The following is a 56,432-nucleotide window of genomic DNA, read 5'->3' on the forward strand; positions in this document are numbered from 1 at the left end:
CAGGGCCGAAGCGTTCTCATGTCGTAAGACCGAGTAGTTGAAGGCCGTCGGCGGGGTGGCTGCGGTAGTGGTCGGTGGCGGCGGCGATGTTGGTCCAGCCGATCAGGCGGGCCAGGCCGATGGCCAGGTTGCGGAGGCTGGCCATGATCCGGGGTGCAGTGCCGGTGCGGACGCGGGAGGCGTCTTCGCGGTAGGTGACGTCACGGGTGTGGTGCAGGACCTCGACGCTCCAGTGCCCGCGGATCAGCGCGGCGAGCTGGGGGTGGGTGACTCGTCCGGGTGGGAGGCTGGTGATGGCGTAGATCGTCACGATGGTGGTCTTGCCGGTTCGGTGGTCGGTGCGGCGGCGTTTGACCTGGATGGCCTGGGCGGCGTGGGGGAAGGGCAGGTTGGGGCGGACGGTGCAGATCTTCATGCGACGGATCTCGCGGCGGCCATGGCCTTGCTCGTCGGTACGGTCGTTCAACACGGCTTCCCGCCAGGGCAGGGCCTTGAGCCGGCGGTGCAGGGTGGGCTGGTTGCCCTTGACGATGAACAGGTAGTGGCCGCCGGCGGCGATGATGTGGCGGGCGTGTTCGTGCTGGGTGTGCAGGGCGTCGGCGGTGATCACCATGTGGGTGAGGTCCAGCCCGGACAGCAGGGGCGTGAAGGCGGGAATCTCGTTGCTCTTGGCGTCGATCTGGCGTTGGGCCACGACGGTCTGGGTGTCATGGCGAGTGGCCGCCAGCAGATGGACCGTGGTGCCGCCGGCAGTGCGGCTGCCGCGCAGGGTCTTGCCGTCCACGGCCAGGCCGGTGAGCGGAGTCCGGGCTGAGGGCGGGCTGGTGGTGGGTGATGCGTCGGCGGCGAGCATGGCCAGGTAGGCGCAGGTGGCGGTGTCGAAGTCGTCGCCGTCCAGGCGGGCGAGCAGGCGACCCAGGGTGCTGGCGGCCAGCCGTACGGTGCCGGGCAGACCGGCTCGTTGGCGTAGCGCGGGGTCATACCCGGCGATGAACCGGGTGATCTTGACGAGGGAGGTCGCTCCGCTGAGGACGGCCAGCAGGGATAACGCCAGCAGTGGGCCGAGCCGGTAGCGGCGTCCGCGACGGCTGCGCGGGTCGGGGATGGCGTCCAGGACCTGGGCCAGGGTCGGCAGATCGGGCAGGTCGCCCGGTGGGTCGGCGATGGTGACGTGCTCCAGGTGGCGGGCGAGCACGTCGATCGGGGATGATGGCACGCGAACGCGGCCCCTGTTCTTGATCGACTGGCGTAGACACCCAACGATCATCAGGGGTCGCGTTTGCCATCTATACCCCGGGGTGCCCCCTCAACCGCCCGGCCTCAACGCGCCGCGAGCGTCCCATCAGCCGAGAACGCATCGGCCCTGGCCACGTGACCGACCGCTACACCAAAGCGATCGAGCAACTCGGCTCGGACAAGCCGGATATTCAATTGGGTGGGATTTACGCGTTGGAGCGCGTCGCCCGGGACTCCGCTCGTGACCATCCAACTGTCATGGAAGTCCTCTGCACCTTTATTCGTGAACACAGCCGAGACCCCGATCTCGACCCCCCGGGGAGGAACGCCATGGAACGAGCCAAGCCGGACAAGCACGGGGTGCCGCCGAGGCCGAAAATGGCAATCCAGGCGGCAGCTACGGTGATAGGCCGCCGGAACCGCACATACGACACGCAGCCTCCCAACCTCGCTCGTGCGAACTTGGGTGGTGCAGACCTCGCCAACGCTGACCTCACCAGCGTGAACCTCGCCCGTGCGGTCCTCGCTGGCGCGGTCCTCGCTGATGCGGACCTCTCTGGCGCGGACCTCTCCGACGCGGACCTCTCCGAGGCCAACCTCGCCGTTGCGAACCTCGCTGAGGCGAAGCTCATCACCGCGAATCTCTCCCACGCGTTTCTCGCTGGTGCCAGCCTCCAACGCGCAAACCTTTTCGGCGCACACCTTCACGAGGCGCACTTCTCCCTCGCGGATCTCACTAACGCTGGCCTTGTCCAGGCGATCCTCACCTGCGCAGACCTCACTCAAGCGGACCTCGCTGGTGCGGACCTCACCAGCGCGGACCTCACCGGCGCGGACCTCTCTGGCGCGGACGTCACCAGTGCGGACCTCACCGACGTGATCGGATTGCCTGATCATCTGAGACCAACCAGGCAGGAGAGCTCGGCTGACGCCGCCGATGGGGCAAATCGGGAGGGCGCTTGATTTACGCCCCCTTGATCGGTTGGGAACTTCTGGGAGCGTCTTGAACGTTGGCGAAGCACGCTATCTCGATATAGATCGAGGACGATAAGGGGGGTTGCTATGGGGGCTCCTATCCGGATGACACGGACCACGCAGGAGGTCCTCTCCATGCTCCAGGACGCCGCCGGCCGCGGCGAGGCCACCTACGGGCTTGAGATCTGCAAGACGACCGGGCTAGGTCCCGGCACGGCTTATCCCATCCTCACCCGACTCGAACGCATCGGCTGGGTCCGCGCCTACTGGACCGAAGACGACACCCGAGGACCTCGGCGCCGCATGTATGAGCTCACAGGTGAAGGCGTCTCGGCTATCGACCACACTCAGACCGCTGCTACGATGCGGCGGCCCGGGTGGGCAAGATGACGGCCACCAGTGCTGGATCTTCCGATAGCAAGGAAGAGTGGTACGAGGTCCTTCAGTAAGCGCTTGCTCAGCGACTAGCCGACGCTGACGACTACCGGTTCGCTTTAAGCCTTGGGCCTCCTGAAGAGCAGCTCGCCATCAAGTATCTGGCCTACGGAGATTCTGCAGATCCTGAGTATCGGCTATTGGCGGATGCCTACGTGGAGAATGCTCGAATGCAGGCTCAGGTTATGTCGGAACTATATCGCTTGGCCTGAGCAACAAGCCGTGTTTGCCAAGCACGCTGTGGCTCGTTGGCTAACGGATATAGGCGCTGCTGCTGCTGCGGAGCCTGAACGGCGGGAGGCCTTGTGTGATCTTGCTGCCACGGGGACGCGCGCCGAGGTGCTGCGCTTCGCTGTTGGGCTCTTGTATGCCGGTTTGCACTCCACTTTAAGCTCAATGATCAGTCGCATCTGCCAAACCGCAACCACTTACCTGTGCCGGATTTTGCGGTCGCAGACTCGCACTTGGATACCGCTCAGTGGCCTCCTCTTCTGGGGAGGACGCGAGACAATGGCGGACACCGGACCGGCTGCGGGCATTGTCTACGTGATCCTCAGCGCGATCGGTTTCTTCGGCCTGGTCGAGTGGATTCGGAAACGCTGGAATATTCGGACCGGGCAGCCTGGCGAGAGAACTCGGGAGTGACCGGCCTCAAGTGGCGGAGGCTGTCGCAGAATCGGAGGGGATCCTCTGGCTCACTTGGATGGCAGACGTCGTTGGAGTCCAGTTTCATCATTTGCACGACTGACATTAGCGCGGTATATCTAGTTGATCACAGTAATCGTTCAGCGCCTCAGTGATGACTTCGCCGCCCGTTCGCGACTGCTGTAGGCACACGGCCACCAGGCGGGCCCTCGCATTTTCCGTCAACCGTACGGAAGTGGGTTTCGACTCGGCTGAAGTCTTCCCCCTTCGAGGTGTCGGCAGCGTCAACTCCGACCCTTCGGGCATCTGCTTGGGCACGCCGTGGTGGTCGGCGTAGGCGTTGATCGCATCCTCCCACACGCCTTGCACGCTCTTGCCGGTCTGTTCCGTAGCGACCGTGACCCGTGTGCGGGTCTCAGGGTCGAGTCGCGCCCCGGTGTAGTACAGCGTCGGCCGCTCGAACACCTTGTCGCGGTCGTACTCGCCGGGGACACCCAGCTCGTCGAACCACGCGTTAAGCGCGTCGACAACGCATTCGCTGCCGCCCAGGCCGAGACGGGACGCCGTGGCGGCGAGGCGCGCTCGCGTGTTCGTGGTGAGTCGCACCGTTGTGTGCACGAGGTCCTGGCCAGCCGTGCGGTACTCCGTGGGGGAGGGCAGCTTCACGTCCGCGTTGGCGGGCATCTCCTCGGGGATGCCGTTCTGGTCGGCGAAGAAGTTGATCGCTTCTTCCCAGATGTCTTGCACGCCTTGCCCTGTGCGTTCGACGGCGGCGCTGAGTCGCTCGTCGGTGTCCTGGTCGAGGCGGGCGCTCGTGACGTGCAGGTTGACCCACTGCGCTTCGCGGACGCGCATGGGTCGGCGGCGCACAGGTGTCTGCGGTTCTGCTGCCGCTATGTCGGCAAGGTCCGCGGGTTCGTTCTTGGCGCGGGGCAATGTAGGCGCTCCGGGTGGTGGCGGCGTGGCGGGTTTGTGCAGTGTCCAACGGTATTGGTTCGGCAGCGCTTTGTCGCGTCCTCCATGTCCGTTTTATCAGTATTTCGCGAAGTTCTGAGCTGTCCCCTAAGGGTTCACGGCATCGCAGGGGACGCGACGTAAAGCGACAGCGGAACCGCATCCGAAAAGGGCATGAACCACACCGCATCCGCAGAGACGAGGCCGCGCCAGATCTTGACAGAGCGCGATTGGACAGAACATGAAGATTATCCTTTCAGTATTCGCAATGAAAGCACTGATCCGATGCTGAGTACAGTTGCTATGCTGCCTGAAGCTATCGGCTATGGCGGCGTTCGTCACACCGCCAGAAGCCAGAACTCTAAACCATTCCTCATGCCATGCGGCCTGACTGACTAGCTGTCCGTGAATCGTGCCGCCAGGCGTAGCGAGTGCAATTCCAGGACTCGTCAAACCTATGGCTTTTGAAAAAGTATCTCACCGCCAGTGGCCTTGTCGTTGTGCCAGATCACGGCGGTGAGGGCGAGCACGCGGGTGATGACACGGATCACTACCTCGGCTGCGGTGCGTCCGCCGTGGCGTTCCAGGTCGAGTTGGCCCTTGAAGGTCTGGTTGATCGATTCGATGGTCTGGCGTAGGGGTTTGAACAGGTGAGCACCGGCCCGTGGGGGTTCGCCCTTGAGTGCCTTGCGCAGCAGGTTCAGGCCTTCTTCGGCCAGGGTGTGTTCGAAGTCGCGGCCGTAGTACTGCATGTCGGCGATGAGGTCTTGGCCGCGGTGGCGGCCAGGCAGGTCGGGGTCAGCGGCCAGCATGCCGAGCAGGGTGGTGCGCTCATCGGCTTTGGCACCGGTCAGGGCGAAGGCCACCGGCAGTCCACTCAGCGTGCACAGCAGGTGCAGGCGCAGTCCCCAGAAGAAGCGGGAGTGGGAGGGGCAGTAGCCATACTCTGCCCAGCCAGCCAGGTCGCTGCGCTGAGTGGTCTGGCGGGAGCGGCCGCATTCGATGGGGGTGGAGTCGGCCACCCAGACGTCATCACTCCACAGCGAGGTGTCCCGGCCGAGGATGCGGATCAGGTGCAGCACCAGGCCGGTGGCGGCGCGCAGCCGCTTGTTGTAGCCGGATTGGCCGGGCAGGTAGGGGAACATCCAGGCCAGGTGGGCGCGGGCGTAACGCAGCCGGCGCCGTTCGGAGGTGAAGCCGAGCAGCGCTGACAGAACTGCCAGGGTGACCAGCTCAGCGTCGCTGAGGGTGGGTTGGATGCCTACCCGGGGGCGTTCGGGTGCCAGGTCCGGGAAAGCGATCAGCTGATCGTCGATCTTCACGTAGAGTGCGGTGGCGAGGGTGTTCATTTCTGTCGTCACAAACGGATCTTGGACACCCTCGTTGCATGTCCGCAGCCAAACGGCCGATCTTCACCCCTTGGAATCAACCATCTAGACGACGGCGAATCATGCGATTGCATCTGTGCGTGGCTCCTCAGTGACGCTGCCACCCGGTTGGAGTAACCCGCCGGGTGCGCCGGTAGTACGACCAACCGGCGACCGGTAGCGCGATCATCCATGCGAGCAAGACGGGCAGGCCGATGAATGCACCGGTCAGGGTGAACGGATCGTCTGGACTCGCCTCGGCGATGGCGCGAGGGATCTGCACGGGCAGGGTGAGCGAGTAGCCCACCAGCAGGACAGAGCCCAGGAGGGTCGGGGTGAGCGGAAACCATGGTGGGACCCGGCGTCTGCCCAGCACGGGGATCCACCGGGGATAGACCAGGCCCCAGCCACTGATCAGACCGAGTGACAGGATTCCACCGAGGATGGCGAGCAGCGTCAGCACCCCGAGGTACATGGCACCCGCAGGTATGCCCAGGATTCCGTCCTCTGGGTAGCTTTCCGTGCCGTGAGCGCGGCCGTGATACCAGGCGTCGAAGCTTGCTTCGTTGGCGAGGAACGGGATTCCGAGCATCCAAGGGATGTGCAACGGCACGAACCCGAGGATGGGAGCCACCCAGCCCACCGTTCCGGCGGCACGCGCCCAGCGGGGTGGCGGAGGAACTGCTGTTTGCGTCATGGCCGTAGGATCCACGGCGCCGCCTGTGACCAGACTGAGAGATGCTGATGAGTTTCTCAGCCTCGGTCACAGGTGACCGGGCTCATCGCAACAGGCGGACCTCCCGCGGTGGCCGCCCCGTCCCTTAGACGTACGCCCAGCCGGTTGTGGCGGCCTGGCCTGGGCGTGCCTGCTCCGCGGTTTCCCCGTACGCGCGTCGAGCGCCCGGTGCGACCCCGGCCCCCGCTGTTGAGCGGCAGCGCGGGGCCGGGGCCGCACCGCTGGACCTGATCCACTCTGATCCGAGGGAGGGTCTCGTGGCCGACTTCACGTTCAACATCGCCTTGGGCCGTATCACCGAACTGCAGACGTGGTCCATCCTTCCGCGGGTGCTGTAGCCCTGGACGGTCTTTGCCTGCGCTACTGGCCCCCGTCAGCGCCGGTATCGGTCGCGGATTGCAGCCTCAATCCGAAGCAGGGCTCCGACCACAGCAATTCCCAGGAAGATTTGCACCCACAACCCGGTCCGGGGATCCAAGCCAACATACACCTGGATCAGAGCGAGTAAGACGCCGCCGACAACAGCGATCGTCCCCACATGCCGGAGTCCGGCGCGGATTTTGTACAGAACTCCAATATGGCCTTTGTACAGGCTAAGCAAGTCTAACCAGCTCAGCTTGTCCACCGGCTCCGGCTTGTTCGGCTGCGGCTCTCCGTTGGCTGCGGTCATGGCGTGCAGCATCCCACGCCATGACAAGATCCGAAAGTTCCTTTCACGCTGTTGATCACACACATCGAGACAATCCCTAGCTCCTTTCCGTTTCCTTTCGCGCTGTCCCGCTGTTGCGGGGCGGCGCTTTCGCATGCTCTGAAGGAGAAACCACATGCGGAGCCTTCTGGCGCGTGACTGGAAGCTGGACGTGGACACGTACATTCCCGGCGCGACCGAGCCGACCTGGACCCCGGTCAAGGGCCTGACCAGCTTCGAGCGCAGCTCGGATGACAACACGGAGGAGGACGGCGACTTCGACGACGAGGAGGGCTACGGCAGCTCCGTCGTCACCGGCCGGACGTGGCAGATCGAGGCCGAGGGGCGCAGGAAGCGCACCGACGACACGGTGTTCACCCCGGACCCCGGCCAGGAGAAGATCCTTAAGGTCGCGCAGATCGTGGGTTTCAACGCCAACATCTGGGTCTGCTGGTGTCGCAGGGACGGCGCTCCCGACGCGTACGAGGGCACCCGCACGGTGACCGACTACACCGAGGGCGGCGAGACCACGGATCTGGAGCCCTTCAGCTTCACTCTGTTGGGCCAGGGCTCGCCGACCGAGATCGCCAACCCGGTGACGGAGGCGCCCTGATGGCGGCGGCCTTCAAGGACCACGACGAGTTCTTCGATGCCACGCTGAAGCTGCCGGTAGGCGGGAAGACGTACGTCATCCCGCCATCGTCCGCCGAGGTGGGCCTGCTGTGCCAGCGGCTCATGCAGGCCGTGCGGGTGCCGAATATTCATCCGTGCAGGTCATGGAGGTGATGCACTCTCTTGTGCTCCCGTCGTGAGCCCTCACGGCATGATGGCCGATCGTGTTACTGCGCTTGGCCTACCTCACGATGACGACCGCGTTCGCGTTCCTGGGGTTGCTACTCCGAACCAATCGGGACAAGGAGATCGAAATCTTGGTGTTACGGCACCAGTTGATGGTGCTGCAGCGGTAGGCGGCCAAGCCCGTGTTCATGCCGACTGATCGCTTCCTCCTCGCTGGGCTACTTCACCGCCTGCCGACGGACAAGCTCCGGCACCTTGTGCTGCTGGTCCGACCGGACACCATCCTGTGATGGCACGGTGATCTGCTGCGGCGCCGTCACGCCGCAGCCGGCGTGCCTCGCGGGCGTGGACGCCCGCCTACCGTCCGGTCCGTACAACTGCTGGTGTTGCGACTGGCACGGGAGAACGCCTCATGGGGCTACCGGCGCATTCACGGTGAGCTGGTCGCGCTCGGTATCAAGGTCGCCGCCTCTACGGGTGGGAGATTCTCAAAGCGCACGGTATCAACCCGTCTCCCGAGCGGTCCGCCACGACCTGGGCCGCGTTCCTGCGCAGCCAGGCAGGTGCCTTGCTGGCGTGCGACTTCTTCGAGGTCCGTACCCTCACCGGCGCCCGCCTGTATGTTCTGGCGGTCATCGAGCGCGCCACCCGCCGTATCCGAGTCCTCGGCGTCACCGCGCACCCCACCGGGCAGTGGGTCACCCAACTCGGCCGCAACCTTGCCATGGATCTGCAGGATGTGGGTAGCACGGCCAGGTTCCTCATCCGCGACCGGGACGCCAAATTCACTGCGGCCTTCGACGCGGTGCCGGCCGATGTCGCAGTAGGTATCGTCAAGAGCGGTGTCCGGATGCCACGGATGAACTCCATCATGGAGCGCTGGATCCAGACCTGCCGGCGCGAACTGCTGGACCGGACCTTGATCTGGAACCAGAGCCATCTCCTCCACGCGCTGCGTGAGTTCGAGACCTTCTACAACTCACATCGGCCGCACCGCGCTCTCCGGAAGGCAACTCCGCTTCGGTCACCTCCCGACACCGCCTCCGCTGGAGTCGCACAGCTCGACATCCGCCGACATGACGGACTTGGTGGTGTGCTGAAGGGGTATCGGCATGCCGCCTGACCTGGCCGGATGATTAATCGGCACCCGCAATGGCCGGATACGACGACGTGTGGATCGAACGGATGGATCGCGCCCGAGAGGAAGGTTAGTGGAAAGCGGATCGCGAATGACTCGCGGAAATCGTCGCAACGTGGCGTACGGCGTCGCGAGTTGGCGTAACCAAGCGATCATGGTTAGAAGCGAAAAGCCAGGTCAGACGATGTCTGGCCTGGCTATCGAGTGGTGCCCCCTGCAGGATTCGAACCTGCGCACCCGGCTCCGGAGGCCGGTGCTCTATCCCCTGAGCTAAGGGGGCTCGACGAGTGACAAGGCTATCAGCATCTTGGGACTGCTCGGCACCGTACGAAGCTCCTTGGACGCATCCTGCGAAAACCGCCCGTGACTGCCCCGCTACAGGTTAGCTTTGCGCCCGTGGGCGAGGTTCTTGGCAAAGTTCTGGTCGTGGATGATGACGAGGTCATCCGGCAGCTCATCGCGGTCAACCTGAACCTTGAGGGGTTCGAGGTCGAGACCGCCACCGATGGGCAGGATTGTCTTGATCGGGTGCTCGACGTCATGCCGGACGTCATCACGCTGGATGTGATGATGCCGTGCCTGGATGGGTGGGCGACCGCGGAGAAGTTGCGTACCGAGGAGGCGACGAGCCATATCAGGGTGGTGTTGATCACTGCTCGGGCGCAGGACGATGACAGGAGGCGGGGGCTGGGGATCGGGGTTGACGCCTATTTGACCAAGCCGTTCGATCCGGCCGAACTCATTCAGGTGGTGCGGGATCTGGCCGCTGACGGCCGCAGGTAGGGGTGGCTTGGGGGCGGGTTCGCGGCTGGGTGCGTGGCGGGGCGCGGTTCTCCGTACGCTGGCAGCATCAGCTTCCTTTGAAGGGTTGGAAACGTGCGCAGCTCGATTTTCGGCAACCTGGATGCCCGGCAACTGCCCCCCGGCTTTGCTCTGGAGAACGGCAAGATGCTTCGGGCCCAGCTCCCAGGTGAGGTGCTGGCCAAGCAGGGGTCGATGGTCGCCTTCCAAGGGCAGATGGACTTCGACTACGAGGGGTCGGGGGGCCTCGGGAAGCTGTTCAAGAAGGCCATGACGGGCGAGGGGGCCTCGCTCATGCGCGTAAAGGGTGAGGGGCTGCTCTACCTTGCCGACAACGCCGATGACATCCACCTGTTCTACCTGGAGAACGAAGGGCTCACGATCAACGGGCGTAACCTGCTGGCGTTTCAGCCGCAGCTCACGTGGGACATCCAGCGGGTTCAGGGGGCGGGGGTCGCGGCGGGGGGATTGTTCAACACCACGGTCGCGGGGACGGGGTGGGTGGCGGTGACCACGCATGGCACGCCGGTGCTGCTCGACGCCGCCCGCATGCCTACCTATGCGGACGGGCAGTCCGCTGTTTGCTGGAGTACGCAGCTGCAGGTGGGGGTCAATCGGACGGTCAAGGCGGGAGCGTTGATCGGGCGGGGGAGTGGGGAGGCCATGCAGTTGGCGTTCAGGGGGGAGGGGTTTGTGTTGGTTCAGGCTAGTGAAGGGCCTCCTGTGGTGGCCAAGAGCTGAGATGGTGCGTTCGGGCTCCGAGTGGACAGGTAATTAGCTAATTGCCATAATGCCTTGGTGTTGGACGTGGATCTGGTCAAGGCGCTGGCCAATGACAAGCGGCTGTTGATCCTGGAGTGGCTGCGCGACCCCGAGCGGCATTTTCCGCCGCAGCGCGACGGCGATCTCGTACGGGACGGGGTCTGCTCGCTGTTCATCGCCGAGAAGCTGAGCGTCAGCCAGCCGACCTGCGGCGAGCATCTCAAAGTGCTCGCCAAGGCCGGGCTGATCCGCGGCAAGAAGGTCAAGCAGTGGGTTTTCTACCAGCGTGACGAGGATCGGATCGCCGAGGCCAAGGAGTTGTTGAGCGGTGACTGGTGAGCTGAACGGGCTGTATGAGCGGCTGATCGCCGACATGGACGCCGCGGGGGCGCGATATCGGGTGATCGATCATGCGCCCGAGGGGCGTACCGAGCTGGTCAGCGCGTTGCGCGGGCATGACGTCGCGGAGGCGGCCAAGTGCCTGGTGGTGATGGTCAAGATCGGCAAGAAGCAGACCCGGCACGTGCTGGCCGTCGTGCCCGGTGACGCGCGGCTCGACCTGCAGGCGGTCAAGGCGCTGCTGGACGGCACGTACGTGGCCTTCGCCGGCAAGGAGAAGGCCGAGGAACTGGCCGGGAGCATGAGCGGGACCGTGTTGCCGTTCAGCTACGATCCCCGGCTGGAGCTGGTCGCCGATCCGTCGCTGCTGGAGCGGCCCGAGCTGTACTTCAACGCGGCCAGGCTCGACCGGTCCGTCGCACTGAACACCGAGGACTACGTGCGGCTGGCCGAGCCCAGGTTGGCCGCGATCACCGGCTGAGGGCGACAACCGGTCAGGAGCAGGTGGGGGTGGGGGCGGTGTTGGTGCCGTTCCAGGAGGCCAGGAAGCCGAACGTGGTCGAGGCCCCGGGGGTGAGCTGGCCGTTCCAGCTCACGTTCTGCACCGTCACCGCCGAGCCGACGGCGTTCAGGGCGCCGCCCCAGATCTGGGTGATCTGCTGACCGTTGGCGAACGTCCACCGCACCGTCCACGAGCTCCGCGGGGTGGTGCCGGTGTTCCTGACGGTGACCTCGCCCTGGAAGCCGCCCTGCCACTGGCCGGTGTTCCGGTATGTGGCCGTACAGCCGCCGGGCGGCGTGACTGTCGGGGTGATGGTCGGGGTGACGGTTGGGGTGGAGGTGCCGGAGAGGGCGCTCACCAGGGCGGGATACCACTTGTCGGACATCTTCTGGTCGCCGGCGGCGTTCGGGTGGACGCCGTCATAGGTGTCCGTGTTCGTGCTGAACCCTGTCCACTGGTCCACCACCGTGATCGGCGACTGCTGGGTGGAGGTGGCGGCGGCCCAGGCGGGGATGGCGTTGTTGAAGTTCACGGTGCGCTGGGCGCAGTCGGGGCAGGTGGACGGGTTCATCGGGATGATCTTGGCGACGAGGATCTTCATGGCGGGGTTGCTTGCCCGCATCTGGTTCACCAGGGTCGTGAACGCGCTGAGGATCGTCGCCGGCGCGATGTTGCTCCACACGTCGTTCGTGCCGAAATGCATCAGGACGATGTCGGGCCTGGTCGCGGCGAGCCAGCCGGGTAACTGGTTCTGGTTGGCCACGTTGGTGGCCAGGAAGCCGCCGTGGCCCTCGTTGTCGCCGTCGTACGAGACCCCGCAGCCCTGCGGCGGGAGCGTGCCGACGAAGTCGATATTGGTGTGACCGGTGCTCTGCAACCTGTTCCAGAGCAGGGCCCGCCAGCAGCCGGGGGATCCGGTGATCGAGTCGCCCAGCGGCATGATCTTGATGGGCGCGGCGCCGGCCTGCGAGGTGGTCGCGATCAACACCGCCGCGGCCAGGGCCAGCATCGCCGCCAGCACGGCGGTGGTCCTGCGCATCGTCTGCTCTCCCGTCGTCGCCTCGCGCGGAGCGATCGTCCGCTGCGCGGATCGTTCCTGGGCTCGCTCGTCGTGGCCTTCGCGCAGATCGTAGGAGCGCCCGGGCGCGGCGGAAAGGCGGGCGCCCTCCGCGCGGCGGTGACCTGCGGGGACGCCGGCACCCGGCATGTAACTTTCAGATGTCCGGTGGTGGTTCCAGGGGATGGTCGCGGCGGACCACGGCGAGCGGGCAGGGCGCGTGGTGCAGCATGGCCTGGCTGATCGAGCCCATGAGCATCCCGGCGAGCTGGCCGTGCCCGCGCGACCCGACCACCAGCAGCTCGGCCCCCGCCGCGGCCTCCCGCAGCACCTCGACGGGATGGCCGTGTACGACCTCCGCCACCATGTCCACGTCGGGATGCCGTTCCCGGTACCGGGCCACCAGCCCCCGCAGGGTCCGCAGGTGCTTCTCCTCGCCGTCGCGGTCGGCCGGCTCGAAGCCCCCCGGATGCGGCCAGGCCCAGGCCTGTACGGCACGCAGCCGGGCACGTCGCAACTCGGCCTCGGCGAAGCCGAAGGCGAGGGCCCGCAGGGACCCCGGCGAGCCGTCGACCCCGACCACCACCTCGGCACGCGGTGACGAGGGCCGCTCGTGGACCAGGACCACGTCCGTACGGGCGTGCGCGGCCACCCCGTAGGCGACGGAGCCGATCAGGAGCCCCCGTACGCCGCCTATCCCGCGGCTGCCGACGACCAGCAGCTCGGCGTTCCGGGACGCGTTGATGAGGGCGGAGCGGGGGTCGCCGGGGAGCAGCTTGGTCTCCACGGTGATGCTCGGCCGCTCGCGCAGCGCCCGGTCCCTGGCCGAGGTGAGCACCGACTCCGCGCCCTCGCGCATCCACCGGCCCACCTCGGCGTAATATCCGGTGACCTCCTCGCACACCCACTTCGGCACGGTATGCGCCACGATCAGCGGCTCCTGGCGCAGCGCCGCCTCCGTGGCGGCCCAGCCGACGGCTTCCAGGCCGGTGCGCGAGCCGTCCGCCCCAGCGATGATCAAGGTTCAGCTCCTCAGGCGAAGGCGTAGCACTCGACCTCGGCGCGGCGATAGGAGAGCCCCTTGCTCACCGATTCCTGGGCGCACGCGCGCTGGGCCTTGCTGAGGTGCAGCGTGCCGCAGACAGACACGCCGGAGTAGGTACGGCAGTCGAGTGATTTGTCGGGTTGGCCGATGCGGTACCTCGCCTTGACCGCCGCGCGGCAGCTCGCCTTCCCCGTTTGGGCGTAGCGGCACTGAGCGATCAGGATCTTGTACTGCTCCTTGCTCACTTCATGCTGGGTACCGTCCCAGGAGGCGGCGGTCACGCCGAACGTGGCGAGCACCGCGAGGCTTGCGACAGCGGCGATATCTCTCATATGTCCCCTGACGGGACCGTACCGCCCAGGGCGATCGTCAAACCCCTCTGACCTGGAACAGCGTGCCGGGCGGCGGGTGCGCCGGGGCACCGCGTGCGGCCGCGGGGCCGGATTTTTCGGGAAATGCGCATGTTTCGGGAGATGTGCGGGCTGGGTACGATGATCGCCGACCAACGCGGGAGCCCGGTGCGGACCGGGCTGAGAGGACGGCTGACAGCCGCCGACCGCCAGAACCTGCTCCGGATAATGCCGGCGAAGGGAGTTTGCGCGATGAGCGACGCGCGATTTTCCAAGATCTACTCCGGTGACCTGCGTGTGCCGATGCGCCAGGTCCGGCTGTCCGACGGCTCGTCGGTGACGCTGTACGACACTTCGGGCCCGTACACCGACCCCTCCGTGGAGACCGACGTCAGGCGGGGGCTGCCGCGCCTGCGCGCGGGCTGGGTCGCCGAGCGCAGGGCGGCGGGGCAGCCCGTGACGCAGGTCGCCTGCGCCAGGGAGGGGCTGATCACGAAGGAGATGGAGTTCGTGGCGGTGCGCGAGGGGCTCGCCGCCGAGTTCGTACGCCAGGAGGTCGCCGCCGGGCGGGCCATCATCCCGGCGAACGTCAACCACCCCGAGTCCGAACCCATGATCATCGGCCGGAACTTCCTGGTGAAGATCAACGCCAACATCGGCAACTCCGCCGTGACGTCCTCCATCGAGGAGGAGGTCGAGAAGATGACCTGGGCGACCAGGTGGGGCGCGGACACGATCATGGACCTGTCGACCGGCCAGGACATCCACGAGACCCGCGAGTGGATCCTGCGCAACTCACCGGTACCGGTCGGAACCGTGCCCATCTACCAGGCACTGGAGAAGGTCAAGGGCCGGCCGGAGGCGTTGTCGTGGGAGGTCTACCGCGACACGCTGATCGAGCAGTGCGAGCAGGGCGTGGACTACGTGACGGTGCACGCGGGGGTGCGGCTCGCGTACGTGCCGCTCACCGCCCGCCGCAAGACCGGGATCGTCTCGCGCGGCGGCTCGATCATGGCCGCCTGGTGCCTGGCGCACCATCGCGAGAGCTTCCTGTACGAGAACTTCGCCGAGATGTGCGAGATCCTGGCCCGCTACGACGTGTCGTTCTCGCTCGGCGACGGGCTGCGCCCCGGGTCGATCGCGGACGCCAACGACGAGGCCCAGTTCGCCGAACTGCGCACCCTCGGGGAGCTCACCCGGATCGCGCGCGCCCATGACGTGCAGGTGATGATCGAGGGCCCCGGCCACGTGCCCATGCACAAGATCAAGGAGAACGTCGACCTGCAGCGCGAGCTCTGCGACGACGCGCCGTTCTACACGCTCGGGCCGCTCGTGACGGACATCGCGCCGGGGTACGACCACATCACCTCGGGCATCGGGGCCGCCATGATCGGCTGGTACGGCACCGCCATGCTCTGCTACGTCACCCCCAAGGAGCACCTTGGCCTGCCGGACAAGGACGACGTCAAGACGGGCGTGATCACGTACAAGATCGCGGCCCACGCGGCGGACCTGGCCAAGGGGCACCCGCGGGCGCAAATGTGGGACGACGCCCTGTCGGACGCGCGGTTCGAGTTCCGCTGGGAGGACCAGTTCGACCTGTCGCTGGATCCTGACACGGCCCGGTCGTTCCATGACGAGACCCTGCCCGCCGCGCCGGCCAAAACGGCGCATTTCTGCTCGATGTGCGGGCCCAAGTTCTGCTCGATGCGGATCAGCCACGACGTACGCAGGTACGCGGCCGAGCACGGGGTGAGCGAGGAGGAGGCGCTGGAGGCCGGCCTGGCGGAGAAGGCCGAGGAGTTCACCAGGCGGGGGTCCTCGATCTACCTGCCCCTCGCGGACTGACAGGCATCTGCCGGAGTCCTCGGCCTTGCGCCGGGCGAACTCGGGTGCGGGACGGAAACGTTCGGCGACCGTGTTCGCCACGTCCGCCGGGTCGAGGACGGCGGCCTCTTACACGTGGGTCGGCACGTTCACCCCGAACAGGGCGTTCCACTCCTGGTCGGGGGCGTCGAGGCCGTGGTCGCCCGTACGCGCATGAACGTGTCCTCCCCACCCGCCCGGCCGGTTGCCGGCTGGGGGCCGCTTAGATGAGAGGTTTCTCATCTGGGCCTCAGCGTGGTCTCCTCGAAGAGGGAGAGGGTCGAGCCCATGAAGCGTCGGGTAGCGGTGATCTTCCTTCTACTGGGAGCGGTGACGGCCGGTTTCGCCGCGATGGAGTTGGTCCGGGCGGTCGATAACGGGCCTAACCTGGGCAAACCGGTGGTGGTCTCACCCTCGTCGGACGAGGGCGGGCTGGACACGCGTCCCCCTTCCACCCAACCGGTGGGGGACAGCAGGTCGCGCGCGCCCGGCGAGGGTCAGTCGCTCTCGCCTGGACAGGGGCGGTCGCCCGCTGACGACCGGTCGCCCGCGAGCACCGTGGAGCCCACGCCCAGCGGGAGCGCAGAGCCGAGCGCGCGGCCCACGCCCAGGAAGACCAAGGCCGAGCCGGTCAAACCGCCTTCGCCCAGGCCGGCGGGCGGCGATGATGACGACGACGATGACGGCGGCGCCGACGATGACGACGGTGACGGGGACGACGATGACTGATGGGGAGGCCGCATGCGGGTGAGCGCCCGTGCCCGGATCGTGGGCTGGATGCTCGCCGTCGTCGGCCTCGCCCTGTCCGTCGCGATCTTCGTGACCACGGTGATCCTGCTCTCCGAGCTCGACAACCGGGTGGACGCGGAGCTCGCCAACGAGACGGAGAAGTTCCGGCGTTACGCCGCCAGCTCCCTCGATCCGCGGATGGGGAGCGACGTCGCCCTGTTGCTTGAGGAATACCTGACGATCAACACCCCGGATCGGTGGGAGGACTTCTTCAGCATCGTGGACGGCGACGTGGACAAGAGGACCTGGATCGAGCCGCCGGTGCGCCTCGACGGCGACGCCGAGCTGGTCGCGCACATGGCCAGGGCCACCACGGTCGACGACCGGACGATCGAGACGGCGAGCGGGACGGTCTCCTACGTGGTGATACCGGTGACCGTCGTCGGCGACCCCCGGCCGGGTCACCTCGTGGTCGCGATCTTCTACGACCTGCAGCGCGAGGAGATCGCCGACGCGGTGCGGGTGCTCGGGCTGTCCGCGCTGGCGGGGATGGTGCTGGCGGGGGCGGCCGGGTGGTTCGTGGCCGGGCGGGTGCTGGCGCCGGTCCGGCTGATGAGCCAGACCGCCGAGCAGATCAGCGACTCCAGCGACCTCACGCGCCGGCTCGACGTGCCGGGCGACGACGACGTGGCCATGCTGGCCGCGACGTTCAACCACATGCTCGACCGGCTGGAGCAGGCCTTCGTCGTGCAACGGCACTTCATGGACGACGCCGGGCACGAGCTGCGCACCCCGATCACGGTCATCCGCGGCCACCTGGAGCTGATGAGCGACGATCCGGAAGATCGCGCCGAGACCCTGGCCCTGGTGACCGACGAGCTTGACCGAATGAACCGCATCGTCGACGACCTCATCACCCTCGCTAAGGCCGAGCAGCCCGGGTTCCTCTCGCTGGACCAGGTCGAGGTGGCCGATCTCACGGTCAGCGTGGTCGCCAAGGCCCGCGCGCTCGGCCGGCGGCAGTGGCGGGTCGACGAGGTGGCCGAGGCTCGCGTGCCCGCGGACCGGCAGCGGCTCACGCAGGCGCTCATGCAGCTGGTGGCCAATGCCGTGCGGCACACCACGGACGACGACCTGATCGCCGTGGGGTCGGCCGTACGCGACTCGTGGGTCGTGTTGTGGGTGCGCGACAGCGGTCCGGGGGTGGCGCCCGCGGACCGGGAGCGGATCTTCGGGCGGTTCATGCGCGGGGCCGGCCGTACCGGGGCTCACGACGGCGCCGGGCTGGGGCTGGCCATCGTCAGGTCCATCGCCGAGGCCCATGGGGGCAACGTGAAAGTGACCGACGCCGCGGGAGGCGGCGCCTGCTTTGTCATGTCCATCCCGCTTTGGGAGCTGTGGGAGGTGCGGTGAACCGCATTCTGATCGCCGAGGACGAGGCCAGGATCGCCTCCTTCGTGGAGAAGGGGCTGCGGGCCAACGGCTTCGTGACCGCCGTGGTCGGGGACGGGATCGGGGCCTACGACCTGGCCTGCGGGGGCGGGTTCGACCTGCTGATCCTGGACATCGGGTTGCCGTTGAGCGATGGGTTCACCGTTTTGCGGCGGTTGCGGGAGTCAATGGTCTCCATTCCTGTGATCATCCTGACCGCGCGTGACAGTGTGAGCGACACCGTGGCGGGGCTGGAGGGCGGGGCGGACGACTACATCGCCAAGCCGTTCGCCTTCGAGGAGCTGCTGGCCCGGGTGCGGTTGCGGTTGCGGGCCGAACGTACGCCGGAGGTGACCGTGTTGCGGGTGTCGGACCTGTCGCTTGATCTGCGTACGAGGCGGGTTTATGTCGGGGAGCGGGCGGTGGACCTGTCCACCCGGGAGTTCGCGCTGGCCGAGATCTTCTGCCGCCATCCCGACCAGGTGCTGACGCGCGAGCAGTTGCTGAGCCATGTCTGGGGGTTCGATTTCGACCCCGGGTCCAACGTGGTGGACGTCTACGTGCGCTACCTGCGGCGCAAGATCGGCGCGGAGCGCATCGAGACGGTCCGGGGGACGGGATACCGCATGAGAATTGCCTAATCATCAGCTCACAGACGCTTCACTCTCCTCCTACAAGCTGTTCATCAACGGCACTAGGGGAGGAGCGACCGTGATAGTCGGACTGGCGATGGACCTGGCCGCGATCATTCTGCTGGCCTACGGGCTCTACTACCGGCGGCACCACCGGCGAGACCTGCTGTTCGCCTACGTGGCGCTCAACGTGGGGATCTTCGCGGTGGTGTCGCTGCTGCTCGTCCAGCGGGTGGACATCGCGGTCGGCTTCGGGCTGTTCGGCCTGCTGTCGATCATCCGGCTGCGTTCCAGCGAGATCACCCAGCAGGAGATCGCCTACTACTTCGTCGCGATCGTCCTGGGACTGGTCAACGGCATCGCGGCCGCCTGGCCGACGACCGCGCTCCTGCTCAACGGCGTGCTGCTGGTGGTGATGTACATCGCCGACCACCCCGGCCTGCTCGGCCGCACCCGTCACCAGGTGGTGACCCTGGACGTGGTCTACGCGGATCCGGAGCTGCTGCGGGTGGACCTGGAGAGCCGGCTGCGGGCGCGGGTCCTGCACTGCGTGGTCACGCAGGTGGACTACGTGCGGGACGTGACGGTGGTGGATGTGCGTTACGTAGTGCCGCAGGGCTCGGCCCGAGACCAGACGCGGGCGCGGGCCGGGGTGCGGTGAGGCCGGGAGGTGAACGAATGCCGGGGTGCGGTGGTGGTGCGGGGGCGGTGTTCGGTGGTGGGGGGCGGCGCTGGGTGGTGCCTGGGCGGTGGTGGGTGGTGCGGCGGTGGTGGTGGTGCGAGGGCGGTCGTCGGTGGTGCGGCGGCCATAGGACGCTGATCGGCGGCGATGCTCGGGGGAGGGGACCGCTGCCGGAGGGGTGGGTGGTGGTGCGGTGGCGCGCTGGTGTGCTGGTAGCGGGTGGTTCGGTGGCGGCACGGAGAGCAAAGGAGATCTAGGTGCGTAGGGGGTGTGGGGGGATGTCGGACAGGGACGCGGATGTGTTGTTGGCCGGGGTGGGGGCGGCGGCCTCGCCGGTCGGGCTGGAGGACGTGCCGGAGCTGATGAGCCGGGTGGACAACAAATACCTGGTGACGGTCGCGACGATGGCGCGGCTGGCGGCGGAGCTGGGGGATCGGTTCGGGGTGCTGGAGATCGGGGGGTTGCGGCAGTTCCGCTACACCTCCACCTACTTCGACACGCCGGAGCTGCTCACCTTCCACCAGCATCGGCAGGATCGGCGGCGCAGGTTCAAGCTGCGCACCCGTACCTATCTGGACGGTGGAGGGCGGTGGCTGGAGCTGAAGCTCAGCGGGGCGCGCGGGAGCACGGACAAGCACCGCATCCCCTACGATGACGCGCCCGGACAGGTGCTCACCAGGGAGGCGCTCGACTTCGTGCGTGGCACCCTGCAGAGCGAGTTGCGGATCATCGCACCGGAGGCGCTGGGGCCGGTGCTGTCCACCGACTACCGGCGGGTGACGCTCATCGACCGGTCCGGCGCGGCCCGGCTCACCTGCGATACGGGGCTGCTCTGCCACGACGGCCGGCGCAGTGCTCCCGCCCGCCGCGACCTGGTGTTGCTGGAGTCGAAGTCGGCGGACGGCAAGGCCATGGTCGACAAGGTGCTGCGTGGGATGGGAGTGCGACCGGTGAGCGTGAGCAAATACTGCCTGGCGGTTGCCGCGCTCCGAGAGCTCCGAGCCAATCGCTGGCATTCGGTGCTGCAGCATTACCTCGACCCGAAGGCGGTCCCGGGGCAGCATCGCAGAGCTTATGCGTATGCACGGGCGGGATGCTCGGAAGGATCCGCCTTACGAGTGTTCGAGCCGCACGGGGTTCAGCGTGTCCGCTAATAGGGTGACGACGCGACCGCCGTGCTCGACGGGTACGACGTGGCCGCCCCGCACGCGGTATTGAGGTGCCGGCGTTCGTACAGCATCGGTTTCTCGACAATGGTCTTCCGCCACCCATCAGCCTGCCTGCTGTTTGACCTGGACGGGACGGCATCCGTGGGCGCTCTTGGCGAGGCCATCGCAAGGCGCGTTCACGCTCGCCGGATGCGGGTCTCTGTGAGTGGCCAAGGCTGGCACTGCAGTTGGCCGGTTTTCCCTGGGTGTTGTGGGTGGAGGGGAACGTCTTGGGTGGGCCAGGGCGGTGCTCTCGGCCCTTCGGCCGGACTACGTGGCCCGCGCCGGGGGCGGCGGGGGTTGCGCGTGGGGAGTTGGGGCGTTGTTGTTCCGTGGATTTATGCTTGTCGGCTGTTATTACGGTTAAACCCCTTGATAGGGGAGGCGGGGTCGCATTCTGTAAGAGGGGGCTTGTCGAATGCTTGAAAGGATCAATGAGATATCGGGGGTCCGGTTGTGTGCGGATGGATATCTCGATGACTTCTGGCCGAACTTTCGGGAGATTGATGACGTGCTCTGGAAACTCGAACGTATCCAGAGTTTCCGGGAGGCGGCGGTGCCGAGTTGGGTCGCGACGATGGAGGAGGACTGGGAGCGCTCGCTCAAGCTGATCGACCATGACCCCGTGGCCGGGTGCCGGGCCGAGGGCTTCGTCCGCAGGCGTGTCCGCGTCGTCGAGCAGCCTGTCACGCCCTACCTGCGGTGGGAGATGCACGTCCTGGCGCTGCGCGACCCGGCCGCCGAGCAGGTGCGGGTGCTCGACGCCCGGGAGGTCGCCGACCTGGAGGTACGCCGGCGCCTCCCGGAGCTGGTGGTCCTCGGCACCTCAGTGATGTACGAGGTCACCTACGACGCCGAGGGCACCCACAGCGGCGCCCGGCGGATCGACGACCGTGACGTGATCGCTGCCTGCCGCGGCGAACTCGACAAGTTGTACACCGCCGCCGAGGACTTCCGGTCCTACTACGAGCGGGAGATCGCGCCACTGCCCGCTCCCTCCCTGACCGGCTGAGTGCACTGGGAAGGTCGTCCGCGGGGTGGAGGCACTGGGAGGGTTGTCCGGGGGTGGGGGCGCGAGGGAGGGTCGGCTGCGGGGTGGGGCATCGGCAGGGTCAGTTGGTGGGGTGGGTTACAGGGGGAGGTTGCCGGTGGCGGTGCTGGTTGAGCCGGTTGCCTGGTAGGCGGCGATGGTGCGTTCGGCGATGCGCATCTGGTGGATCTCGTCGGCGCCGTCGGCGAAGCGAGCCCAGCGCGCGTGCTGGAACATGCCGGCCAGCGGCGTGTCCGTGGAGTAGCCGAGGGCGCCGTGCACCTGGATGGCCCGGTCCACGATCCGGTTGAGGCTGTTGGCCACGAAGTGTTTGGCCATCGACACCTCCGTACGGAAGTCCTCGCCCTTGTCGATCTTGGAGGCGGCGTGCAGCACCATCAGCTTGCACTGGTAGAGCTCCATGGCGGAGTCGGCGATCATCCACTGCACGCCCTGCTTCTCGGCCAGCAGCGAGCCGTGGCTGAAGCGGTTGAGCGCGCGGTCGACCATCATGTCCAGCGCCGTTTCCGCCTGCGAGATCCAGCGCATGCAGTGCGCGAGGCGGGCCGGACCCAGACGATACTGGCCGAGGCGGTGGCCGTTGCCCCGGCCACCGAGGATCTGGCTGTCGGGCAGGCGCAGGTCCGTGATGACGATCTCGCTGTGTCCGGTCGAGCCGTGCATGGTCTCGACCTCGCGTACGTCGTTCCAGCCCTCCTGTGGCAGGTCCACCAGGAAGGCGGTGTTCGCGCCCCGCGAGCCTTCCGGGACGTCCTGCTCCGTTCTGGCGATGAGGATGGCGAAGTTGGCGCGGCGGGCGTTGGAGATGAACCACTTGTGGCCGTTGATGATCCACTCGTCGCCGTCGCGTACGGCCGTCGTACGGATCAGGGTGGGGTCCGAGCCCGCCACCTCGGGCTCGGTCATGGCAAAGCAGGACATCTGGCGGCCCTCCAGCAGCGGGCGGAGATATCTCTCCTTCTGCTCGTCCGTCGCCCAGTGCAGCAAGGTGTGCATGTTGCCCTCGTCCGGGGCCATGCAGTTCAGGACCCACGGGCCGATGCGGGTCTTGGCCGCCTCCGACTGCACCATGGCCAGCTCCACGTGGCCCAGGCCCATGCCGCCCCATTCCTTGGGCATGTGGGGAAGCCACAGGCCCTCCTCCTTGGCCTGGGAACGCAGGCGGAAGATCGTCCGGAGGTATTCGTCGCGGTCGCCCTCCTTCACCCCCTCCATGGCGGGAATGACCGTGCCCTGGATGAAGGCGCGGACGCGCTTGCGGATCTCCTCGTGCTCGGGGGCGAGGGTGAAATCGATGGCCATGCTGATGTCGCTCCTTATTGAGGTGGTTATTCCAAGGTGGCCGGGTTGTGGCAGGCAAGCCAGTGGTCTTCGCCGATCTGTCTGATCTGGGGCTCCTCGGTGGCGCAGCGGGCATCCGCTCGCGGGCAGCGCGTACGGAACCGGCACCCCGAAGGCGGGTTCACCGGCAACGGCGGCTCGCCGCTGATCAGCTTGTCGGCCGGCGGCAGGTCGAGACCGCCCCCGGGGATCGAGGCGATCAACGCCCGGGTGTAGGGATGCGCCGGCCGCCCGATCAGGTCGGCGCTCGGCGCGAGCTCGCACACCTTGCCCAGGTACATCACCAGGATCCGGTCACTGATGTTCTTCACCACGGCGAGGTCGTGGGCGATGAAGACGAGCGTGAGCCGGTAGCGGTCCTTGAGGTCTTCCAGCAGGCCGAGGATCTGCGCCTGTACGGAGACGTCCAGCGCGGACACGGGCTCGTCGCAGATCACCACCTCCGGATCAAGGATCAGGGCCCGGGCGATGGAGATGCGCTGACACTGCCCGCCGGAGAACTCGTGCGGCCGCCGCTCCGCCGCAGTCGCCGGATCCAGCCCGACCGCCTCCAGCACCTCGTCCACCCGGTCGCCGGGCAGGCTCCAGACGCGCGGGCCCTCGCTGACGATGTCGCGTACGCGGCGGCGCGGGTTCAGGGAGGAGATCGGGTCCTGGAAGATCATCTGCAACCGGCGGCGCGTACGGCGCAGGGACTCGCCGCGTAGGGCGGTCAGTTCCAGGCCGTCCAGTCGGACGGAGCCGGAGCGGGGCGGCGGGAGTTGCACGAGCGCCCGGGCGGCGCTCGACTTGCCGCAGCCGGACTCGCCGACGATGCCGAGCGTCTCGCCCCGCGCCAGGTCGAAGCTCACCCCGGAGACCGCCCGCACGGTACGGCCGCGCCCTGCGGGGAACTCCACGACCAGGTCCTCCACGCGCAGCAGCACCTCGTCGGGGGGACGCAGGTGAGCACTCCCGCTACCGGCCACCGCTCTCCACCTCCTCCACCGCTTCTGTCTGGCGGTTGTTCGGGTCAGGTGTGAGGTGGCTCTTTTCGCCCGGGCGGCTGTTGGTGTCGGAGGGGAGGTGGCCGACTTCTGCCGGGCTGCTGTCCGTGTTGGGTGTGATGTGGGCGTCTTCTGTCGGGTGGTTGTTTGGGTCGGGTGTGGGGTGGCTCGCCTCGTCCGGGCGGCTGTCCATGCGGGAGGGGTGGTGGTCGTCTTCTGCGGGGCGGGTGTTCGTGTTGGGTGTGATGTGGGCGTCTTCTGTCGGGTGGTTGTTCGGGTCGGGTGTGGGGTGGCTCGCCTCGTCCGGGCGGCTGTCCATGCGGGAGGGGAGGTGGCCGTCTTCTGCCAGGCTGCTGTTCGGGTCGGGCGGGAGGCGGCTCTCTTTGTCCTGGTGGCTGTCCGTGTGGGAGGGGTGGTCGCTGTCTTCCGTCGGGCGGGTGTTCGGGTTGGGGGCGACGTGGTTCTTTTCGTCCGGGCGGTTGTTCGGGTTGGGGGTGACGGGGTCGGCTTTCGTCGCTGTGTTCTTTGTTGTCGGGTTGCGGGGGTGCCAGCAGGCGTAGTGGTGGCCGTCTTGGATGAGGGGTGGGGACTCGATGGTGCATCGGTCCTGGGCGTAAGGGCAGCGGGGCTGGAATGCGCATCCCGTCGGCAGGTCCGTCAGGTCCGGGGGCCGGCCGGGGATGACGCGTAGCCGGTGATGCACGGGATCCGTCAGTCGCGGCGCCGCCTGTAGCAACGCCTCCGTGTACGGCATCCGCGCCCGCGCGAACACCTCACCGGCAGGCCCCCGCTCCACCACCTTCCCGGCGTACATCACGATCACCTCGTCCGCCCACCGCGCCACCACGGACAGGTCGTGGCTGACCAGTACCACCGCCATGTCCCGTTCCTCCCGCAGCCGGTGGAGCAGGCGCAGCACCTGATCCTGGATCGTCACGTCGAGCGCGGTCGTCGGCTCGTCGGCGAACAGCACGTCGGGCCCGCATGAGAGCGCCATCGCGATCGTCACCCGCTGCCGCATCCCGCCCGAGAGCTGGTGCGGATAGCGGCGCAGCATGCGCTCCGGGTCGGGGATGCCCACCGAGGCCAGCAGGCGCACCGCCTCGGAACGCGCCTGCCGGCGTCCCATTCCCAGGTGTACCCGCAGCGGCTCGGTCACCTGTGTGCCGATCGTGCGCACGGGGTTCAGGGCGGTCATCGGGTCCTGGAACACGGTCCCGAGCCGGGGCCCGAGGACCGAGCGCATCTCGGCGGGGCCGAAGGTGGTCAGGTCGTCGCCGGTGAGGTAGACGTTCCCGGAACGGACGGAGTTGCCCGGTAGCAGGCCCAGGATCGAGCGGATCAGCATGGACTTGCCGGACCCCGACTCGCCCACGATGGCCAGGGTCTTCCCGCGTTCCAGGGTGAAGGAGACCCCGTCCACGGCCTTGACCACGCCGCGCGGGGTGACGAAGTGCGTACGGAGGTCCTCGACCTGCAGCAGGCAGTCCCGGACCGGGTGGGGCGGGTCCACATCGACGGGTGCGGGGGCCGCCTGGCGTACCGGCTCCAGGCCGCTCTCCCGCACGTCCGTCAGGGATCGGAGCCGGTCGCCCACCAGGTTGAACGACAGCACCGTGAGGAACATGACCAGGGAGGGCGCCAGCACCACGTGCGGCGCGGTCTCCATGAGCGTGCGCCCCTCGTTGATCATCCCGCCCCAGGTGGGCGTGGGCGCCTGCACGGACAGCCCGAGGAAGGCGAGGCTGCCCTCGGCCACCACGATCACGGCCATGCCGATGAACGCGTACGACGCCGCCGGCACCGCCACGTTCGGCACGATCTCCCGCCACAGGATCCGCCGGTCCCGGGTGCCGAGCACGCGGGCGGCCAGGACGAACTCGCGTTCGGCGTAGGTGAGGGTGGCGCCGCGGATGAGCCGGGTCCAGGAGGGCACGCCCAGCACGCCGAGCACGATGAGCACGTTACGCAGGTTCGCTCCGGCGAAGGCCACCACGGCCAGCGCGAACACGAGCGCCGGGAAGGCCTGGGCCACGTCGTTGACCGCCATGATGACCGCGTCCGTGGCGCGCCGCCGGTAACCGGCCAGGATGCCGAGCGGGGCGCCGATGCCCAGGCCCAGCAGTACGGCGCCGATGCCCACGCCGAGCGAGACGCGGGCGCCGTACACGATCCTGCTGAGCATGTCGCGGCCGAGGCCGTCGGTGCCGAGGGGATGCGCGCCGCTCGGCCCGGACCGCGGCGGGCCCGCCAGCGTCTCGTCGTAGCGGGGGAACGGCAGCAGGTCCGCCAGCAGGGCGGCGAGGAGTACGACGCCGATCCAGGCGACCGCGGCCCAGAAGCCGAAGCCCAGCCGCCTACGCACGACGGATCCGGGGATCGACGGCGGCGTACACGAGGTCCACCGCGAAGTTGACCGCAACGTAGCCGACCGAGATCAGCACGACGCCTCCCTGAACCGTCAGGTAGTCGCGGGAGAAGATGGAGTCCACGATGAGCCGCCCGACGCCGGGCAGGCCGAAGAGGGTCTCGATGATGACGGTGCCGCCGATGAGGGCGCCCAGGTTCAGCCCCACGGCGGTGACCAGCGTGATCGCGGACGGCCGGAGCGCGTGCCGCCACAGGATGCGGCGCGGCGACAGCCCCAGGGCGCGCGCCAGCGTGATGTAGTCCTCCTGCAGCGTCGCGATCAGGTCGGTACGCAGCAGCCGCGCGTAGACGGCCAGTTGCCCGCAGCCGAGCGTGACCGCGGGCAGGATGACCGAGGTGAGGTTCCAGCCCAGGTCGAGCGTGATGGGCGTCCAGCCGGTGGCCGGCACCACCTGCCAGGTGACGGCGAAGACCAGGATCAGTACCACGCCCAGCACGAAGACCGGCGTGGACAGCAGCGCGAAGCTGAGCGCGGTGAGCACCTGGTCCAGGGCCCGGCCCGCGCGCCGGGCGGCGGCCACGCCCACCGGGACGGCCAGGCCGAGCGCGATCAGCTGCGCGACCACCAGCAGCTCCAGCGTGACGGGCAGCCGCTCGGCCAGCTCGGCGGCCACCGGCATCCGGGTGATGTAGGACTCGCCGAAGTCGCCGGTGGCGAGCCCACCGAGCCAGTCGAGATAGCGCACCAGCAGTGGCTGGTCGAGCCCGAGCTGCGCGCGGAGCTGCGCGCGGGCCTCCTCCGTCGCCGACAGGCCCAGGATCTGCGTGACCGGGTCGCCGGGCAGCAGGTTGAGCAGCGCGTACGACAAGAAGGTGACCACGAGCAGCACCACCAGGAGCCGGACCAGCCGGTGGACGATGATCACCGTTCGGAGAGCCAGAGCTGGCCGAACGGGTGGTACGGGATGGGCGACCCGGTCAACGGCAGCCCCTTCGCACCGTCGGGCAGCACGTGCTCGCCGATGCCGCGTACCTTCGTCCTGGCCACGATGGCCCCGGTGTTGAGGTGGTCGATGAACACGTACGGCACCTGGTCGCGCAGCCGCTCCTGCACGGTGGCGTAGGCCCGCTTGCGCGCGGCCTCGTCCGGGTTCATCCGGCCGACGTCCAGCGCGTCGCTCAGCTGCTTGTCCTTGAGCCGGGAGAAGTTGAGCGAGATCTGGCCGACGGGCTTGGCGTAGCCCTGGTGCATCCAGATGTACTCACCGTCCGGGTCCTGGGAGGAGAACTGCGTCCACACGGTGACCGAGAAGGCGCCCGTGACGGCCCGGTTGATCAGGTCGGCCTGGTCGGCCTGCTTGATCGACGCCTCGATGCCGGCCTTGCGCCACATGTCCTGGGCCAGCTCGACGCCCTGCATGGTGTTCGGGTCGGGGGTGGAGATCAGCTCGAAGCGGATCGGACCCTTCTCCGCTTCCACCTCCTTGACCAGGGCGGCGGCCTTGGCCGGGTCGTAGTCGGGGTAGCCGCCGGGGGAGTACCACTCGGAGTCCTTGGACCACGGCCCGTCGGCGGGCTCCGTCAGGCCGCCGCGCAGGGTCGAGATGACGGCCTTACGGTCGATGGCATGGGCCAGGGCCCGGCGTACGCGTACGTCGTCGAGCGGGGCCACGGCGGTGTTGAGCAGGAAGAAGTATTCGGACACCGCCATGCCCTGGGCCCGGTGCACGGTGTAGGCGTCCTTGAGCGCGCCGAACTTGGTCAGGTCCTCGTCGCGGGAGGTCCCCATGGCGTCGATGCCGCCGGCCTCCAGCGTCTGGGCGCGCGTCTGGCTGTCGGGCAGGATCCTGAATTCGATCTCGTCCAGGTACGGCAGGCCCTGCCGCCAGTACCGCGGGTTCCGGGTGACGACCATGCGGTTGTCCGGGACGTACTCCTTGAAGATGAACGGGCCGGTGCCCACCGGCTTGAGGCTGGCCGCCTTGGGGTCGGCCAGCGAGGCGGGCGGCACCACCATGCCGATCTGCGCCGCCAGGTAGTAGGGGAAGGCCACCCACGGCTGGTTCAGCTTCACCGTGACCGTCATCGGGTCGGCCAGCTCGAACGACTTGACCGGCACGAACACGGCCGCGTTCAGCGGCGAGGCCTTCTGCGCGTCGAGGTTGGCCTTGACGATGTCACCGGTGAGGGAGATGCCGTCGGAGAACGAGACGCCCGACCTGACCTTGATCGCCCATTCGTCGTACTTGTCGTTGGGGGTGAGCGACTCGGCGAGGTACGGTTTCCAGTCGCCATTGGCGTCCACGCTCACCAGCGGCTCGATGATGGCGCCCGTCATGCTGTAACTCTGCGCCGCGAACTGGTCGGTGACCGGGTTGAAGCCGTTGGCGTCCGCGCTCAGCCCGTACACGAGGCGCCCGCCCTGGGTGGGGCCTGTCGGCGGCGCGCCGGACTGTGGTCCCGCGACCGGCCGCTGGCCGCTGCACGCCAGCACCCCGGCCGTGGCCAGCGCCAGGGCGAGCAGCAGCCGCGTGGTCGGCGTCATCCAGCGTTTCATCCACGCCTCCTCCCGGTTCGTCCCCCGAGAGCAATTTCACCGATAGTACTATCGGTGAAAACTCGCACAAGTACCTGAGGGAAAAGCCGTGACGGACACGCCGCTCACCAGGAGCCAGGCCAAGGATCAGACCAGGCGCAGGCTGATCCGCGCCGCCCTGGCCATCCTCGACCGGGAGGGCGAGGCGGGGCTGACCACGACCAAGGTGGCCAAGGCGGCGGGCATCGCGCAGTCGAGCTTCTACGTGCACTTCAAGGACCGCCAGACGCTGCTCCGGGTGCTCGCGGAGGAGGGCGGCGAGCGGCTGCGCCGTTCGATGCGCGAGGCGCGGCGCAAGGCCAGGGAGGCCCCCGGCGACCTCGAACGCCACCGCGACACCTTCCGCATCCCGCTGGAGGCCATCTGCCGCCATCCCGAGCTGCTGCGCATCCAGCTGCGCGCCCGGCACGACCCGGCGTCCTCGCTGCGCGACTTCGCCCGGCAGACGGCCGCGGCCTACCGCGAGCACCATGCCGCCGACCTGGCCGCGCTCGGCTACACCGCCGACAACGAGCACGACCGGCGCCGGCTGGAGATGATCGCCGAGGGGATCGACGCGGCGACCAACGCCCTGGCCATGGGGCACATCGAGGGCCGCTATCCCGACCTGGACGAGTGCGCCGACATCCTGACCGCGCTGTCGAGGGGCGCGCTCCGGCTGCTCAGATCCACCTCGGGCGGTGAAACAGCGTCAGGAGGCGGGGCGGCGCAGGGAGGTGAAGGCCCAGGACATGCGGGGCTCGACCGCCCAGTGGAAGAGCCGGCGCACCGGCGGCGTGCACAGGAGAGTGGCGGCCACCAGGCCGACGACGGTGGACAGGAACAGGTTCAGCTCCAGCCACTCGGCGAGCTTGACGACGAAGCCGTGGAGTAGGTAGGCGTACATCGTGGCCGCGCCCAGTCCACTGAACCACGTGCGCCGGGCCGGCGTGATCGCCAGGAACGCCGCCAGCAGCACCGCCCCCGCGACCAGCAGCCCGAGCCTGATCGCGGTGCCGGTGAGATCGTCCACGCCGATCTGCGCGTTGGAGTGCCGCCAGCGGATCCACTCCGCCGGCACGGAATCGTGCACGAGCAGCGCCACCGCCAGCCCGATGCCGAGCGTGCAGGCCCCGGCCAGCCGCATGTACGGCCGGCGCAGCAGCGCGAAATGCTCCGGCCGCAGCATCAGCCCCAGCACGTAGAACGGCAGCAGGCCGAAGGTCCGGTTCATGGACAGCTCGTCGGGCAGCGCGCTCATCCCGGTCAGCAGCGACAACCCCACCGCCACCAGCAGCGGCCACCTAAGCTGCTGCCACACCGGCGTCGACAGCCGCCACAGGAACAGCGACAGCAGGAACCAGGTCAGGAAGTACGGCTCCAGGATCGTCAGCTTGAACTTCCCGTACAGGATCAGCGACGGCAGCGAGTACGCCGTCTCGAAGATCAGGTACGGCACCGCCAGCGTGGAGATGAGCTTGCGCGCCTTGCCCGCCCCGAACGTGAAGTTCCGCGACAGATAGCCACTGAGCAGGATGAACAGCGGCATGTGGAACAGATAGACGAAGAAGTAGAGCGCGTGCACCAGGACCGCGTCCCGGTGCGGCTCGACGAGGTGACCGGTGACCACCAGCAGGATGGCCAGGTATTTGGCGTTGTCGAAGAACGGGTCCCTGGCGGTCTTGGCGAAGGACTTGGTGACGACGGGTTTGGCGGTGACGGGTGCGCTCACAAGCCTGCCGTCGCCGTCGCCCGTGGGCCTGCCGCCGGGTCCGCTGGTCGTGTTGCTGCGCTCGGTCACAGATCACGAACTTTAGCCAACGACCCGGTAACCGCCAGGAAACGCAGAGTTAGGGATTACCGAAGGGTAGGTGTCGCCCGCCGGACGTTACTGAAGGTCGGCTGGCAACTCCCGCACCTCGGCGGCCAGGGCGGCGGCCGACGCCGCGTCCAGCCGGCCGTCCGCGACGACCGTGACGACCCGCCTGGTCAGGGTGTCCTCCAGGACCAGCGGGCGGTCCCAGGCCAGTGCCTGGCCCACGCCCGGATATTCCGCCACCCGGACGAACCAGGGGTCACCGGCCGTCTGGACGAACACGAGCGTCCAGTCCCGCCCGTCCGGCGCGGTGCCCGACAGGGCCACCCACGGGTCGCGGCTGCCGTGCACGGCCGCCTCGTCTCCCGGCAGGGTCGTCCTGGCGGTGGAGGCGCCCGGGGCGCGCCAGAAGAAGCCGCCGTAGCCCGCGCCCGCCCGGCCCTTGGTGGCCGAGCTGTGGATCTCCAGCGGAGCCCCGGTGTGGTTGGTCAGCGTGAACGTGAGGTCGAGCGCCCAGGCATGCCCGAGGGGCCGCGCGGTCACCGTCCGCACCTCGCGCGCCACCAGCCGGCCGTCAGGCCCGATCCACTCCAGGTGCTCGGTGAAGCCGTCGTCGCCGAGCCGGGGGAAGTCCAGGTGCCGCTGCGTGCCGTGGTCGTCCAGCCAGGTCGGCCCCCGGTCCCTGACGTAGGTGCGGCCGCCCCAGAAGTTCACCCCGCCCAGGTCGGCGATCGCCACGCCGGCGCCGAGGTGGTGGACGTGGTCCGCGGGCCGGAACTCGGTGACCTCGACGCCGCCGAGCGTACGCACCGGGTGCAGGTAGGGCCGGGGCGCGTCGGTCGCCGGCAGGCCGGGCCGCCACTCGTAGGAGGCCACCGGCCGCTCCGCGACCAGCAGCTCCACCCGCGTCCACGGCGGATCCAGCTCGGAGTACAGGGCCAGCTCCCGCGCGCTGCGGTCGGTCAGGTCGGCGATGCCGGGCAGGAAGCGGTATTCGACCTGGCCCGCCTCGTTCCGCTGGACGATCTGGTGCCGCTCGGGGATCGGCAGCGGCTCGGGGGACAGCCGCACCGCGTCCAGGACCTGAGTGAACGTCTCCGTACGGGAGAGCGGCACCAGCAGGTCGGCCCCGGTGCGTACGTGGTCGATGAGGTTCTCCAGCAGGTCGGTGCGCTCGTGGACGGTGGTCGTGACCGAGCCGTCCGGCAGCTCGACCCGCAGCCGGTCCTCGGTGTAGACCAGCGTGGCCACGCCCGCGTCGCCGTGTACGACCAGGTACGGCTCGTGCCGCTCGGGGGCGCACAGCGTCACCGCGATCGTGATCACGAACCCGTCGTCCATCCGGATCCGCACGCACGACGTGTCGTCCGCCTCGATCGGGTGGGCCCGGTAGAGCTCGGTCTCGATGCCCGCGATCGGCCCGTCCACCAGCGCCAGCGCGGACGCCACGGCGTGCGCGAACGGGTTGGTCAGGGCCCCGTCCACGACGTCGACGCCGTTCAGGCGGCGTTTGCCCGCCCAGGCGGAGCGGGTGAAGTAGGACGAATGGCGTTCCCAGGCCCCGGCGCCGCCGATGCCGTGGACCTGACCCAGAGTGCCGCCCGCGATCAGCTCGCGCAGCGCAGGGATCGCCGTCGAGCCGAGCGACTGGAACCCGACCTGGCAGGCCAGCCCGGTCTCGGCCACCACCGCGGCGATCCGCCGATGCGCCTCCCGACCGGCCGCCGGGGGCTTCTCCAGCAGCACGTGCGACCCGCCGCGCAGCGCGGTCACCGCCAGGTCGGCGTGCGTCTGGATGGGCGTGCAGATCACGGTGATCTCGGCGCCGGTCTTCGCGAGCAGCTCGCCCAGATCGGGCGACTGCAGTGGCTCCACGAAATCGACCTCCACCGGCCGCACGTCGCAGATCCCGGCCAGCTCGATCACACCCCGCTCGGCCAGCCGGCGCAGGTTGCGCAGGTGGTGCCGGCCGTGGCCGTTGGCCCCGGCGAGAACGACCTTCATCACGACCACCTCAGCCCGAGTCCGGCGTGCCCGCCCGCGCGCAGCACGCCGTCCGCGATCTCCACCGGGTACGGCTCCGCCAGCAACCCCAGGGCGGCGAACGAGGCGTCCTCCACGTCCTCCACCATGACCGGCAGCGGCAGGGTCAGCGCCAGCTGCCCGGACATCTCGCTCAGCAGGTGCGGGTAGACCGGCACGTCGTACGTCCTGGCCAGCTCCACGATCCGGCGGAACGGCGTGATCCCGCCGACCCGGACCACGTTCGGCTGGACCACGTCGCAGGCGCCGGCCGCCAGCAGGTCGCGGAAGCCGTAGACGGTGTAGACGTTCTCGCCCACCGCGACCGGCACGTCGATGGAGCGGCGCAGTTCGGCGTGCGCGGCCACGTCGTCGGCCGGTAGCGGCTCCTCGATCCAGTGCAGGCCGAACTCCGCCAGCGCGGCGATCGCCCGCCGGGCCCGGTGCAGGTCCCAGCGCTGGTTGGCGTCGATCATCAGCAGCCGGTCGGGGCCGATGACCTCGCGTACCGCGGCCACCCGCGCCACGTCCTCCGCCAGGTCCGGGCGGCCCACCTTGATCTTGACACCCCGGTGGCCGGCCGCCACCCAGCGCCGGGCCTGCTCGACCAGCTCGTCCAGGGGGTAGTGCAGGTTGACGCCGCTGCCGTAGACCGGGACCTCCTCGCGCCGCCGCCCCAGCACGTCGGCCAGGCCGTCACCGCCGCAGCGCAGATCCCACAGCGCCAGGTCTATCCCGGCCAGCGCGATCGTGGTGATCCCGCCGGGCCCGGCCTCGCGCAGGTGCCGCCAGAGCAGGTCCCACACCACCTCGGGATGCGCGGGCAGCCCGATCGCCGCCTCCCGCAGGTCGTGGTCCAGCAGCGCCCGTACGGCGTGCGCGCCGATCTGCGGCGTCCACGCGAACCCGGTGCCGGTGCGCCCGTCCTTGAGCGTGACGTGGGTGACGATCACGTGGTTGGCCGGCACGTCGGCGCCCCAGGGGCGGGGGAGGGGGACGGTGCGCAGCTCGGTACGCAGGTCGGCGATCGTCATGAGGCCACCAGGTCGAGGCCGGTCTTGATCAGGGTGTCCAGCTCCTGTAAATGCTCGCCGGTCACCTCGACCAGCGGCGGGCGCACGCTGCCCACGTCCAGGCCGCGCAGCCGTACACCGGCCTTGACCAGGGAGACCGGGTAGCCGGGGACCTTGCCGCGCAGCCGTACGAGCGGGGCGTAGAAGCCGGTCAGCAGCCGCTCGTCCCCCCGCAGGTAGGCCAGCGCGATCTCCGGCGCGAACGCGAACACCGCGCTGGAGTAGAGCTCCACCCCGATGCCCCGGTAGGCGGGCATGGTCAGCTCGGCCGTCGGCAACCCGTTGAAGAACAGGAAGTCCGGGTACGCCTCCCGCACGGCCAGCACGGTCTGCTGCATCCGGTCGATGTCGCCCAGCCCGTCCTTGAGCCCGATCACCCCGGGGATCCCGGCCAGCTCGACCACGGCGTCCGGTTCGAGCACCACGGAGCCGCGCTGGTAGACGATCACCGGCAGCTCGGCGGCCACCGCGGCCACGTAGGCGGCATAGCCGTGCCCGGGCCCCTGGGCCAGGTACGGCGGCATCAGCAGCAGCCCGTCCGCACCCGCCGCCCGCGCGGCCCGCGCCTGGTTCAGTGCCGTGCCGAGCGGGCCGCCCGCGCCCGCGAACACCGGCACCCGACCGGCCACGACCTCGCACGCCACCCGCACCGCCCGCGCGTGCTCGGCCTCGGACAGCGCCGAGAACTCGCCCGTGCCGCAGGCCACGAACACGCCCCCGGGGCCGTGCCGCAGGCCCTGTTCGAGATGCTCGGCCAGCACCTGCTCGGCGAGCGTGCCGTCGGCGTCGAAGGGCGTCACGGGGAAGAACAGCACACCGCTGAGATTCATGCGAATTCCTTGGATTCCTTGAGTTCGGTACGCCAGCTCCGCTTGGGCCGCCAGCCGAGCAGGCGCTCCGCCTTGGCGGTCGAGAAGGCCGGGGTGGTGCCGGTGAGCCCGGCCGCGAACGGCTCGGTGCCCGGCACGGCCTGGGGCAGCAGGTCCGCCAGCGGCTTCCTGGCCAGCGCGTCCGCGGCCCCCGCGAAGAACACCTCGCCGCTGGGCAGCTCGGGCAGCGCTTCGGCGAGCACGGCGATCAGTTCCGCGGCGTCGCGGGAGTCGATGTAGTTGAACAGCGAGACCCCGCCCAGCTCCGGCCGGTCCAGCCGCTCGCGCACGGTGTGGCCCGACTGCGTGGGGGCGCCCGCCCACTCCTCGGGCGGGATGACGAAACAGGGCCGCACGGCGGCCATCCGCGCCTTGCCGGCCAGGGCGAACGCCTTCATGGTCTGCTCGGCCGCCACCTTGGACAGGTTGTAGGCGTTCCACGGCCGTACCGGGTGGTCCTCGTCGATCGGCAGGTACGCCGGCGCCCAGCCGCCGGGGGCGCCGTACCCGATCACCGTGGGGCTGCTGGCCACCACCACGCCCCGCACGTCCAGGGCCACCGACGCCTCGCAGATGTTGAACGCCATCTGGGTGTTGACCTTGTAGATCACCGACTCGGGGAAGCTGAACGGCGTGGCGATGGCGGCAAGGTGGATCACGGACTCGGGCCGGAACCTGGCGATCACCTCGAACGCCTCGCCCGTGTCCGTGAGGTCCGCGGGCTGGGCGACGGCCGCCTCCCCGGGCGTGCCCGGGACGCGGTCGACACCGATGACCTCGTGCCCGGCCGCTGCCAGCGTGGTGACCACGCTGCGGCCGAGGCGTCCTGCGCTTCCGGTGACGAGGACTCTGCTCACCGCAAAAGGCTCCTTCAAGACTGCAAACAGTTGCACTAAACCTTTGTGTCCGAAGGGCCGAAGCGTCAAGGGGTGATTTCGTCGCCTGGCCTCTAGCTGCGGCTTCCCTTGAACAGTTCGGGGTGCTCGGCGCGGCAAGCGCTTTCAGCATGCACGAGGTCTCTGCAAGCGGTTGCGTTAGGGTGGGCGACTGTGACAGTGACGATTCGTGATGTGGCCCGGGCCTCCGGCGTGCATGTGTCGACCGTGTCGCGGACGTTCTCCGCGCCGCACATGGTGAACGCCGCCACCCGGACGAGAGTGCTCACGGTGGCCGAGGAGCTCGGATACCGGCCCAACCGGGCGGCACGGGCGCTCACGACCGGCCGGACCCACAACCTCGGCCTGATCGTGGCGGACATCGCCAACCCGTTCTTCCCGCCGTTGATCAAGGCGGCCCACGCCGCGGCGCGGCAGCGCGACTACCACCTGTTCGTGGCCGACACCGACGAGGAGCCGGCCGCCGAGGAGGAGTTGGTGCAGGCGTTCTCCAAGCAGGTGGACGGGGTGGTGCTGTGCAGCCCCCGCTCCTCCAACAAGGCGCTGGAGCGGCTGGCCGAGCGGGTGCCGTTCGTGGTCGTCAACCGGCGGCTGCGCGGGGCCGCCACGGTGCTGATGGACGTCGGCCACGGGGCCAGGCTGGCGGTCGAGCACCTAGCCGGGCTCGGGCACCGCCGGGTGGCGCTGGTCTCCGGCCCGGCGGGCTCGTGGACGAGCGCGGAGATCCGGACGGCCGCCGAGCAGGTGCCGGGAATCGAGCTCGTGGTCATCGGCCCCAACGCGCCCACCGAGCGGGGCGGGTTCGCGGCGGCCGACCGGGTGCGCGACTGCGCGGTGACGGGCGTGCTCGCCTACAACGACCTGGTGGCGATCGGGCTCATCGAAGGGCTGGCCGACCGCGGCCTGAGCGTGCCCGAGGACGTCAGCGTCGTGGGGATCGACGACATCGTCTCCGGGCGGCTGAACCGCCCCAAGCTCACCACCGTCGCCATGCCCACGGCGGCGGCCGGGCGGCTCGCGGTCGATCTGCTCATCCAGGAGGTGACCGCCACCACGTCGCTGGAGACCCGGCTGGTGATCCGGGACTCCACGGCCCCGCCACGATAACCCGGAAGCTGCAAACGGTTGTACCAACCGCGAAACAAATAGATCCGACCTATGCGACGGGCAAAGGTGTCAGCTGGGAAAACGCCGTGTCGATATATCGGTAACGGCTATGTAACGCCTGCAAAGGGTTGACGTAACTTTCCCGCCAGCTATAGGAAAGCGCTATCCATTCACTTCTCGCCGGAAGGTCCGTGATGACTGAAGTTTCGGTGGCGGTGAAACCCCCGAGCACGGCGACCAAGCCCAGACGTGGCGGCCATCGCTCCACGAAACGCTCCCGCCGCGAGGCACGGGCGGCCTACCTGTTCCTGGCGCCCTGGTTCGTCGGCCTGCTCGTCATCACGATCGGCCCGATCTTCGCCTCCCTCTACCTGTCGTTCACCGACTACAGCCTCCTTGAGGAGGCCGAGTGGGTGGGGTGGGACAACTACGTCACGATGTTCACCGAGGACCCGAGATTCCTGTCCTCCCTGCAGGTGACCACCATCTACGTCGTCGTCTCGGTCCCGCTGCAACTGGCCTTCGCGCTCGCCCTGGCCCTGGTGCTCGACCGGGGGCTGCGCGGCCTGCCGCTCTACCGCTCCATCTTCTACCTGCCCTCGCTGCTCGGTGGCAGCGTCGCCATCGCGATCCTGTGGCGCAAGGTCTTCGGTGCCGAGGGCCTGGTCAACTCGGTGCTCGCGGTCGTCGGCATCCAGGGGCCCGGCTGGGTGGGCCATCCGGACTACGCGCTCAGCACGCTGATCCTGCTGCACGTGTGGACGTTCGGCGCGCCGATGATCATCTTCCTCGCCGGGCTGCGCCAGATCCCCCGCAGCTACTACGAGGCGGCCGCGGTGGACGGCGCGGGCCCGTGGCGCCAGTTCAGGTCGATCACGGTGCCGCTGCTGACGCCGATCATCTTCTTCAACCTGGTCCTGGAGATCATCAAGTCGTTCCAGTCGTTCACGCAGTCGTTCATCGTCAGCAGTGGCAGCGGCGGACCCGCCGACTCCACGCTCTTCTACACGCTCTACCTCTACCTCAAGGGGTTCAAGAGCTACGACATGGGCTACGCGGCCGCGATGGCCTGGGTCCTGCTGGTCATCATCGCCGGGCTCACCGCGGTGAACTTCCTCGCTTCCAAGTATTGGGTCTTCTATGGCGACACCAAGTAGGCCGATCCCGTTCCTCTTCCGCCCGATCAGGGGCGGCAAGCTGGTCAAGCACGTGCTGCTGATCGGGTTCGGCCTGGTCATGCTCTATCCGCTGTTCTGGATGGTCTCCAGCTCGCTCAAGCCGGAGGAGCTGATCTTCAGGCAGCCCGGCCTGTGGCCGAGCGAGGTCACCCTGGAGAACTACCGCGACGGCTGGTACGCGCTGAAGCATCCCTTCGGCTACTACCTGTGGAACTCGGCGGTCGTGACCGGCCTGTCGGTGGTGGCGAACCTGGTGGCCTGCTCGCTGGCCGCCTACGCCTTCGCCCGGCTGAACTTCCCGCTGAAGAGGTTCTGGTTCGCGATCATGCTGGGCGGGATCATGCTGCCGCACCACGTGACGATCGTGCCGCAGTACATCATGTTCTCCGAGCTCGACCTGATCAACACGATCTGGCCGCTGGTCATGCCCAAGATCCTGGCCACGGACGCGTTCTTCGTCTTCCTCATGGTGCAGTTCATCCGCACGTTGCCGAGGGAGCTGGACGAGGCGGCCGAGATCGACGGCGCGGGTTACTGGCGCATCTTCATCAGGGTCGTCATGCCGCTCTGTCTGCCGGCACTGGCCACCACCGCGATCTTCACCTTCATCTGGACCTGGAACGACTTCCTCAGCCAGCTCCTCTATCTCAACAATCCCGACAACTTCACCGTCCCGGTAGCGTTGCGCACGTTCCTCGACTCCAGCAGCGACTCGTCGTGGGGCCCGATGTTCGCCATGTCGATCGTCGCCCTCGGTCCCATCTTCGGGTTCTTCCTGGCAGGACAGAAATACCTGATCCGTGGTGTCGCCACCACGGGCCTCAAGTAGCACCCCCGAAGGCAAGGCACCCCCCAACAAAAGAGGACCCATAGGAGGTAGAGCCGTGAGCTCTGGCAAGAAGATGTGGTCGGCGGCACTGCTCGCCACCGCTGTGCTGGCGGTCACCGCGGCCTGCGGCAGTGGCAGCGGCGGCGGGGGCGAGACCGCCGATGGCAAGATCAAGCTGCGCTTCTCCTACTGGGGCAGCGACGCCCGGCAGAAGATGACCGAAGAGGTGATCAAGAAGTTCGAGGCGAAGAACCCGACCATCGACGTGGAGGGCGAGTTCTCCGACTTCGACAGCTACTACGAGACGCTGTCCACGAAGGTCGCCGGCGGCGACGCCCCCGACGTCATCACCATAGAGATCCGCGGCCTGCGCGAATATGCCGACCGCGGCACCCTGGCCGACCTGAACGGCAAGGTCAACACCGCCGACATCGACGCCAAGGTGCTCACCACGGGAGCCGTGGACGGCAAGCAGTTCGCCATCCCCACCGGCGTCAACGCCTTCTCCTTAGTCGTCAACCCCGGCCTGCTCGAACAGTCGGGGGCGAAGCTGCCCGACGACACCAAGTGGACCTGGGAGGAATACGTCGACCTGGCCTCCAAGATCAGCTCGGGCAGCGGCGGCAAGGTCACGGGCACGCAGCTCAGCTGGAACCCGGCCTACCTCCAGATCTTCGCCGCGCAGCGCGGCGAGCCCTTCTACCAGGGCAACAAGCTCGGCCTGACGCCCGACACGATCAAGGCGTGGTGGGCCATCATGCAGAACCTGATCAAGACCAAGGGCGCCCCCGACGCCGCCAAGAGCGCCGAGATCGGCGCGACCAGCGTGGACCAGTCGCTGCTGGCCACCAACACCGGCGCGTTCGGCATGTGGTGGAGCAACCAGCTCGGCGCGGTCACCAAGGCGTCCGGCCAGAACATGGACCTGCTGCGCATGCCGAAGGCGCAGGGCGCCACCAGCGGCGGCATGTTCCTGCAGCCCGCGATGTTCTACACCGCCTCGGCCAAGTCCGCCCACGCCGCCGAGGCCGCCAAGTTCATCGACTTCATGATCAACGACCCGGAGGCCGGCGCGATCATCCTCAGCGACCGCGGCCTGCCGGCCAGCTCGAAGGTGCTGGCGGCGGTCCGGGACAAGCTGCCGGAGGCGGACGTCAAGACGCTGGACTTCCTCGACAAGGTCAAGAGCGAGCTGGCCGACCCGCCGGCCGCCCCGCCGAAGGGCGCCAGCGCCATGGAGGACATCCTCACGCGGTACTCGGAGGAGGTCATGTTCGGCCGGATGACCCCCGACGACGCCGCACAGAAGTTCATCACCGAGGCCAACGCCTCCATCGCAGGCTGACCTCACGCCACTAAGGAGACATATGAGGTACGCGTTCGTCGGGCTCGGGCACCGCGCGCAGATGTACGTCAACGCGCTGCTCGGCGAGTGGCGCGACGCCGGCACCATCGTCGCCCTGTGCGACACGAACCGGACCCGCATGGACCATTACGCCGAGCGGATCGGTCACGAGGTGCCACGCTTCGCGCCCGCCGAATTCGACAAGCTGCTCGAGCTCGCCGACGCGGTCATCGTGACCACGGTCGACGCCACCCACGCCCGCTACGTCGTCGCGGCGCTCGACGCGGGCCGTGACGTCATCGTGGAGAAGCCCCTCACCGTCGACGCCGAGGGCTGCGCGGCCATCGCCGCGGCCGCCGAGCGCAGCACGGGCAAGCTGATCGTCACCTTCAACTACCGCTACTCGCCGCGCAACTCCGCCGTGCGCCGCCTGCTGATGGAGGGCGCCATCGGCGAGGTGACCACGGTGCACTTCGAGTGGACGCTCGACACCATCCACGGCGCCGACTATTTCCGCCGCTGGCACCGTGACCGGGCCAACTCCGGCAGCCTGCTGGTGCACAAGGCCACCCACCACTTCGACCTGATCAACTGGTGGCTCGGGTCCGCTCCCGAGACCGTCTTCGCCCAGACCGACCTGCGTTTCTACGGCGCGGAGAACGCCAGGAAGCGCGGCCTGGGGGAGCGCCCCGAGCGAGGGCAGGGCGCTCCCGGGCTGGGCACCGACCCGTTCATCCTGGACATCTCCAAGGACCCCAGGCTCAAGGCGCTCTACCTGGACGCCGAGCACGAGGACGGCTACTTCCGCGACCAGGACGTCTTCGGCGAGGGCATCACCATCGACGACAACATGTCGGTGCTGGTGCGTTACGCCAACCGTGCCGTCATGACCTACTCCCTGCACGCCCACGCGCCCTGGGAGGGTTACCGGGTGGCCTTCAACGGCACGGAGGGGCGGCTGGAGCTGGACGTGGTCGAGCGGGAGTGGACGCCGCCGCACGCCGCCATCGACCCCAGCGCCGCCGCCAAGGAGCCCACCGGGTCCTCGGAGCGGCTCACGCTGCACCGGCACTGGAGCCGGCCCGAGGAGGTGCCCATCGAGGTGGGCGAGGGCGGGCACGGCGGCGGTGACCGGCTGCTGCTCAACGACGTCTTCCGCGGGCCCGACAACGACCCGCTGGCCCGGCAGGCCGGCTACCGCGACGGGATCCGCAGCGTGCTGACCGGCGTCGCGGCCACCACCTCCGCCCGCACCGGCGTCCCCGTGCACCTCACGGACGACGGCACGCGCCTGCGCTGAGCCCGCCCGGGCGGTCGCTGCCCGGGGTGGGGCCGGCGCGGTACGAGCGGCCGCCGTCCGGACCTGCCCCGGACGGCGGCCTCCCGGCCTGCTCCCAGGTGGCTCCGGACGTCAGTTGCCCTGTTTCCAGGTGGCGACGAGCTTGTCGTAGTCCAGGGTCTCCGGCTTGCCCCGCTCGTCGGCCAGCTTCGGCGCGGGCGCGCCCGGCTGGTCGTACCAGTACTGGGCGGGACGCTCCGGGTTCAGCTTCGGCGCGCAGGAGCCGCCGTAGCCGCGCCGCTCCAGCCGGGACAGGATGTCGTCCTGCTGCTTGGCCAGGTTGTCCATCGACTGCTGGGGCGTCGTCTCACCGGTCACCGCGGTGGCCACGTTCTGCCACCAGAGCTGGGCGAGCCTCGGGTAGTCGGGCACGTTCGTGCCGGTCGGCGTCCACTGGACGCGGGCCGGCGAGCCGTAGAACTCGATGAGGCCGCCGTACTTCTTCGCGTTGTCGGCGAAGTAGTCGCTCCTGATGTCCGAGTCGCGGATGAACGTCAACCCCACGATCGACTTCTTCAGCGACACCGTCTTCGACGTGACGAACTGCGCGTACAGCCAGGCGGCCGCCCTGCGGTCCTGCGGGGTGTTCTTCAGCAGCGTCCAGGAGCCGGCGTCCTGGTAGCCCAGCTTGTTGCCCTCCTTCCAGTACGCCCCGTGCGGGCTGGGCGCGATCCGCCACTTGGGCGTGCCGTCGCTGTTGACGACCGGCAGCCCCGGCTTGGTCATGTCGGCCGTGAACGAGGTGTACCAGAAGACCTGCTGGGCGATGTTGCCCTGCGCGGGCACCGGGCCGGCCTCGCTGAAGTTCATGCCCGCGGCCTCCCGGGGGGCGTACTTCTTCAGCCAGTCGACGTACTTGGTGAGCGCGTAGACCGAGGCCGGGCCGTTCACGTCGCCGCCCCGGGTGACCGACGAGCCGACCGGGCGGCAGTTGTCCACCCGGATGCCCCACTCGTCCACCGGCAGGCCGTTGGGGATGCCCGGGTCGCCGTTGCCCGCCATGGACAGCCAGGCGTCGGTGAAGCGCCAGCCCAGCGAGGGGTCCTTGCGGCCGTAGTCCATGTGGCCGTAGACCTTCTTGCCGTCGATGGTGCCGTTGCCGTTGACCTTGCTGGTGAAGAAGTCGGCGATGTCCTCGTAGGCCGCCCAGTTGACCGGGACGCCCAGGTCGTACCCGTAGGCGTCCTTGAACTGGCGCTTGATGTCCGGGTCGGTGAACCAGTCGTAGCGGAACCAGTAGAGGTTGGCGAACTGCTGGTCGGGCAGCTGGTAGATCTTCTTGTCCGGGCCGGTGGTGAAGCTGATGCCGATGAAGTCGTTCAGGTCCAGCGTGGGCGAGGTGACGTTCTTGCCCTCGCCGGCCATGTAGTCGGACAGCGGCACCACGTAGTCGCCGCGCGAGTGGGTGCCGATGAGGTCGGAGTCGTTGACGTAGGCGTCGTAGATGTTCTGGTCGCCCTGGATCTGGGTCTGGAGCTTCTCGACGACGTCACCCTCCTGGATCAGGTCATGCTTGATCCTGATCCCGGTGATCTCGGTGAACGCCTTGGCGAGCTGTCGCGACTCGTACTCGTGGGTGGTGATCGTCTCGGAGACCACGTTGATCTGCATGCCCCGGTAGGGTGCGGCGGCCTTGATGAACCAGTCCATCTCCGCGAGTTGCTGGTCCCTGGACAGGGTGCTCGGCGTGAACTCCTCCGACACCCATCGTTGTGCCGCGGCCTTGCCGTCGGCCTCCCTGAAGTCGCTCGCGGGTCGCTCGGCGCCCTGCGAGCAGCCGGCCGCCACCAGGACGAGCGCGGCCAGAGCGACGGTCGCGGACCTGCCTGCCCGATGCCTCATCGTTGGCTCCTCTCCCGTTAACCCCATATCCCGATCACGACCGCCACCAGCAGCGCGCAGCCGAGCGCGAGCCACATGGACAGGTCGCTGACAGCGATCCAGCCGGCCAGCACGACGGCGGCACTGATCAGGCCGATGTAGAGGCGGTCGCCCCGATCGGTCTCGATGCGCAGGAAACCCCGCCGGGCCACGGGCGGGGACAGGCGTGCCCAGACCGCCATGACGACCAGCAGCAGGGCCAGCCCGGCGAACACCAGGGCCGTGGGGACGGTCCAGACCATCCAGTCGGGCATGACTAGACCCTCCCCAAGGAGAAGCCCTTGGCGATGTAGTTGCGGACGAACCAGATCACGATCGCGCCGGGGACGATGGTGAGGACGCCGGCCGCCGCCAGCAGCCCCCAGTCCACGCCCGCGGCGCTCACCGTCCGCGTCATCGTCGCGGCGATGGGTTTGGCGTTCACCGACGTGATCGTCCGGGCGATCAGCAGCTCGACCCAGCTGAACATGAAGCAGAAGAACGCCGTCACGCCGATCGCGGAGCGGATCATCGGCAGGAAGATCTTGATGAAGAAGCGCGGCAGGGAATAGCCGTCTATCGCCGCGGTCTCGTCTATTTCCCGGGGGATCCCGGACATGAAACCTTCGAGGATCCACACCGCGAGCGGCACGTTGAAGAGCATGTGCGCGATGGCCACGCCGAGGTGGGTGTCGAAAAGGCCGACGCTCTGGTAGATCTGGAAGAACGGCAGCAGGAACACCGCGGGTGGCGCCATCCGGTTGGTCAGCAGCCAGAAGAACAAATGCTTGTCCCCGGCGAACCGGAAACGCGAGAAGGCATAGGCCGCGGGCAGCGCCACGACGAGCGACATCACGGCGTTCAGCGAGGTGTAGATGATGGAGTTCAGATAACTCGAATACCACGCCGCGTCGGTGAAGAAAGTGACGTAGTTGTCGAACGTCACGCGCTGTGGAATGAGCGAGAAACTGCCGAGGATGTCCTCGTTCGGCCGGATCGACATGCCGAACATCCACAGCAGCGGCAGCATGAGCGTGGCCACGTAGAGCCAGAAGACCGTACGCGCCCACGGGAGGCGTTGCCCGGATCGGGGAAAGGCCATCGCGTCACCTCCCCGACCTGGTGAGCACGGTGAAGAACACGTAGCAGAGGATCTGTACGAACAGGAAGTAGAGCAGCGAGAACGCGCCCGCGGGCCCCAGGTCGAACTGGCCGACCGCGATCTTCGACAGCAGGATGCTGAGGAACGAGGTCGCGTTGCCGGGCCCGCCGCCCGTCACCACGAACGGCTCCGTATAGATCATGAAGCTGTCCATGAACCGGAGCAGGATCGCGATCGTCAGCACCCCGCGCAGCCTGGGCAGCTGGATGTGCCGGAACGTGGCCCATGCCGAGGCGCCGTCGATCTGCGCGGCCTGGAAGTAGGGCCCCGGGATCGAGCGCAGCCCCGCGTACGCCAGCAGCGCCACCAGCGGCGTCCAGTGCCACACGTCCATGACCAGGACCGTGATCCAGGCGTCGGTCGAGTCGAGGGTGTAGTTGAAGTTGATCCCCAGCACGTTGTTGATCGTCCAGCCGCCCAGACCGATGTCGCCGCGGGCGAAGATCTGCCAGATCGTGCCCACCACGTTCCACGGGATGAGCAGCGGCAACGCGACCAGCACCAGCGCCACCGACATCCACACGCCGCGGCGCGGCATCACCACGGCCAGCGCCACCCCGAGCGGGATCTCCAGCAGCAGCACCTGCGCCGAGAACAGCAGCGTACGCACGAACGCCGCGCGCACCTCCGGGTCACGGGTGACCGACCGGAACCACTCCAGCCCGACGAAGATCCGGTCGCTCGGGCTGAAGACGTCCTGCACGGAGAAGTTGACCACGGTCATCAGCGGGATCACCGCCGTGAACGCCACCGACACGACCACCGGTAGCACCAGCCACCAGGCCCGGTTGTTCCTCGGCTTGGGGTCGGCCCGCGTCTCCGCCGCGCCGGACCCGCCGGCCGGCGTTGCCGGGACGACCTCGCCGCCCACCTGACTGCCCGCGACAGTGGTCTGCTCGCTCACGCCTGGTCCCTTCCGTTCAGGGGCGCGAGCGACCCGCACCGGACCTCGTCACGGAACAGGAACGTGCGCTCCTCCGGGAAGTGCAGGAACTCGACCGTGTCCGGTCGGCAGGCGGAGCCGGCGGCGGTCCTGGCGATCACCGGGTGCCCGTTCACCCGGGTGTGCACCAGGTCGTACGCGCCCATGCGGTCGATTCCGGTCACCCGGGCGGCCACGCCGGGGGAGGTGCGCGCGCCGGTGACGCGGACGAACTCCGGCCGTACCCCGATCCGCACCGGCCCCGGCGGCAGGCCGTCTCCCGACTGCCCCGCCGCGGTACCGACGTCGGCCTGGCCGACGCATACGACCCCGCCGACGATCTCGGCGGGCAGCATGTTCATGCCCGGAGAGCCGATGAAGTGCCCGACGAACTCGTGGGCCGGCGACAGGAACAACTCGGCCGGCTCGCCCGCCTGCACCATCTCCCCCTCGTTGAGCACCACCACCTCGTCGGCGAACGTCAGCGCCTCCGTCTGGTCGTGCGTGACGTAGATCAGCGTGTGCCCGGTGTCGCGGTGGATCTCCTTGAGCTTGCTGCGCAGCGTCCACTTCAGCGCCGGGTCCACCACGGTGAGCGGCTCGTCCAGCAGCACCGCCGCGACCTGGGAGCGCACCAGGCCGCGGCCCAGGCTGACGATCTGCTGCCGGCCCGGGTCCAGCCGGCGTGACCTGCGGCGCAGGAGGTCGTCGAGGCCGAGGAGCCGGGAGACCTGACGGACCCGCTGGTCCACCTCATTTTTGGGATATTTCCGGTTTCGGAGGGGGAAGGCCAGGTTGTCGTACACCGACATTTCCTCGTACAGGACCGGGAACTGGAAGACCTGCGCGATGTTGCGGCCGGCCGTGGGCACGCCGGTCACCTCGCGGTCGTCGAACCAGATCCGGCCCACGGTGGGGGTCAGCAGTCCCGAGATGATGTTCAGCAACGTCGTCTTGCCGCAGCCGCTCGGCCCGAGCAGCGCGTACGCCCTGGCGCTGCGCCAGGTCCAGGTCATCGGCTTGAGCGCCCAGGTCGCGCCCCCGTCGTAGCTGTGGCCCACGCCCTCCAGCCGGATGTCAGCCATGGAGGTCCACCTCCGCGGCGCCGGTGGCGAGCAGGCGTTCTCCGGTCGCGTCGAAGACGAAGACGTGGGCCGGGTCGACGTACACGACCGTGGACTCGCCCGGCGTGAAGAGCTGGGTGCCCGGCAGGTGGGCGACCAGGTGGCGGCGTCCCGGCAGCAGCAGGTGCAGGAACGTCGCGCTGCCGGTCACCTCGGCGAGCCTGATCTCGGCGGGCAGCGCCAGCGCGCCGGGGCTTTCGCGGGTGATGCTCACCTGGTGGGGGCGTACGGCGAGGATGAGATCGGTGCCGTCGACGTGCGCCCGGGGCGCGGGGAAGGACATGCCCAGGCACTCGATCCGGCCGTCGCGGACCACGCCCGGCAGCAGGTTGAGCGGCGGGTCGCTGAGCGTGGCGGCCACGGCCAGCGTGGGCGGGTGGGCGTACATGTCCGCCACCTCGCCCACGTGCCGCACCCGGCCCTCGCCCAGCACCACGGTCGGCGCGGCGAACGACAACGCCTCGTTCGGGTCGGCCGTGGAGTAGAGGACCACGCTCCTGGACTGGGCGAACATGGCCTTCAGGTCCGCCCGCAACTGCTCACGGAGCTTGAAGTCCAGATTGGCCAGCGGCTCATCGAGCAGCAGCAGGTCCACGGGACGGGCCAGCGCGCGGGCGATGGCGGTGCGCTGCTGCTGGCCGCCCGACAGCTCGGCGGGCCGGCGCCCGAGCAGGTCCGCGATGCCCATGAGCTCGGCCACCTCGCGGACCCGGCGGTCGATCCCCTCGCGGTCGAACCTGCGGTCCAGGCGGAGCGGGGAGGCGATGTTCTCGTGGACCGTCAGCGACGGATAATTGATGAATTGCTGATAGACGAAGGCGACCGATCTTTTCCGCACCGAAATTCCGGTGACGTCTTTTCCGTCCACCAGCACCCGGCCGGAGTCGGGTGGCGACAATCCGGCCGCGACGCGCATCAGAGTCGTCTTTCCCGCGGTCATGGGGCCGACGAGGGTGGTCATTCCATTCGGTAATTCCAGGCGAATGTCGTCGAGCCAGGTCTCCCCGCGCTGCCGTACGGAGACGCCATCGAGAATCAGCGTCACTGTGGCGGTCCTCTCTGCTTCCCTCCATCTAACATGATCCGCAACTGCGTGCAAAGAGGGCATGTGGTGTGCCAGTGAGCAATGTGACTGCTGATTTCCCGGCCGGGCGTTCCGGGGGCGTCGGTGAACGGATTCACCTATCGCCGCGCCGATTTATCGCCTGGTCAAGGTGAACGGCGGCTGAACTGCCGGGACGCGACCGAAAAAGGACCGTTTCCCGGCATTCCAGTCGGGCGTGATCAGCGCCCGTCGGGCGGCACCGGCACGCCGGGACACGTCCCGGTGAGCCGCCCGGTCTCGAAGTAGTCGACCACCTTGGCGGCGCAGTCCGGCACCCGGAGCGCGGAGCCGTGCATGTCGTCGTCGATGGTCACCACGTGCCCGCCGACGGCCGCCCGCGTCTCCACCGTCCACTCGTACGGGGACGGGCTCTCGTGCAGGTGCCCCGACAGCACCAGCGAGCCGCCGCCATGGCGCAGCCGCGTCGTCCGCACGGGCAGCGGCCATCCCGCGCACAGGGGGATGGGCGGAGTGGCCGCGCCGGTCACCGGGTGGCGCTCCAGCCGCTCGCGGTAGGCGTTCCAGGCAGACTCGAACGTGCGGGGCCCGGAATCCTCGTTGCAGAAGAACGCGAGGTTCGCCGTGGGGTTGTTCCGCTCGGGCGCGTCGGCGGGCGGGGGCGGCGGGGCCTCGCCGAAGATCCGGCGGACCGTGGGCGGCGCCGTGGGGCCCGGCGCGTCCCCCAGCTCCTTCAGCTCCTTCAGCACCTGGGCCACCTCCGGCCAGGCCGCGCTGGGCTGGCTCGCGGCCTGGGCGATCAGCATCCCGTCCACGGTCAGGCCGATGTCGGTGAACGTCAGGGGGCGGGCCTCGAACTCCTCCCGCATCCTGGTCAGCGTCGCCACCACCTCCTCCTTGGTCGCGCCGAGCCCGTACGTACGGTTCCCCGCCGCGATCCAGGCGGCCATGCGCTCGAAGTCCCGGGCGGTGGCCGTCGCGCGTACCTCGGTGAAGACGTCCATCCTGGGCACCGGTGGCGCGACACTGTCCAGCCACATGCGTCGGACGCCGCCGGGGAACAGGCTCCGGTAGACCACACCCAGCCACGTCCCCCAGGAGACGCCGAGGAAGCCGATCCGCGGCTCTCCCAGCGCCGAGCGGATCCGGTCCAGGTCGCGAGCCACGTTCGCGGTCGTGAGCTGCCCCAGGAACGCGGGATCCGAGTTGCCGCACGCCCGGTTGGCCCGGACGACGTCGGCGTGGATCAGCCTGGCCCGCTCCTCGGTGACGGGCCCGGAGGGCGGGCGCGGCCCCACGCCGCCCGGGCACGCGGCCTTCGTGCTGTAGCCGACGCCGCGCGGGTCGAAGCCGATCAGATCGTGGCGCTCGTTCAGGGCGACGCCGCTCATGACCAGGTCGATCGGCATCAGGTAGCCGCTGCTGCCCGGCCCACCGGGGTTGACCGCGAGGCTGCCGAGGCGGCTGCCGGTGGCCTTGAGCCTGGTCAGGGCGATGGTGATCTGCTTGCCGCGCGGGTCCCGGTAGTTCTGGGGGACATCGAGCGTGCCGCACTCTGTCCGGCCCAGCAGGGCCCTGAACGCGGCGAAGTCCTCGCTCCGCAGGCCACGCGAGCGCAGCACGTCGTCGGAGTAGGCGGGGCAGGGCTGCCACGTGACGGTGGGCCGCGAGGCTTTTGCGGGGAATGGCGCTTGCACTGGGGCTTGCCCGGCGGCTGGGGCTTGTGCGGGGGTGAGGGTGCCGAGCGTCAGGGCGCTCGCCAGCAGCGTCTGTAAGATCATGCCTTCAGGCTGGCCGCGTACCCACCCCGCCCACATCCCCCCGCGAGCGGGCCGCACCACCCCCCTTCGGGGGAGGACGGCGCACCCGTCAGGGCAGGATGGAGTCCACGTAACCGCCGTCCACCCGCAGCGCGCCGCCCGTCGTCGCGGAGGCCAGCGGCGAGCTGAGGTAGACGACCATGTTGGCGATCTCCTCGGGCTCGATCAGGCGCTGGATCAGCGAGAGCGGCCGGTGCTCGCGCATGAACGCCCGTTGCGCCTCCTCCCAGGGCAACTGCTTGTCGACGAGCTGGTAGACGAACTCCTCGATGCCTGCCGTGTGCGTCGCCCCCGCGAGCACCGAGTTGACCGTCACCCCGCCCCCGGCCGCCGCCTTGGCGAACCCCCTGGAGACGGCCAGCAGCGCCGTCTTCGTCATGCCGTAGTGGATCATCTCGGCCGGGATGGCGACGGAGGAGTCGCTGGCGATGTAAAGGATCCGGCCCCAGTCCTGATCGATCATGCCGGGCAGGTAGGCGCGGGTGAGGCGGACCGCGCTGAGCACGTTGGTCTCGAAGTAACGTCGCCACTCGGCGTCGTCGATCTCCAGCGCCGGCCGGGCCTCGTAGAGCCCCAGGTTGTTGACGAGGATGTCCAGGTGCGGCAGCGCCTGCGTCACCTGCGCCAACCCCTCGTCGGTGGTGACGTCGCCGGGCGCCGCGAGCAGTGCCCCCTCCGTTCCGGTGCCCATTTTCTCCATGGCCGCGGTCACGGAGCCCACGCTGCGGCCGTTGATCCCCACACTCGCCCCGGCCTGGGCCAGCCCGGTGGCGATGGCCGCCCCGATCCCCTGGGTCGAGGCGGTGACCAGGGCGGTCTTGCCGCTGAGGTCGATGCGCACGATGTCCACCCCCCTCTCGCCATTGTCCGTGGTCAGGCGGTGGCGGATCACGGTGGGGGGTCGATATGGCCGGATCGGCCCGAGATCGCGTTCCGTGCGTAGGCTGGGGATGGCGTGGAAGGGGCGTGGGTGCGGCAGATCCTGTGGCTGGTCGTGGCGGTCTCCTTCGTGGTGGGTCTGGTCGTGACCGACGACTCCGAGGTGGAGGAGTGCCCGGCCAGGGACGCCCGGGTGGCGGCTCCGTACCCGATCACCGGTTACTGGGTCATGCCCAGGGCCGACGCGTGCGTGACCAGGCGCATGGTGGAGGCGATCCACTCGATCGGCGCCGACACGCTCGTCACCTTCGGGCCGCGGTTCAACGCGAGCCCGGACCCCGACTTCGACGACTGCGTGGTGGACGGGCATCCGTGCGCGCAGGTGCCGGGCAAGGAGATCCGGCAGGTCTACACGTACACGACCAGCGAGGAGTTCGGCAGCGGGCTGCTGCGGTGCCAGGGGCTGGACCGGCGGATCGAGAGCCGGGGGCGGATCTTCTACCGGGTGGGGCTGGGGGCGTCCTGCGCCGACCGCGTACAGGACCTCGTGCTCATCTCCACGGACGGCGACGGGCTGGGCAACCTCATGAAGGAGGCGGCGGCGTACGGGATGCGGGTGTTCCCCGGCCTGCCGGCGGCGCCGCAGCGGCAGGACAAGACGTGGGAGCCCGACCAGGCGCACATCGCCGCTCTGAACGCCTTCACCGCGCGGGTGCTGACCGACTACCGCACGCGCTTCGGGGGGTCGGCGGCGTTCGGCGGGGTTTACCAGTCGTTCGAGCTGGCGGCGCGCGACCGGGGGGACAAGGATCCGATCATCGCCCTGTACGCGGCCCAGCACCAGGTCGTCGCCGCCACCCTGCCGGGTACGAAGATCCTGGTCAGCCCGTACATCGACGCGCGCAGGGGACGCGGGTTCCCGCCCGAGCAGGTGGTGGCGGGGCTGGCCGACATCGCGGGGACCAGGGCGGGCGCGCCCATGGCCATCGCCGTCCAGGACGGGCGTGGCACAGGCAAGGTGCCGCTTTACGGGCCGCACGAGCAGGACGCGAAGGTGGCGCCGCGGCTGGTGCCGGTGGTGGGGGACGTGAGCAACGCGCAGGCGTACTACGGGGCCACCCGTGACTACGTCGACGTGGCGGTCCAGAACGTTCCTCCCGGCGTGGAGCTGTGGGTGAACGTGGAAGCCTTCGAGCCCACCCCGGCGGCGGGGGAGTGCGGGAGGGTGGAGCCTTTACCGTTGCGCGGGCGTACCACGAAGGCCCGGCTCGACCAGCAGATCATGGCGGCGGGCACCCGGGCCGTGAAGGTCATCTCCTACGGCTGGGACCCCTTCTTCACCTGCCAGGCCCGCTACGACACCCCCTCCCTGGCCGACGACATCGTGAACGCCTGGCGCCAGCCGATCATCGTCGGCGCGTCCAGGAAGGACATGAACGGCCGGCCGGGCGTCCTGGTCGAGGGCCACAATCTGGGCGGCGCCACCCTCCACTTCGCGTCGCCGGGGGCTGCGAAGGCCGACGTTCCCCAGGAATGGTTCGGGCACGACAGGTTCGACTCGGTCTGGGTCCCCTACACCCCGTCAGGCCGCTGGACCTCCATCACCGCCACCAACGCCTCCGGCGCGACCAGTACGAGCCCGTACGTGCTGCCCTGACCGTCGCGGACGACCGGGAATTGTCGGTCGGCGGCGATAGCTTGCGATCATCCCCGAGACGGAGGTTGGTCGATGTACCGACAGGGCGACATCCTGATCGTGCCCGTGCCGGAAGAGTCCGCGCCGCGAACCGTGCGGCCCGAGCCCCGCGACGCCCGCGGGCGGCTCGTGCTGGCCCACGGTGAGGCCACCGGGCACTGCCATGCGATCCCCGGTCCCGGCACGCTCTCCGGCGGCTTCCTGCACCTGCCCGAAGGCGGCCGGCTCGTGCACGAGGAGCACGACACGATCCCGTTGCCGAAGGGGTGGTATCGCGTGGTCCGGCAGCGCGAATACGTGCCGGGCTCCTACCGGGTGGTGGCCGACTGATGGAGACCTTGACATGGGAGCGGCTCGCCTTCGCCACAGGCCCGGGTGAGGACCCGGAGTCCGCGGTGCGGCAGGCATACCGGGAGGCGGGGCTGGCCGAGCCCGAGCGGGTCGTCGTGCTGCCCTCACCCCTGGCGGGAGCCGTCGCGGCGGCCTGGCTGACGGGCGGCGACGACGTGCGCGGCGCGCTGGAGACAGCGGCGCGCGGCGCCCTGGAGGCGGCGGGGCGCGGGGCGCTTGAGGCGGCGGGGCGCGGGGCGCCGGAGACGGCGGGGCGCGGGGCGCTTGAGGCGGCCGGGCGCGCGGGCGTGGAGGCGGCTGGGCGCGCGGGCGTGGAGAGCGGCGGTGGGTTCGCGGGGATCGGGCCGGCGATCCGAGCCGTGGAGGCGTTGGGGGAGCCGGGGCGGTCGGTGCGTCACGAGGTCCGCACCGTGCCCTGGGAGCGGGCCAGGGCGGCGGCGCAACTGGAGCTCGGGGCCGCCGGGTGGTCGGCGCTCTGGGCGGAGACGGGCGGGCGGCTGTGGCCCCGCGTCGACCGGCTGGTCACCGACCTCCGCCGGGCCATCGCCCGCCTCGGGGAGGAGAGCCTCGACGGGGAGCACTTCGACAGGGCGGGTCTCGGCGGGTGGCGTTTGGGCGGGGAGGGTCTCGGCGGGGAGCGTTTGGGCGGGGAGGGTCTCGCCGGGCGGTCGGCGCGGGCGGCGACGCTCGATGCGGTGCTCGGGCAGCACGACGCCCCCTGGCTGTCGGCGTTCGACGGGCTCGACGGGCTCAAGCGGGTGGCGGAGCGCGCGGGCTGGTGGTGGCCTTACGAGCGGTTGGCGATCGTCACCGAGCGGCCCGCCGAGCTGCACCTTGACGAGCTCGGGCGGCCGCATCGGGCCGACGGGCCCGCCATGGCCTACTCCGACGGGTTCGGGCTGCACGCCTGGCACGGCATGCCCGTTCCGGCGGGCTTCGCCGCCACGATGAGCGACCTCACCCCGGCGCGCATCCGCGACGAGGACAACGCCGAGCTGCGGCGCGTCATGCTGGAGCACTTCGGGCTCGACCGCTACCTCGCCGAGTCGGGTGCGCAGCCTGTGCACTCCGACGAGACGGGCAAACTGTGGCGGGTCGAGCTGTCCGATGACGAGCCGCTGGTCATGGTGGAGGTGGTCAACTCCACGCCCGAGCCCGACGGCACCCGCCGCACCTATTTCCTGCGGGTGCCGCCGTGGGTGAGCCGGGCGCGCGAGGGGGTCGCGTGGACGTTCGGGGTGGCCGAGACCGACTACCGCCCCGCACGCGAGACCTGAGCCGGGCTCCGCGTCAGGTTCCCGGCCAGGCGGCGGGGATACGTTCCAGGATTCCGCCGGTGAAGACGTCGTAGAGGCCGAGCGGTTCCAGGTGGACATATCCGATGTGGCAGTCACACGCCGTCGCGGGGCACGGCCGGGGCCGCAACGCCTCCCGATACGAGCCGTCATACAGGTTGCCCAGCACCTCGGGGACGAAGTGGCAGCGGCGGACGGTGCCGTCGCCGCTCACCGAGATCACGCTGTCCCCGGTCCGGCACGGCAACCCCGCGCTCGGATGGGCGAAGCGGCTGTGGCGGAAGAGCGGGTCGATCCGCGACCACTCCGCCGCCTCCGCGTCGGTGTAGCGGCGGCCCTCCTCGGCGTTGACCCACAGATACGTCTCCCGAGGCAGATCCGCCCGTAGTCGCCGGGCGTCCGGCAGGTGCGCGGGGTCGCCGACGATGCCGACGCTGTGCCGTACCGGCAGGGTGCGAAGCTTGCCCAGCAACCGCTCATAGGGGACCTGCGTCGGGTGATACGTCACCCACAACGCGGCCCGGTCCGACGCCTCGGCCAACCAGCCGGTACGGCAGCTCAGGTTGGTCTGGATGGCGACCCTGGCCACGTTCGGCAGCCAGGACAGCTCGACGAGCGCCCGTCGATACCACGACCTGACCAGCCCCTCGCCCCACGGCGTGAAGAGCACCGACACCTCGGACTCCTGCGCCGCCACCCACCCGGCGAACCGCTCCAGCGCGGCCCGGTCCGCCCGCAACTGTTCGGGGGTGTCGCGTCGCTTGGCGAACGGGCAGTAGGAGCAGTCGTAGTCGCAACTGGCGAGCGGGCCACGGTAGAGAATGGTCAGCATGCCGTGTACTCGTCCATGAGCCGCCGGACCTCCGGGGAGAACAGGGCGGGCCCGATCGCGTCGGAGTGGGCCAGTCCTTCGGGGGTGAGCGCGATCGTCGTGGGCGAGACGGTCAGCCACTCGCGCTCGCCAAGCTCGTCCAGGGGAAAGTCGGTCAGCACGTCGTTGCCGAAGCGCTCGGCGTACAGGTGCCGCGACAGGCCCTCGGCCTGCAGCAACGACTGGATGAGGTGGCGCCGCTTGCGCTCCTCGACCGGGAGCGCGAAGCCCACCCCCGCCGTGCCGAACTCGGTCCTGGTCACGTAGTCGTCGATGATCGCCCGCACGGGCCGGGCCTCAACGGCGTACTCGAAGGAGTAGTGCAACCGGCTCGTGTACGACCGCGCGCCGCATCCCAGCCCCACCATGCCGTCGGTCTGGCAGCAGTAACCGGTGGTCGCCGGCGAGCCGGGCAACCGGAACATCCGCATCGAGACCTGCTCGTACCCCGCCGCCAGCAGGTGGTCGCGCCCCGCCCGGTAGAGCTCCAGCCGCTGGTCGTCCCACGCCCGCCCCTGCTTGCCGAGCCCGGTCAGCGGGCGGACGTAGAGCGGGTAGAGGTAGAGCTCCTCGGGCCGCCAGCCGAGCGCGGTGTCCAGCGAGTACACCCACGTCTCGGGCGTCTGCCCGTCGATGCCGTAGATCAGGTCGATGTTCAGCACCGGCACGCCGGCCGCCCTGATCGCGTCGAGCGCCGCGTCCACCTCGGCGCGCTTCTGCGGGCGTACGGCTGAGCGGGCCTCGGCGTCCACGAAGCTCTGCACGCCGATCGAGACCCGGGTGGTCCCGCGCTCGGCCAGCACGGACAGGCGGTCAGGTGTGGCGGTGGCGGGGGAAGTCTCCACCGACAGCGGGATCCGCGCCAGGTCCACCCCCATGACGCGCTCGGTGAGGTCGTACAGCCGGGTCAGCTCGCGGGCGCTGAGATACGTCGGCGTGCCGCCCCCGAACGCGGCCGTGGCGAAGGCGGTCTCCTCCAGCGCGTCCCGCGCCTGCTTCGCCTGGCGCTCCAGGGCGTCGAGGTAGGCCGTGACGAGTTCCTCAGGGGCGCCGGTGCGGGTGAACAGGTTGCAGAAGCCGCAGCGCATCTCACAGAACGGGATGTGCACGTACAGCGCTCCCGGCCGTTCCCCGGCCCAGACCTCCTTGAGATGCGGGCGCGGGTCGAGCGGCCGGTAGGCGGTCTTGTGCGGGTAGGCGTAGACGTAACTGCTGTACGGGCCTTCATACGGCCGCATTGCTCTCCAGGATGAACTCGGCATAGGGGACAGTCCAGACGACCTCATGGCCGATGCGGTGGCCGACGTGCCCGTCCTCGCCGTACGCCGTGCCGTGGTCGGAACAGAGGATGACCAGGCACGGGCGGCGGCTGCTCATGAGGGAGTACAGGCGGCCGATGTGCCGGTCGACGTACCGCAGGGCGGCGGCGTGGCTCTCCAGGGAGTCGCCGGTGGCGCCGGGCAGGTAGAAGTGGTTCGGCTGGTGCAGGGCTGAGACGTTGACGAACAGGAAGACCGGCCCCGGCCGGTCGCGCAGCACCTCGTCGGCGCGGTCGATCTGGTGCTCCAGCGAGGCGGGGTTCGTCACCCCGAACTCCGGCTCCCAGTGGCTCTCGGCGAACAGGCCGGGCAGGGCGGACCCGAGCGGGGTCAGCTTGTTGAAGAACCCGACGCCGCCCACGCACACCGTGTGATATCCGGCCCGCGCCAGGCCCCTGGGCAGATCGGGCGCGTCGAACACCCACGTGCCGCCCGCCGTGCTCTCGCTGCCCGGGAACGTGGCCGCGAACAGGCGGGGGTGCGGTCCCGGCGTGACGGGGGTGGGCAGGAAACCGGCGAAGATGGCGGCGTGGGCGGCGTACGTGAAGCTGCCGGGGCTGTGCCGCCGCTCCCAGCGCACGCCGGAGGGCAGGAGGTTCGGCAGCAGCCCGTCGTCGGCCAGGGAGGCGGCGACGTCGTAGCGGAGCGTGTCGAGCGTGACCAGGAGAAGGTCGTGACTGCCCACAATGCGGTTAACGTCGAGCTCAGCGCCGGCCATCGAGGGCCGCCCTGACCTGCTCGGCATAGGTGTCCCGTCCATATCCCGAAAAATCCGTCAACCCCGGCAGCAAATCTCCGAACGCGTTGACCTCCGCCACCGCCACCGACCGCCAGTTCGCTCCGACCAGCACATCCACCCCCGTACTCAGGCTGCCCGGGAAGCACGCCGCCGCCTGA

At 68.9% G+C, this 56,432-nt stretch carries 55 protein-coding genes, 1 tRNA gene, 1 pseudogene and 1 riboswitch (1 of these 58 running past the window's edge); of the genes and pseudogenes, 26 read left to right on the forward strand and 31 right to left on the reverse strand.

Annotated features, from left to right (window positions below; translation table 11 throughout):
* Positions 1–16: 16 nt before the first annotated feature.
* Entirely contained in the window at positions 17–1,216 is a 1,200-nt protein-coding gene (locus BLS95_RS23705; protein ID WP_218135763.1) for an ISAs1 family transposase, read from the reverse strand.
* A gap of 155 nt (positions 1,217–1,371) precedes the next feature.
* Here BLS95_RS23705 and BLS95_RS23710 point away from each other — a divergent pair, with 155 nt between their 5' ends.
* Together BLS95_RS23710 and BLS95_RS59860 are read left to right on the forward strand one after the other, a co-directional pair.
* Positions 1,372–2,199, forward strand: coding sequence for a pentapeptide repeat-containing protein (locus BLS95_RS23710; protein WP_090935111.1), 828 nt, complete (start codon positions 1,372–1,374; stop codon positions 2,197–2,199).
* Positions 2,200–2,346: 147 nt separating this feature from the next.
* The gene (locus BLS95_RS59860) at positions 2,347–2,601 is read left to right on the forward strand and encodes a PadR family transcriptional regulator (RefSeq protein ID WP_176993357.1); all 255 of its coding nucleotides are present in this window, start codon (positions 2,347–2,349) and stop codon (positions 2,599–2,601) included.
* 795 nt (positions 2,602–3,396) lie between these two features.
* Here the strand turns inward: BLS95_RS59860 and BLS95_RS23720 are convergent.
* The 4 genes from BLS95_RS23720 to BLS95_RS23735 form a co-directional block, all read right to left on the reverse strand.
* Complete coding sequence (locus BLS95_RS23720; RefSeq protein ID WP_143043848.1) at positions 3,397–4,227, reverse strand: hypothetical protein; 831 nt, start codon at positions 4,225–4,227, stop codon at positions 3,397–3,399.
* A 473-nt stretch (positions 4,228–4,700) separates the two neighbouring features.
* Positions 4,701–5,606 carry an IS982 family transposase gene (locus BLS95_RS23725; RefSeq protein WP_090935122.1) on the reverse strand — a complete coding sequence of 302 codons (906 nt, stop codon included), beginning with the start codon at positions 5,604–5,606 and terminating at the stop codon, positions 4,701–4,703.
* Between the two features lie 115 nt (positions 5,607–5,721).
* Positions 5,722–6,225 (reverse strand): hypothetical protein, encoded by a 504-nt coding sequence (locus tag BLS95_RS23730; protein ID WP_143043849.1) that lies wholly within the window; start codon positions 6,223–6,225, stop codon positions 5,722–5,724.
* 496 nt (positions 6,226–6,721) lie between these two features.
* Positions 6,722–7,018, reverse strand: a complete 297-nt coding sequence (locus BLS95_RS23735) for a hypothetical protein (protein ID WP_143043850.1) — start codon at positions 7,016–7,018, stop codon at positions 6,722–6,724.
* A 154-nt stretch (positions 7,019–7,172) separates the two neighbouring features.
* Here BLS95_RS23735 and BLS95_RS23740 point away from each other — a divergent pair, with 154 nt between their 5' ends.
* The 4 genes from BLS95_RS23740 to BLS95_RS56975 all read left to right on the forward strand — a co-directional run bounded on the left by BLS95_RS23740 (position 7,173) and on the right by BLS95_RS56975 (position 8,957).
* Complete coding sequence (locus tag BLS95_RS23740) at positions 7,173–7,649, forward strand: phage tail tube protein (protein WP_090935131.1); 477 nt, start codon at positions 7,173–7,175, stop codon at positions 7,647–7,649.
* Entirely contained in the window at positions 7,649–7,822 is a 174-nt protein-coding gene (locus tag BLS95_RS55825; RefSeq protein ID WP_176993358.1) for a DUF7426 family protein, read from the forward strand. The genes BLS95_RS23740 and BLS95_RS55825 overlap by 1 nt, the downstream gene beginning before the upstream one ends.
* Before the next feature lie 50 nt (positions 7,823–7,872).
* Entirely contained in the window at positions 7,873–8,004 is a 132-nt protein-coding gene (locus BLS95_RS59100) for a hypothetical protein (RefSeq protein WP_281250031.1), read from the forward strand.
* A gap of 398 nt (positions 8,005–8,402) precedes the next feature.
* Positions 8,403–8,957 (forward strand): integrase core domain-containing protein, encoded by a 555-nt coding sequence (locus tag BLS95_RS56975; protein ID WP_218135957.1) that lies wholly within the window; start codon positions 8,403–8,405, stop codon positions 8,955–8,957.
* Positions 8,958–9,177: 220 nt separating this feature from the next.
* On the opposite strand, the gene BLS95_RS23750 is transcribed toward BLS95_RS56975, so the two are convergent.
* Positions 9,178–9,252: transfer RNA gene (locus BLS95_RS23750), tRNA-Arg, on the reverse strand.
* Between the two features lie 116 nt (positions 9,253–9,368).
* Here BLS95_RS23750 and BLS95_RS23755 point away from each other — a divergent pair.
* The 4 genes from BLS95_RS23755 to BLS95_RS23770 all read left to right on the forward strand — a co-directional run bounded on the left by BLS95_RS23755 (position 9,369) and on the right by BLS95_RS23770 (position 11,355).
* Positions 9,369–9,755, forward strand: coding sequence for a response regulator transcription factor (locus BLS95_RS23755; RefSeq protein WP_090935961.1), 387 nt, complete (start codon positions 9,369–9,371; stop codon positions 9,753–9,755).
* A gap of 93 nt (positions 9,756–9,848) precedes the next feature.
* Positions 9,849–10,514, forward strand: coding sequence for an AIM24 family protein (locus BLS95_RS23760; protein ID WP_090935133.1), 666 nt, complete (start codon positions 9,849–9,851; stop codon positions 10,512–10,514).
* Positions 10,515–10,571: 57 nt separating this feature from the next.
* A complete protein-coding gene (locus BLS95_RS23765) occupies positions 10,572–10,874 on the forward strand; it encodes an ArsR/SmtB family transcription factor (protein ID WP_176993359.1) in 303 nt (100 codons plus the stop codon).
* Positions 10,864–11,355: a YbaK/prolyl-tRNA synthetase associated domain-containing protein gene (locus BLS95_RS23770; protein ID WP_245765230.1), complete on the forward strand. Its 492-nt coding sequence runs from the start codon at positions 10,864–10,866 to the stop codon at positions 11,353–11,355. The genes BLS95_RS23765 and BLS95_RS23770 overlap by 11 nt, the downstream gene beginning before the upstream one ends.
* A gap of 13 nt (positions 11,356–11,368) precedes the next feature.
* Here the strand turns inward: BLS95_RS23770 and BLS95_RS23775 are convergent, their stop codons facing one another.
* Genes BLS95_RS23775 through BLS95_RS23785 form a run of 3 tightly spaced genes read right to left on the reverse strand, consistent with a single transcriptional unit; the run spans position 11,369 to position 13,810 of the window.
* Entirely contained in the window at positions 11,369–12,583 is a 1,215-nt protein-coding gene (locus BLS95_RS23775; RefSeq protein WP_245765231.1) for a cellulose binding domain-containing protein, read from the reverse strand.
* 7 nt (positions 12,584–12,590) lie between these two features.
* The gene (locus BLS95_RS23780; RefSeq protein WP_090935137.1) at positions 12,591–13,454 is read right to left on the reverse strand and encodes a universal stress protein; all 864 of its coding nucleotides are present in this window, start codon (positions 13,452–13,454) and stop codon (positions 12,591–12,593) included.
* Positions 13,455–13,465: 11 nt separating this feature from the next.
* Entirely contained in the window at positions 13,466–13,810 is a 345-nt protein-coding gene (locus tag BLS95_RS23785) for a hypothetical protein (protein WP_090935141.1), read from the reverse strand.
* A 165-nt stretch (positions 13,811–13,975) separates the two neighbouring features.
* Positions 13,976–14,088, forward strand: a riboswitch (TPP riboswitch).
* On the opposite strand from BLS95_RS23785, the gene thiC reads away from it, so the two are divergent.
* The 7 genes from thiC (at position 14,081) to BLS95_RS23820 (ending at position 21,388) form a co-directional block, all read left to right on the forward strand.
* Complete coding sequence (gene thiC / locus BLS95_RS23790) at positions 14,081–15,676, forward strand: phosphomethylpyrimidine synthase ThiC (protein ID WP_090935144.1); 1,596 nt, start codon at positions 14,081–14,083, stop codon at positions 15,674–15,676. Its footprint overlaps the riboswitch before it by 8 nt.
* A gap of 306 nt (positions 15,677–15,982) precedes the next feature.
* The gene (locus BLS95_RS23795; protein ID WP_143043851.1) at positions 15,983–16,423 is read left to right on the forward strand and encodes a hypothetical protein; all 441 of its coding nucleotides are present in this window, start codon (positions 15,983–15,985) and stop codon (positions 16,421–16,423) included.
* Positions 16,424–16,435: 12 nt separating this feature from the next.
* Positions 16,436–17,836 (forward strand): sensor histidine kinase, encoded by a 1,401-nt coding sequence (locus tag BLS95_RS23800; protein WP_090935150.1) that lies wholly within the window; start codon positions 16,436–16,438, stop codon positions 17,834–17,836.
* On the forward strand, positions 17,833–18,495 hold the full coding sequence (locus BLS95_RS23805) for a response regulator transcription factor (RefSeq protein ID WP_090935153.1): 663 nt from the start codon (positions 17,833–17,835) through the stop codon (positions 18,493–18,495). The genes BLS95_RS23800 and BLS95_RS23805 overlap by 4 nt, the downstream gene beginning before the upstream one ends.
* A gap of 88 nt (positions 18,496–18,583) precedes the next feature.
* A complete protein-coding gene (locus BLS95_RS23810; protein WP_090935156.1) occupies positions 18,584–19,147 on the forward strand; it encodes a DUF4956 domain-containing protein in 564 nt (187 codons plus the stop codon).
* 299 nt (positions 19,148–19,446) lie between these two features.
* Complete coding sequence (locus BLS95_RS23815) at positions 19,447–20,322, forward strand: polyphosphate polymerase domain-containing protein (protein WP_090935159.1); 876 nt, start codon at positions 19,447–19,449, stop codon at positions 20,320–20,322.
* 472 nt (positions 20,323–20,794) lie between these two features.
* Positions 20,795–21,388 (forward strand): DUF6879 family protein, encoded by a 594-nt coding sequence (locus BLS95_RS23820; RefSeq protein WP_342742752.1) that lies wholly within the window; start codon positions 20,795–20,797, stop codon positions 21,386–21,388.
* A gap of 117 nt (positions 21,389–21,505) precedes the next feature.
* On the opposite strand, the gene BLS95_RS23825 is transcribed toward BLS95_RS23820, so the two are convergent.
* From BLS95_RS23825 to BLS95_RS23845, 5 genes are read right to left on the reverse strand one after another with little or no spacing between them, the layout of a single operon-like run.
* A complete protein-coding gene (locus tag BLS95_RS23825) occupies positions 21,506–22,729 on the reverse strand; it encodes an acyl-CoA dehydrogenase family protein (RefSeq protein WP_090935163.1) in 1,224 nt (407 codons plus the stop codon).
* Positions 22,730–22,755: 26 nt separating this feature from the next.
* A complete protein-coding gene (locus BLS95_RS23830) occupies positions 22,756–23,736 on the reverse strand; it encodes an ABC transporter ATP-binding protein (protein ID WP_090935166.1) in 981 nt (326 codons plus the stop codon).
* Complete coding sequence (locus BLS95_RS23835; RefSeq protein WP_090935169.1) at positions 23,726–26,119, reverse strand: dipeptide/oligopeptide/nickel ABC transporter permease/ATP-binding protein; 2,394 nt, start codon at positions 26,117–26,119, stop codon at positions 23,726–23,728. The genes BLS95_RS23830 and BLS95_RS23835 overlap by 11 nt, the downstream gene beginning before the upstream one ends.
* The gene (locus BLS95_RS23840; RefSeq protein WP_090935172.1) at positions 26,112–27,050 is read right to left on the reverse strand and encodes an ABC transporter permease; all 939 of its coding nucleotides are present in this window, start codon (positions 27,048–27,050) and stop codon (positions 26,112–26,114) included. The genes BLS95_RS23835 and BLS95_RS23840 overlap by 8 nt, the downstream gene beginning before the upstream one ends.
* Entirely contained in the window at positions 27,047–28,681 is a 1,635-nt protein-coding gene (locus BLS95_RS23845; RefSeq protein ID WP_090935175.1) for an ABC transporter substrate-binding protein, read from the reverse strand. The genes BLS95_RS23840 and BLS95_RS23845 overlap by 4 nt, the downstream gene beginning before the upstream one ends.
* 88 nt (positions 28,682–28,769) lie before the next feature.
* Between BLS95_RS23845 and BLS95_RS58055 the strand changes: the two are divergent.
* Positions 28,770–28,946, forward strand: a pseudogene (locus tag BLS95_RS58055) (TetR family transcriptional regulator); the annotation flags it as partial.
* A 465-nt stretch (positions 28,947–29,411) separates the two neighbouring features.
* Here BLS95_RS58055 and BLS95_RS23855 read toward each other — a convergent pair.
* From BLS95_RS23855 to BLS95_RS23875, 5 genes are all read right to left on the reverse strand, one after another.
* Positions 29,412–30,500, reverse strand: coding sequence for an acyltransferase family protein (locus BLS95_RS23855; RefSeq protein WP_245765232.1), 1,089 nt, complete (start codon positions 30,498–30,500; stop codon positions 29,412–29,414).
* Between the two features lie 87 nt (positions 30,501–30,587).
* The gene (locus BLS95_RS23860; RefSeq protein WP_218135958.1) at positions 30,588–32,519 is read right to left on the reverse strand and encodes a DUF6807 family protein; all 1,932 of its coding nucleotides are present in this window, start codon (positions 32,517–32,519) and stop codon (positions 30,588–30,590) included.
* The gene (locus BLS95_RS23865; protein ID WP_090935185.1) at positions 32,519–33,571 is read right to left on the reverse strand and encodes a mandelate racemase/muconate lactonizing enzyme family protein; all 1,053 of its coding nucleotides are present in this window, start codon (positions 33,569–33,571) and stop codon (positions 32,519–32,521) included. Before BLS95_RS23865 ends, BLS95_RS23860 begins: the two co-directional genes overlap by 1 nt.
* Positions 33,568–34,440 carry a 5-dehydro-4-deoxyglucarate dehydratase gene (locus BLS95_RS23870; protein WP_090935188.1) on the reverse strand — a complete coding sequence of 291 codons (873 nt, stop codon included), beginning with the start codon at positions 34,438–34,440 and terminating at the stop codon, positions 33,568–33,570. The genes BLS95_RS23865 and BLS95_RS23870 overlap by 4 nt, the downstream gene beginning before the upstream one ends.
* The gene (locus BLS95_RS23875; protein ID WP_090935190.1) at positions 34,437–35,336 is read right to left on the reverse strand and encodes an NAD-dependent epimerase/dehydratase family protein; all 900 of its coding nucleotides are present in this window, start codon (positions 35,334–35,336) and stop codon (positions 34,437–34,439) included. The genes BLS95_RS23870 and BLS95_RS23875 overlap by 4 nt, the downstream gene beginning before the upstream one ends.
* A 192-nt stretch (positions 35,337–35,528) precedes the next feature.
* Between BLS95_RS23875 and BLS95_RS23880 the strand changes: the two genes are divergently transcribed.
* The 5 genes from BLS95_RS23880 (at position 35,529) to BLS95_RS23900 (ending at position 41,134) form a co-directional block, all read left to right on the forward strand.
* Positions 35,529–36,482, forward strand: coding sequence for a LacI family DNA-binding transcriptional regulator (locus BLS95_RS23880; protein ID WP_090935193.1), 954 nt, complete (start codon positions 35,529–35,531; stop codon positions 36,480–36,482).
* Positions 36,483–36,676: 194 nt separating this feature from the next.
* The gene (locus BLS95_RS23885; protein ID WP_090935196.1) at positions 36,677–37,639 is read left to right on the forward strand and encodes a carbohydrate ABC transporter permease; all 963 of its coding nucleotides are present in this window, start codon (positions 36,677–36,679) and stop codon (positions 37,637–37,639) included.
* Positions 37,623–38,489, forward strand: coding sequence for a carbohydrate ABC transporter permease (locus tag BLS95_RS23890; RefSeq protein WP_090935200.1), 867 nt, complete (start codon positions 37,623–37,625; stop codon positions 38,487–38,489). Before BLS95_RS23885 ends, BLS95_RS23890 begins: the two co-directional genes overlap by 17 nt.
* 55 nt (positions 38,490–38,544) lie before the next feature.
* A complete protein-coding gene (locus BLS95_RS23895; RefSeq protein ID WP_218135959.1) occupies positions 38,545–39,834 on the forward strand; it encodes an ABC transporter substrate-binding protein in 1,290 nt (429 codons plus the stop codon).
* 22 nt (positions 39,835–39,856) lie between these two features.
* Entirely contained in the window at positions 39,857–41,134 is a 1,278-nt protein-coding gene (locus BLS95_RS23900) for a Gfo/Idh/MocA family protein (protein ID WP_090935203.1), read from the forward strand.
* A gap of 111 nt (positions 41,135–41,245) precedes the next feature.
* Here the strand turns inward: BLS95_RS23900 and BLS95_RS23905 are convergent, their stop codons facing one another.
* From BLS95_RS23905 to BLS95_RS23940, 8 genes are all read right to left on the reverse strand, one after another.
* Complete coding sequence (locus tag BLS95_RS23905) at positions 41,246–43,015, reverse strand: ABC transporter substrate-binding protein (protein ID WP_090935206.1); 1,770 nt, start codon at positions 43,013–43,015, stop codon at positions 41,246–41,248.
* Between the two features lie 17 nt (positions 43,016–43,032).
* Positions 43,033–43,308 (reverse strand): DUF2160 domain-containing protein, encoded by a 276-nt coding sequence (locus BLS95_RS23910; RefSeq protein WP_090935210.1) that lies wholly within the window; start codon positions 43,306–43,308, stop codon positions 43,033–43,035.
* A gap of 2 nt (positions 43,309–43,310) precedes the next feature.
* The gene (locus BLS95_RS23915) at positions 43,311–44,135 is read right to left on the reverse strand and encodes a carbohydrate ABC transporter permease (RefSeq protein WP_090935213.1); all 825 of its coding nucleotides are present in this window, start codon (positions 44,133–44,135) and stop codon (positions 43,311–43,313) included.
* Between the two features lie 4 nt (positions 44,136–44,139).
* Positions 44,140–45,099: a carbohydrate ABC transporter permease gene (locus tag BLS95_RS23920; RefSeq protein ID WP_218135960.1), complete on the reverse strand. Its 960-nt coding sequence runs from the start codon at positions 45,097–45,099 to the stop codon at positions 44,140–44,142.
* Positions 45,096–46,202, reverse strand: a complete 1,107-nt coding sequence (locus tag BLS95_RS23925) for an ABC transporter ATP-binding protein (protein ID WP_090935216.1) — start codon at positions 46,200–46,202, stop codon at positions 45,096–45,098. Before BLS95_RS23925 ends, BLS95_RS23920 begins: the two co-directional genes overlap by 4 nt.
* A complete protein-coding gene (locus BLS95_RS23930) occupies positions 46,195–47,286 on the reverse strand; it encodes an ABC transporter ATP-binding protein (protein WP_090935219.1) in 1,092 nt (363 codons plus the stop codon). The genes BLS95_RS23925 and BLS95_RS23930 overlap by 8 nt, the downstream gene beginning before the upstream one ends.
* A 239-nt stretch (positions 47,287–47,525) precedes the next feature.
* Positions 47,526–49,085, reverse strand: a complete 1,560-nt coding sequence (locus tag BLS95_RS23935) for an alpha/beta fold hydrolase (protein WP_090935221.1) — start codon at positions 49,083–49,085, stop codon at positions 47,526–47,528.
* 88 nt (positions 49,086–49,173) lie between these two features.
* A complete protein-coding gene (locus BLS95_RS23940; protein ID WP_090935987.1) occupies positions 49,174–49,965 on the reverse strand; it encodes an SDR family NAD(P)-dependent oxidoreductase in 792 nt (263 codons plus the stop codon).
* 129 nt (positions 49,966–50,094) lie between these two features.
* On the opposite strand from BLS95_RS23940, the gene BLS95_RS23945 reads away from it, so the two are divergent.
* The 3 genes from BLS95_RS23945 (at position 50,095) to BLS95_RS23955 (ending at position 53,327) form a co-directional block, all read left to right on the forward strand.
* Positions 50,095–51,660, forward strand: a complete 1,566-nt coding sequence (locus BLS95_RS23945; RefSeq protein ID WP_090935224.1) for a DUF4434 domain-containing protein — start codon at positions 50,095–50,097, stop codon at positions 51,658–51,660.
* A 72-nt stretch (positions 51,661–51,732) separates the two neighbouring features.
* Complete coding sequence (locus BLS95_RS23950) at positions 51,733–52,029, forward strand: hypothetical protein (protein ID WP_090935227.1); 297 nt, start codon at positions 51,733–51,735, stop codon at positions 52,027–52,029.
* Complete coding sequence (locus BLS95_RS23955) at positions 52,029–53,327, forward strand: DUF6745 domain-containing protein (protein WP_090935230.1); 1,299 nt, start codon at positions 52,029–52,031, stop codon at positions 53,325–53,327. The genes BLS95_RS23950 and BLS95_RS23955 overlap by 1 nt, the downstream gene beginning before the upstream one ends.
* 13 nt (positions 53,328–53,340) lie before the next feature.
* Here BLS95_RS23955 and BLS95_RS23960 read toward each other — a convergent pair whose 3' ends face one another.
* The 4 genes in view from BLS95_RS23960 to BLS95_RS23975 are tightly spaced (each overlapping or abutting the next) and all read right to left on the reverse strand, a layout consistent with a single transcriptional unit that may run on beyond the window.
* The gene (locus tag BLS95_RS23960) at positions 53,341–54,177 is read right to left on the reverse strand and encodes an STM4011 family radical SAM protein (RefSeq protein ID WP_090935232.1); all 837 of its coding nucleotides are present in this window, start codon (positions 54,175–54,177) and stop codon (positions 53,341–53,343) included.
* Positions 54,171–55,454 (reverse strand): STM4012 family radical SAM protein, encoded by a 1,284-nt coding sequence (locus BLS95_RS23965; RefSeq protein WP_090935235.1) that lies wholly within the window; start codon positions 55,452–55,454, stop codon positions 54,171–54,173. The genes BLS95_RS23960 and BLS95_RS23965 overlap by 7 nt, the downstream gene beginning before the upstream one ends.
* Positions 55,441–56,253, reverse strand: coding sequence for an STM4013/SEN3800 family hydrolase (locus tag BLS95_RS23970; protein ID WP_090935238.1), 813 nt, complete (start codon positions 56,251–56,253; stop codon positions 55,441–55,443). Before BLS95_RS23970 ends, BLS95_RS23965 begins: the two co-directional genes overlap by 14 nt.
* Positions 56,240–56,432: the 3' end of an STM4014 family protein gene (locus tag BLS95_RS23975; RefSeq protein ID WP_342742756.1), read on the reverse strand. 854 nt of this gene lie beyond the right edge of the window; the window shows 193 of its 1,047 coding nt (coding positions 855–1,047); its start codon lies off the right edge, out of view; the stop codon is at positions 56,240–56,242. Before BLS95_RS23975 ends, BLS95_RS23970 begins: the two co-directional genes overlap by 14 nt.

The organism is Nonomuraea jiangxiensis (assembly GCF_900099965.1).
Classification (GTDB): Bacteria; Actinomycetota; Actinomycetes; order Streptosporangiales; family Streptosporangiaceae; genus Nonomuraea; species Nonomuraea jiangxiensis.

Coding starts and splice junctions, on each gene's coding strand:
- BLS95_RS59860 (WP_176993357.1), top strand. CDS start 2,347: ATGCTCCAGGACGCCGCCGGCCGCGGCGAGGCCACCTACGGGCTTGAG.
- BLS95_RS23735 (WP_143043850.1), bottom strand. CDS start 7,018: ATGACCGCAGCCAACGGAGAGCCGCAGCCGAACAAGCCGGAGCCGGTG.
- BLS95_RS23740 (WP_090935131.1), top strand. CDS start 7,173: ATGCGGAGCCTTCTGGCGCGTGACTGGAAGCTGGACGTGGACACGTAC.
- BLS95_RS55825 (WP_176993358.1), top strand. CDS start 7,649: ATGGCGGCGGCCTTCAAGGACCACGACGAGTTCTTCGATGCCACGCTG.
- BLS95_RS23775 (WP_245765231.1), bottom strand. CDS start 12,583: ATGCCGGGTGCCGGCGTCCCCGCAGGTCACCGCCGCGCGGAGGGCGCC.
- BLS95_RS23785 (WP_090935141.1), bottom strand. CDS start 13,810: ATGAGAGATATCGCCGCTGTCGCAAGCCTCGCGGTGCTCGCCACGTTC.
- thiC (WP_090935144.1), top strand. CDS start 14,081: ATGAGCGACGCGCGATTTTCCAAGATCTACTCCGGTGACCTGCGTGTG.
- BLS95_RS23795 (WP_143043851.1), top strand. CDS start 15,983: ATGAAGCGTCGGGTAGCGGTGATCTTCCTTCTACTGGGAGCGGTGACG.
- BLS95_RS23800 (WP_090935150.1), top strand. CDS start 16,436: ATGCGGGTGAGCGCCCGTGCCCGGATCGTGGGCTGGATGCTCGCCGTC.
- BLS95_RS23810 (WP_090935156.1), top strand. CDS start 18,584: ATGGACCTGGCCGCGATCATTCTGCTGGCCTACGGGCTCTACTACCGG.
- BLS95_RS23815 (WP_090935159.1), top strand. CDS start 19,447: ATGTCGGACAGGGACGCGGATGTGTTGTTGGCCGGGGTGGGGGCGGCG.
- BLS95_RS23820 (WP_342742752.1), top strand. CDS start 20,795: ATGCTTGAAAGGATCAATGAGATATCGGGGGTCCGGTTGTGTGCGGAT.
- BLS95_RS23825 (WP_090935163.1), bottom strand. CDS start 22,729: ATGGCCATCGATTTCACCCTCGCCCCCGAGCACGAGGAGATCCGCAAG.
- BLS95_RS23845 (WP_090935175.1), bottom strand. CDS start 28,681: ATGAAACGCTGGATGACGCCGACCACGCGGCTGCTGCTCGCCCTGGCG.
- BLS95_RS23860 (WP_218135958.1), bottom strand. CDS start 32,519: ATGAAGGTCGTTCTCGCCGGGGCCAACGGCCACGGCCGGCACCACCTG.
- BLS95_RS23865 (WP_090935185.1), bottom strand. CDS start 33,571: ATGACGATCGCCGACCTGCGTACCGAGCTGCGCACCGTCCCCCTCCCC.
- BLS95_RS23870 (WP_090935188.1), bottom strand. CDS start 34,440: ATGAATCTCAGCGGTGTGCTGTTCTTCCCCGTGACGCCCTTCGACGCC.
- BLS95_RS23885 (WP_090935196.1), top strand. CDS start 36,677: ATGACTGAAGTTTCGGTGGCGGTGAAACCCCCGAGCACGGCGACCAAG.
- BLS95_RS23890 (WP_090935200.1), top strand. CDS start 37,623: ATGGCGACACCAAGTAGGCCGATCCCGTTCCTCTTCCGCCCGATCAGG.
- BLS95_RS23900 (WP_090935203.1), top strand. CDS start 39,857: ATGAGGTACGCGTTCGTCGGGCTCGGGCACCGCGCGCAGATGTACGTC.
- BLS95_RS23905 (WP_090935206.1), bottom strand. CDS start 43,015: ATGAGGCATCGGGCAGGCAGGTCCGCGACCGTCGCTCTGGCCGCGCTC.
- BLS95_RS23910 (WP_090935210.1), bottom strand. CDS start 43,308: ATGCCCGACTGGATGGTCTGGACCGTCCCCACGGCCCTGGTGTTCGCC.
- BLS95_RS23915 (WP_090935213.1), bottom strand. CDS start 44,135: ATGGCCTTTCCCCGATCCGGGCAACGCCTCCCGTGGGCGCGTACGGTC.
- BLS95_RS23925 (WP_090935216.1), bottom strand. CDS start 46,202: ATGGCTGACATCCGGCTGGAGGGCGTGGGCCACAGCTACGACGGGGGC.
- BLS95_RS23935 (WP_090935221.1), bottom strand. CDS start 49,085: ATGATCTTACAGACGCTGCTGGCGAGCGCCCTGACGCTCGGCACCCTC.
- BLS95_RS23950 (WP_090935227.1), top strand. CDS start 51,733: ATGTACCGACAGGGCGACATCCTGATCGTGCCCGTGCCGGAAGAGTCC.
- BLS95_RS23955 (WP_090935230.1), top strand. CDS start 52,029: ATGGAGACCTTGACATGGGAGCGGCTCGCCTTCGCCACAGGCCCGGGT.
- BLS95_RS23960 (WP_090935232.1), bottom strand. CDS start 54,177: ATGCTGACCATTCTCTACCGTGGCCCGCTCGCCAGTTGCGACTACGAC.
- BLS95_RS23965 (WP_090935235.1), bottom strand. CDS start 55,454: ATGCGGCCGTATGAAGGCCCGTACAGCAGTTACGTCTACGCCTACCCG.
- BLS95_RS23970 (WP_090935238.1), bottom strand. CDS start 56,253: ATGGCCGGCGCTGAGCTCGACGTTAACCGCATTGTGGGCAGTCACGAC.